The sequence below is a fragment of the Eoetvoesiella sp. genome, assembly GCF_035555955.1.
GTDB lineage: Bacteria > Pseudomonadota > Gammaproteobacteria > Burkholderiales > Burkholderiaceae_B > Eoetvoesia.
In genome coordinates this window covers 1-56,593 of record NZ_DATMGA010000007.1, presented here as the reverse complement: position 1 = coordinate 56,593, position 56,593 = coordinate 1, and the positions used below count along the sequence as shown (strand labels likewise).

Below are 56,593 nucleotides of genomic sequence, written 5' to 3'. Positions count from 1 at the left end.
CTCGTCCGAACTGGCCCATAGCCAGACCGGCATCGACATCCATCCCGGCGCACAAATCGGCGCCAGCTTCTTCATCGACCACGGCACGGGCGTGGTCATCGGCGAAACCGCCATCATCGGCGAACGGGTCCGCATCTATCAGGCCGTCACGCTGGGCGCCAAGCGCTTTCCCGCCGACGCCCGCGGCGGGCTGCAAAAAGGGCTGCCGCGCCACCCCATCGTCGAAGACGACGTCGTCATCTACGCCGGCGCCACCATACTGGGCCGCGTCACGCTGGGCAAGGGCTGCGTCATCGGCGGCAATGTCTGGCTGACCACCGACGTGCCCGCCGGCGGTTCCGTGACCCAGGCCGACTCGCAGGACTCGCCCGCGCCCCGCCCGGCGCAGCTCTAAAAGCTGGCTGTCACCGACAGCACGGCGGCGGCGCTGCCGATATACCGGTCTTTCGCATTGGTATAGACGCTGCGCTTGGCATCGGTGTCCACATACGCCAGCTTGACGGTGAACCGCTTGTCGAACGTCTTGCTCAAGCCCAGCGACCAGTCCGCATACGAGCCGTCGTCCAGGTGGCGCACCTTCTGGTAGCCGACATGGGCATCCAGGTTCAGGCCCCATATCCCGGTCGGGAAGCTGCCCGACAGGTCGTAGTATTGGCTGTTCCTGCTGTCCGGCACACCGAACAGGTTGGTGAAGGCGTGCGAATATTTGAACTTGACCGGCCCGTAGGCCAGCCCCACATAGCCTTCCGTGGTGTTGGGGCTGGTATAGCCCCCGGGATAGCTGCCCGGATAGTAATACTGCAGCACGCCCGCATCCAGGCTCAGGTCGCGCCATATCGCATGCGTATAACCGGCGTAAAAATCCATTTCGACCGGCGCGGACACATCGGGGTCCGAATCGCCCAGCCAGCTTATGCTGGAATTCCAGTTGCCGATGTAGAACCCGCTCGAGTGCGCCAGATCGAACCCGCCTTGCACGGCCGGCTTGTTATTGGTTTGCATCAGGCCACGGTAGCGGTACTGGCTGGCCAGCGACATGTTCGCGGTAAAAGTGAAGTCGGACGGCGCGGCGGCAGGCTCGCTGCCTTGCGCAGCGGCATTGGCCGCGGTGAATGCCAGACCTGCCAGCAGCGCCGCTTTGGGAAGATGGAACCGAACCATGAAATGCTCCTTGATGTAATGAAACTGGAAACAAAAGTTTCATTACTCAACAAAGCAATATCCGTGCCAGTTATTTGCAAGCTGGAAAACACCCGGAAACGCCCTTGTCCGGCGCGCTCGGGCAAACGTATCCGCCTGGCCCGCATGCAACAGCCGCCCTATTCCGAGGCGCTGCGGCATTGCCGCCCCGGAATGGGGCGGTCAGCGCGGGCATTGCGCCTGGGCGAGCGTTTGGCTCCTGGCGGGCCCTGAAGATCCAGACGGGTTTTATCCGGCCTGTGTTTTACGCCATACGCTGGCCAGCCAGGGCTGCTGCTCGCGCGGCAGTCCGGACGGACGGTAATAATGCTCCAGCTCGGCGAACCCCGCCGCGGCCATGACACGGCTCCACGACTCCAGATCGTGATACACCCCATAGCGGCCCGCATTCCATCCCTCTTGATTCCGGCCTCTTGGATTCGAGCAGAACAACACCCCTTGCGGCTTGAGCGCGCCATGCAGTTGACCGAGCACCTGCGGCAAAACGACGCTGGGGACGTGGAACAGGGACGCATTGGCGAATACGCCGTCAAAGACCTCGCAAGGCAAATCCAGAGCCAGGAAATCCTGATGCCAGACCTCGCAGCCCGAAGTCTCCCGAGCCATGGCCACAAACGATTCCGCGCCATCCAGGCCTGTGGCGATATGGCCCATCCGCGTAAATGCCTTGAGGTCGCGCCCCGGCCCGCAGCCGAAATCCAGTATGCGAAATGGCGGCGCGCCTTTTATATGGCGCAGCAAGGCCTGAATGTTCTGGCTGACATCGTGATCGGCCGTGCCGCGCTGGAATCCTTCGGCGCTTCGATTGTAGTTGTCCAGTGTGGCGGCGGATATCTGGGACAAGTCCTGCGAATGATTTTTCATGAAACGGGCATCGATAAAAAATTGAAAAACATGGCGGCGTGGCGTGATCAGTCCCCGCTCACCCGGCCACGCAAGCGCTTTACCTGCCCCCTGACGGCCTTGCCCTGCAGGCGCCGGCGCTTCGAGGCCAGAGTGGGGCGCGTGGGCTTGCGGTGCTTGGGCGGGACGGCAACACTGTCGACCAGGGCCTGCAGACGGGCGATGGCCTCTATTTTGTTCTGCGGCTGGCTGCGGCTGCCCTGCGCCTTGATGATCACCGTGCCATCGGCCGAAATGCGCTGGTCGCGCAATGCCAGAAGCCGCTGTTTGACGGCCTCGGGCAAGGACGAATCCGGAATCGAGAACCGCAGATGCACCGCGCTGGAAACCTTGTTGACGTTCTGGCCTCCGCTGCCCTGGGCGCGAATGGCGGAAAACTCCATTTCGTCCTCGAGCACCGGATAGCGCGACGCGGAATGCGCAGGCACGGCAGTCATTTCGGCTGCGGATCCGCGAATGAAAAATTGACCAAGCACTCGATATTCATATTTGTAAGTACCAATTACATAAAGAAAAAAGGCGCCAGACTCGGCTTGGGCTGATTTCCTGCGCCACATAAAAGAGATTAAAATCCCCTCTGTTTTTCCACATCGCGAACGTTCTGTAAGCAATCCGGCTCCATCCGTACCCTTGCGGTTTTTCTTAGTACACCCAGTACCCCAGGCATTCCGTTCTACAGACCCAGTCCCTTCGTCGGCAGGCCGCAAATGGCAACCGGCCACAGGTTCCGTTCTCGCAATTCTAACGACCAAAACCATGACTACTACTGTAACTTCACCCGCCAGGCCCCATTACTCCGCGGAAGAAAAGCGCAAGCGCATTTTCGCCATTGTCGCGGCATCGTCGGGCAATCTGGTGGAATGGTTCGATTTTTATGTCTATGCCTTTTGCGCCATTTATTTTGCGCCGCTGTTCTTTCCGTCGGAAAACCCCACGGTGCAACTGTTGAACACCGCCGGCGTCTTTGCCGCGGGCTTTCTCATGCGGCCCATCGGCGGCTGGCTGTTCGGGCGCATTGCCGACAAGCGCGGCCGCAAGACCTCGCTGGTGACTTCCGTGACCATGATGTGCCTGGGCTCGCTGGCCATTGCCGCCATGCCCACCTATTCCAGCATAGGAGCCTGGGCGCCGGCGCTGCTGCTGGTGGCCCGGCTGTTCCAGGGGCTTTCGGTCGGCGGCGAATACGGCACCACGGCGGCCTACATGAGTGAAATCGCGCTCAAAGGCCAGCGCGGCTTTTTCGCCTCGTTCCAGTACGTTACCCTGATCGGCGGACAATTGCTGGCCGTCCTGGTCGTGGTCATTCTGCAGCAGTTGCTGGACAGCGAGCAGCTGCACGCCTGGGGCTGGCGCATCCCGTTCGTCGTGGGCGCCATCACCGCGGTCGTGGCGCTGTACCTGCGCCGCACGCTCAAGGAAACCACAACCGCCGACACCCGAGAAAACAAGGACGCCGGAACGCTGGGCGCGATATTCCGCAACCACAAAGCCGCCTTCTTCACCGTGCTGGGCTACACCGCCGGCGGTTCGCTGATTTTCTATACCTTCACCACCTATATGCAAAAGTACCTGGTCAACTCGGCCGGCATGTCCATCAAGACCGCCAGCACCGTCATGACCCTGTGCCTGTTCGTCTACATGTGCATCCAGCCTTTGTTCGGCGCGCTGTCCGACCGCATCAGCCGCCGCAACAGCATGCTGCTGTTCGGCGCCCTGGGCGCCATCTTCACGGTGCCCATCATGGGCGGCCTGCACCACACCAGCAGCCCCGTCATGGCCTTCATACTCATCACGGCAGCGCTGTGCATCGTAAGCCTTTACACATCCATCAGCGGCATCGTCAAGTCCGAGATGTTCCCGCCCGAGGTCCGTGCATTGGGCGTCGGCCTGGCCTATGCCATTGCCAATGCCCTGTTCGGGGGCACCGCGGAATACGCGGCGCTGGGCATGAAGGCACTGGGGCACGAAACCGCGTTCTACTGGTATGTCACGGCCATGATGGTGCTGGCCTTCCTGGTAAGCCTGCGCTTGCCCAAGAAAGCCGCCTACCTGAACGAAGACGGCGAATGACTCAGGAAACCTGGGTCTTCGCCTTGCGGCTGAGGCCAAGGTTTCGACAGCGGCCGGCCACTTCCGGGGAGCAATGCAGGCAAGGGAATCTGCTTTCCAAAAGACGTAAAATAGCGCGGTTTCCCGGGCGCGGCCCGCCCGCCCTTCCCACCCCACTTCGCCGCCGCACCCGGCAACGAGCTAGCATGACCACTATCGGCACTCCCCTTTCTCCCTCCGCTACCCGAGTCATGCTGCTCGGCTCGGGCGAGCTGGGCAAAGAAGTTCTTATCGCGCTGCAGCGCCTTGGCGTGGAAACGATAGCGGTGGACCGCTATGCCGACTCGCCGGGCCAGCAAATCGCCCATCATGCCCATACCGTGGTCATGAGCGATCCGGCGCAGCTCAAGGCGCTGATCCGCGCCGAAAAACCAGACCTGGTGGTTCCCGAAATCGAGGCCATTGCCACGCAGGCGCTGCAGGAACTCGAAAACGCCGGCATCACGCGCGTCATCCCGACCGCGCGCGCCGCGCGCCTGACCATGGATCGCGAAGGCATCCGCCGCCTGGCGTCCGAGACGCTCAAGCAGCCCACCAGCCCCTACGCATTCTGCGATTCGCTGGAAGAGCTGCAGGCCGCCATCGATGGCGGCATCGGCTATCCCTGCGTAATCAAGCCGGTCATGAGCAGCTCGGGCAAAGGCCAAAGCAAGATCGACGGCCCGGACGGCGTGCAAGCCGCGTGGGACTACGCCATGGCGGGCGGACGCGTCAGCCTGAACCGCGTCATTGTCGAGGGCTTCATCGACTTCGACTACGAAATCACCCTGCTTACCGTGCGCGCCCAGGGCGCCGACGGGCAGGTCGAGACGCATTTCTGCGAACCCATCGGCCACACGCAGCGCGCAGGCGACTACATCGAAAGCTGGCAGCCCCAGGCCATGAGCGCGCCCGCATTGCAAAAAGCCCGCGAAGTCGCCAAAGCCATTACCGACGACCTCGGCGGACTGGGCGTTTTCGGCGTGGAGCTGTTCATCAAGGGCGACGAGGTCTGGTTCAGCGAGGTCAGCCCGCGTCCGCACGACACCGGCATGGTCACCATGGCCAGCCAGTGGCAAAGCGAATTCGAACTGCATGCCCGCGCCATCCTGGGCCTGCCGGTGGACACCTCGCTGCGCAGTCCCGGAGCCAGCGCCGTCATCTACGGCGGGGTGGATGCGCGCGGCATCGTCTTCGACGGCGTCGACGAGGCCTTGCGGGTCCCCCAGACCGAATTGCGGCTGTTCGGCAAGCCCGAAAGCTTCACCAATCGCCGCATGGGCGTGGCGCTGGCCCACGACAAGGATGTGAACACCGCGCTGCGCCTGGCCAACCAGGCCGCGCAATGCATCAAGCCCAGGCGGGCCGATTAGGGCCTGTCAACACTTATTAGGGGTTAACAGGCCCTAGGGACCTTCGGCGGGCGACGACACGCTGAAGCCTATCGTCGTCATCCCCTCGGCGCAAAAAGCAAAGACATCGCCTCCATGCATGGCGGCGACCGCCTTGACAATGGCCAGGCCCAGGCCGTGACCCTGGCGCGGGCCGTTGTGGCGCGCCACGTCGACGCGGTAGAAGCGGTCGAACAGCCGCGGCAGATGGCTTGCTTCTATCGGCTCTCCGGGGTTGGACACGCCGATGCTCACCGACGACGGACGCTGCTCGATGACCACCCGAATCTGCGCCCCCGGACGGGAATGCTCGATGGCGTTCTGCAAAAGATTGGCCATCGCCCTGCGAAACAGCGATTTTTCGATGAGAGCCTCGGCGACCGTATCGCCGTCTATCCGGATGCTTTCCTGGGTTTCGTCCAGGATGGGCTCGAGGAATTCGATGGTCTTGCTCACTTCTCCCGCCACCGAACTGCGCACCCGGCCCGTCGCCGCCTCGCCCTGGTCGGCCCGCGCCAGGAACAACATGTCGTTGACGATGGAACGCAGGCGTTCCAGCTCTTCCAGATTGGACTGCAGGACCTCCTGGAACTCTTCGGCCGTGCGACGGCGCGACAGCACCACCTGCGTCTCGCCGATGAGATTGGTAAGCGGCGTGCGCAGTTCGTGCGCAACATCGGCATTGAAAGCCTCGAGCTGCTTGTAGGCGGTTTCCAGCCGGCTCAACGCACCATTGAACGCCACGGCCAGATCATCCAGCTCTTCGGGCAGGGATTCGCTCTGCAGGCGCTGGGACAGCGTTCTGGCGCCAAGCATCTGCGCTTCGGCCGACATTTTCTGCAAAGGCCTCAGGCCGACCCGGGCAATGCAATAGCCCAGAACGACGACCAGCAGCACGGCGCTCAGCGACAGCACCAGAAGCGCCGTGAGAAACGCATGCAGGGTGTGCACGTACGGCATGGAGTCCATGGCCACGGTCAGCTGGATGGCCGGCCTGTCCTGATAGGCCGCGATCGTCCGGGTCAGCGTGAACAAGGGGTAGGCCCGGCCTGGCAAGACGAGGACGCCCATCGGGCTGTCCGGCACCAGGCGGGATTCTATTTCGGCCAGGTTCTCGCCATAGCGATAGCGCGGGTCGCTGCTGTTCGCCCAGAAGAACAGGCTGCCGCTGGACTGCATGAGGGTGTCCATCTTGGCCTGCGCGTGTTCCCAGCGCTCGGGCGTACCGCCGCGCTTGATCATGTATTCCATGTCCTGGTAGGCGGTCTGCAATTCTTCCCGCTGGTGGCGCGCCAGCTCGCGGCTCAGCACCCCGTACAGGGCCGCGCCGATCACGCCGAACACCATCAGGGTCGTCACGGCGAACATCGCCACCATCCGCAGGGTGATGGAACGCTTCATGGCGCCCCCTCGTCCTCGCGCAGTTCAAGCACATAGCCCATGCCGCGTATGGTGTGCAGCAGGCGCGGGCTGAACGGAGCATCCATTTTCGCCCTGAGGCGCTTGATGGCGACCTCGACCACATTGGTGTTGCTGTCGAAGTTCATGTCCCAGACCATCTCGGCGATGGCGGTCTTGGTGAGTATCTCGCCCTGGCGCCGGGCCAGCACCGCCAGCAGCGCGAACTCCTTGGCGGTGAGATCCAGCCGCGTCTGCCCCCGGTAGGCCTTGCGGCTGATCAGGTCCAGGTGCAGGTCGCCGATGCGCACGTGCAGGGATTCCTGGGCGCGCCCGCGCCGGTTCAGGGCCTGCAGCCTGGCCAGCAATTCAAGAAAGGAAAACGGCTTGACGAGGTAATCGTCAGCGCCCTCGTGCAAGCCCTTGACGCGGTCTTCGATGCGATCCCTGGCGGTGAGCATGATGACCGGCGTCTGCCGGACAGCGCGCAAGGCGCGCAGCACCGCAAAACCATCCTGGCCGGGAAGCATGGCGTCCAGCACGATGACGTCGTAGTCGTGCTGCAGGGCCATGTGCTGCCCGTCGATGCCGTCGTGCGCGACGTCCACCGCGCAGCCTTGCTCCGTCAGCCCCTTGCGCAGGTAATCGGCGGTCTTCGGTTCATCTTCGACGATCAGGATTTTCATGGGAAACACCGTAAAGACTCTCTCATAGTTTAATGGATCGCGAAGCGGCGCCGGATGCCTCCGGCAGGCGCGCGGCATTGCGCGCCCTCCTGGATTTGCGCAGGGCGCGGGCCTTCTTGCGGCGCATGTACCAGTAATGCGCCCGATCCAGATACAGATAGATGACGGGGGTCGTGAACAAGGTCAGCGCCTGCGACAGCAGCAGCCCGCCCACCATGGCGAACCCCAGGGGCCGGCGCAGCTCGGAGCCCGCGCCATGGCTGAGCATCAGCGGCAAGCCGCTCAGCAAGGCGCACATGGTGGTCATCATGATGGGACGGAACCGCAGCAGGCAGGCCTGGTAGATGGCCTCCTTGGGAGACAGGCCGTCCTTGCGCTCGGCGCTCAGGGCGAAATCGATCATCATGATGCCGTTCTTCTTGACGATGCCGATTAGCAGGATGATGCCGATCAGCGCGATGACGCTCAGGTCGTAGCCATTGACCATCAGGATGAGCAGCGCGCCCACGCCCGCCGAGGGCAGCGTCGACAAGATGGTCAGAGGATGGATATAGCTTTCATACAGCAGGCCCAGCACGATGTAGACCGCGACGAGGGCCGCCGCGATGAGGTAGGGCTGCGTTGCCAGCGATTCGCCGAAAGCCTTGGCCGTCCCCTGGAACGAGCCGCTGAGGGCCTGCGGCACGCCCATCGCCGCCTGGGCCTTCTGGATGGCGGCCACGGCCTGCCCCAGCGCCACGCCGGGAGCCAGGTTGAACGAAATCGTCACGGCCGGGAACTGGCCCTGATGGCTGATGGAAAGATAGCCCGTCTTGTCGGTGTCGATGGAAACGAAAGTCGACAGAGGCACCTGCTGGCCGGTCAGCGGCGACGTAATGTACAGTTTCTTGAACAGGTCGGGATCCTTCTGGAAGCGCGGCGCGACCTCCAGCACGACGTTGTAGCTGTTGATCTGGGTGAAGTACTGCGCAACCTGGCGCTGGCCTATCGCGTCGTAGATCGTCGAGTCGATGAGGGCCGGCGATATGCCGAAGCTGGACGCCCGCGCACGGTCGATGGTCAGATGCACCGTGGCCGCCTGGTTCTGCTGATCGGAGGCCAGGTCGGTCAGCTCGGGCAGCTTGCGAAACCGCTCCAGCAGCCTGGGCGCCCAGGTGTTCAGCTCGGACAGGTCAGCATCCGTGACCGTGTATTGGTACTGGGTGCGCGCCAGCCTGCCGCCCACGTTGATGTCCTGCCCAGCCTGCAGGAAAAGCTTGATGCCTTCGACCTTGGCCAGCTTGGGCCGCAGGCGCGTGATGATCTCGTCGGCGCTGGCCGTGCGCCCTTCCGACTTGGGCTTCAGGCTGATGAAAAACCTGCCTGTGTTGAACGTGGTGTCGCCGCTGTTCATGCCGAACTGGATCACGTCGGGATCCTTGCGCACGACGTCCGCCAGCGCCATCATGCGCCGGTTCATGGCCGAAAACGACGAGTCCTGGGCCGTCTCGGCGAATCCGAAGATAAAGCCCGTATCCTGCTGCGGGAAAAACCCCTTGGGAATATAGATGAACAAGAGCACCGTGGCGAGCAAGGTAAGCAGGAAGCTGCACAAGGTCGCGAACTGGTGGCGCAGAACCAGGTTCAGGCCGCGCCGGTAGCCATCGAGCAAGGCATCGAATCCCCGCTCGAAGAACCGGTAAACGCGCCCATGGTGCTGGCCCTGGTATTCCTTGAGAAAGCGCGAGCAAAGCATGGGAGTCAGGGTCAGCGAGACCAGCACCGACACGACAATCGTCAGCGTGACGGTAATGGCGAACTCGCGGAACAGCCGGCCTACGATTCCCCCCATGAGCAGCAATGGGATGAACACCGCGACCAACGAGATCGAGATCGAGACGATGGTGGGGCCGATTTCCCGCGCACCCACCAGCGCCGCCTCCATCGGCCTCATCCCGTCCTCGACGTGGCGGTAGATGTTCTCGAGCATGACGATGGCATCGTCCACCACAAAGCCCACGGCGATGGTCAGGGCCATCAGCGACAAGTTGTCCAGGCTGAAGTCCAGCAGATACATCACCGCGGCCGTGCCGAGCAGGGAAAGCGGAATCGTCGCGCTGGGAATCAGGGTGGCGGGCACGCTGCGCAGGAACACGAAGATCATTCCCACCACCAGCAGAATCGAAAGAATCAGCGTCATCTCAACCTCTTCCACCGATGCGCGGATGTTCTGGGTCCGGTCTATCAGGGTGCTCACATGCACGGTGGGGGGAATCGACGCCAGCAAATGCGGCAGTTGCGCCTGGATGCGATGCACGGTATCGATGACGTTGGCGCCCGGCTGCTTGGTGATGCCGACGATAAGCGAACGGCCGTCGATGGCGGCGTCGCCCGGGTTGGCGCCCTTGCCGGCAAACGCCCAGGCGGCCTGTTTCAGATCTTCGGGGCCGGGCACCGCGATACCGACATCGCGAACCCGTATGGGCGCCCCGTTTCGATAAGCCAGGACGACGTCGTTCCAAGGCCCAGCCTTCAGCAACTGGTCGTTGGTGTAAACGGCAAAGCTTTGCCTGTCGCCGTCTATGGTGCCCTTGGGCTGGTTTACGGTGGCGTTGGCGATGACGCCCCGGATATCCTCCAGGCTGAGGCCGAGCGCCGCCAGCTTGTCGGGGTCGACCTGAATCCGGATCGCCGGCTTTTGCTGGCCGAATATCTTTACCAGGCCAACTCCTTCGATCTGCGATATCTGCTGGGCCAGGAAGTTGTCGGTGTAGTCGTTGACCTCGATCAGCGGCAGCGCATCGGACTGCACCGAAAGGATGAGGATGGAGGAGTCCGCCGGATTGATTTTCCGGAAGGTCGGAGGGCTGGGCAGATTGGACGGCAATTGCCCGGTTGCGGCATTGATGGCCGCCTGCACGTCCAGCGCCGCGGCGTCGATGTTGCGGCTCAGGTCGAACTGCAGCGTGATCTGGGTATTTCCCAGCGCGCTGACCGAGGTCATCTGCGTCATGCCGGAGATCAGCTGGAACTGGCGCTCCAGGGGCTGGGCCACGCTGGAGGCCATGATTTCCGGATTCGCCCCCGGCAGTTTGGCCGTGACCTGTATGGTCGGGAAATCCACCTGAGGCAGCGGCGCCACCGGCAGCAGCGGCCATACGGCGGCCCCCACCAGGAACAAGGCCAGCGCCAGCAGCGACGTGCCGATGGGGCGCTTGATGAAAACCGCGGACACGCTCACTTGGCGTCACCTTTCTGAAGGCTGGCCAAGGTGGCGGCGGCCGCGGCCTCGGGCGGCGTGGACTCCGCGACCCGCAGGCCCGGCTTCAATTTGTACTGCCCGTCGAGCACTACCCGCTCGCCGACGCTCAAGCCCTTTTCCACCACGGCCGTGCCGTCCTGGATATCGACGAGCTGTATGGGCTGAATGCGCACGCGATTGTCGGCATCCACGACATAGGCATAGACGCCTTCCGGCCCGCGCTGCACGACCGCCGCCGGCATGGTCAGGGCCTGCTTGCGTTCGCCCAGGATCAGGCGCGCGTTCACGTACTGGCCGGGCCACAATTTATGCCTCGCGTTCCCGAAACTGGCCTTGAGCTCGATGGTGCCCGACGTCGTGTCGATCTGGTTGTTCAGCAAGACGAGGCGCCCTTGCCCCAGGGGCTGCAAGCTATTGCGCGGATAGGCCATGACGGCAAGCGGATCGGCGCTGGCGTGCAGGGCCTGGTTGATCTGCTGGAACGCATCCTCAGGCAGAGTGAACTGCAGCGAAATCGGGTCGATCTGGTTGATGACCACCAATCCGTTCGCATCCGCCGCGTGCACGATGTTGCCGGGGTCCACCAGCCGCGCGCCCACGCGCCCGCTGATCGGCGCCGTGATCCGGGTAAAGCTCAACTGGGTCCTGGCCTCGCTGATCTGCGCCTCGTCCAGTTGCAGCGCCGCCTCCAGTTGCGCCACCATGGCCCGCTGCGCATCCAGCGTCTGCCGCGTGGCGGCGTCTTGCTTGATCAATTCGGCATAACGGCGCAGGTCGAGCCTGGCATTGGCCAGTTGCGCCGCGTCCTTCGCCTTTTGCGCAATGGCCTGCTCGAGCTGGGCCTGCTGCACGCGCGAATCCAGCGTGGCGATCATCTGGCCGGCCTTGACGTCCTGCCCCTCGATGAATCCCACCTTGTCCAGCTGCCCGTCGATGCGAGGCTTGACCGTGACGCTTTGCGTGGCCACGACGGTGCCCACACCGGCAAGGTAGACGGGAACGTCCTGCTGCTTCACCAGGGTGGTGGTTACGACGATCGGCGCCTGCGGAGCCGCGCGCACCGGCTTCTTGCCGCTGGCCGCCCAGACGATGATGGCCAGCGCAATCAATGCGGCCACGCCTATCAGCAGCACCGGGCGCCGTTTGAAAGTGGAAGATTTCATAATATGTATGCGTTCGTCGTCTTATTGGGTTTTATCCGCCTGTCTTGGCTTCATCCGCTGGAGTCATGGCGTTGCCACCAGCAGCCGATGAATCGCCGCCCATCAGCCGCCCCGCGCTCCAGCCACCGCCCGTGGCCTTGATCAGGGCCACGCTGGCCACCAGTTGGCGGCCGCGCAATTGCAGCAGGCTGCGCTCGGCGCTCAGCGTAAGGGTTTGCGCCGTAATGACGCCCAGATAGGTGCTGGTACCAGCGCGGTACTGGGCCATGGCCAGGCTGTCCGCAAGCCGCGCCGACTCCACGGCCTGTTTCTGCTCGGCGATTTCCCGCGCCAGGATGCGCAACGCCGCCAGGTTGTCTTCGACCTCCTGGAAACCACCCAGCACCGTCTGCTTGTATTGCGCCACGGCGGCGTCGTAGCTGGCGATGGCCTGCTCGTCGTTCGCCTTGCGCAGGCCACCGTCGAACAGCGCCTGCGCCAGGCTTGCGCCCAGGCCCCAGACCTGCCCCGGAACACTGAACCAGTGCGCCAGGCTGGTGGAGCTGTAGCCGCCCGAAGCGCTGAGCACCAGGTCGGGGAAATACGCCGCCTCGGCCACGCCTATATCGGCATTGGCGGCCGCCACCCGGCGCTCGGCCGCCGCGATGTCGGGGCGGTGCTCAAGAAGCTCGCTGGGCACGCCGACGGGAATCTCGGGCAACCTCATCGGCAAGGCCAAGGATGGATTCCGGCTGAGCGGCTGCGCAAGAATCGCAAAATCGGCCGGCGCCTTGCCGACCAGCACGGCAATGGCATGCTCCAGCTGCATCCGCTGCCACCACAGATCCAGCGCCTGAGCCCGCGTCGCGCTCAATTGATTCTGGGCCAGCGCCACGTCCGAGCGCAGCGCCACGCCCGCCGTATACTGGCTCTTGGCCAGGGCCAGCGCCCGTTCGTAGTCGTGCAGCGTTTGCGTGTACAGAGCGGACTGCATGTCCGTCACGCGCAGCTGCATGTAATCCTGCGCCAGCGTGGCCACGATGCTCAGGCGAGCCGCGGCCAGGTCCGCCTGGCTGGCCTGGCTGGCCGCGGCGCCGGCCTCCACGCTGCGCCGCAGCCTGCCCCACAGGTCGGGTTCCCAGGCGGCGGCAAGACCCACGGAATACGTGGTGTCCAGGGAAGGCCCAGTGCGGCCGCTGTTGGTCAAGGCGCGATCGACGCCGGCATTCGCGCCCAGCGACGGCCACAAGCTGGCGCGCGCCGCCGCGGCCACGGCCTGAGCCTGGCGATACTGCGCCTCGGCCTGGCGGATGGATTGATTGGCAGCCACCGCCTGTGCAGCCAGGTCATCGAGTGTTGCATCGCCATAGGCCCGCCACCACTCCAGGTTGCCGGCAACGGCTTTGGGCTGCGCCGGCTTCCAGGGCCCCGCCTCTTTGTACGAGGCGGGGACGGCCATCGTGGGCCGCACGTAGTCGGGCCCGGCCGCGCAGCCGGCCAGAGACGCCGCCAGCGCCGCGCACGCGAGACCCGCGGCGCAACGCAGCGGCAGAATTGACAAAGGCAGGGCGACAGGCATGGCGGCGAGGATATCCGGACAGGGCTTGGCTCCAGGCCGCGCCTTGCGCGCCTGGAGGCGGAATCATGCCTACTCTAGCCCCGGGCGGCCTACCTCACGCTGTCGCGAATATGACAATTCCGACAGAATTCCCGCGCCCGCCACATGACGGGCTGCCTGCCGATCGCATCGCCCCTAGGTGTGCTGCATATCGCAGTCGATGGGCAGCATCTGGCCCGAAATCGAGCTCCCGCTTTCCGACGCCAGGAACACGGCAAGGTCCGCGATGTGCCGGGGATCGACCAGATGCTTGATGGACTGGGTGGCCATGGCTGCCTGGGCTTCTTCTTCGAGCGTCCTGCCGCTGACCTTGGCACGCCCTTCGAGCACCTGCTGGAAACGCGGGCCGTCCACCGCGCCCGGCAATATGGCATTGACACGAATGCCGTCGCCGCCGAGTTCCATGGCCAGGGTCTTGGTAAACCCTATGAGCCCCCATTTGGTGGTGGAATAGACGCTGCGATTGGGATAGCCGAAACGCCCCGCCACCGAGGACATGTTTATGATGACCCCGGCCGGCGACTTCTTGAGATGGGGAATGGCCAGGCGCGTGACGTTGAACGTGCCGTTCAAATTGACCTGCACGACTTTTTCCCAGTCGTCAGGATTGAATTGCTCGACCGGGGCGGTGGGCCCGGCAATGCCTGCGTTATTGACCAGGACGTCCAGGCCGCCCAGCGCTTTCACGGCCTGCCCGACCATTTTCTCGATATCGGAGCGGATGGCGATATTGCACAGGGTGGCCTGCACCCCGCGCACTTCCCGTTTCAGGGCCTCCAGCCCCTGAACGTCGATATCGCATACGAACACCTTGGCGCCCTTGTCGGCAAAGGCCTGGGCAATGGCCCGGCCTATCCCGCCCGCACCGGCTGTGATCAACACACGCTGTTCATTCATTTTCTTCTCCAGTAGGCATCCGCCGTGGCAACGATTTTACCGCTCGTTGCCCGGCGCGGAGCCTAGAAGCTTCCCCGTATTCCCACCATCACGGCCCGCCCGCCTTCCGGCGCCACGTCGCGCAGCACCGAGGTTGCATAGCGTATGGTCTGGTTGGTCAGGTTGATGCCGCGCAAGTAGGCCTGCCACTGCATGCCGCGCATCTTGAAGCGATAGGCGGCGCTGGCGTCCAGCCTGTAGTAGGCGTCGGTCGGCAATTCGTTGTCCGGCGCGCGATGCTGGGCGAATGCGCGCTCCACGCTGGCGCCCGCGCTCCATGGGCCATGACTGTAGTCCAGCCCGATACCCAGCCGCAACGGCGGAATGCGCGGCAACGGCTCGCCGGTGTCGCGGTTGCGCGCATTGGTGTAGTCGCCCCAAAGCTTCAGGTCGAGCGCGTGCCCGCCGCGCTCGAACACCCGGAACGTGCCGTCGGCTTCGAAGCCGAAGAACTCGGCCGGCACGCCTTGGTAGACCGCTTCGGGCAATGCGTCATCGTCGCCCTGCGCCACCACGTCGCCGTCGTCGTTGCGAAAGCGGCCCGTGCCGGTTTCGGCCAGGTAGTTGGCGAAGCGGCTGTAGAAAACACCCACGCTGCCGTGATGCGGCCCCTCCTTGAACCTCAGGGCCAGGTCGCTGGAATAGGCGCGCTCCTTGTTCAACCCCGCATCGCCCACCAGGTACTGGCCGGTCGCTTCGTGCGGCCCGTTGGCATACAGCTCGTAGAACGTCGGTGCCCGTTCGGTGTAGGCGACGTTGGCCGCCAAAGACCAGACACCGGTCAGCTTGTAGACGCCGCCCAAAGAAAAGCTTTTTGCGGTGAAGTCGCGCTTGCCCACATCGGTGAAGCGCTCGTTGCCACCGGCGGAGGGCGAAAGCGTGGTGCGCTCCAGGCGGCCGCCGGCACTCAGCTTGAAGCGCTCATCGACCGTCCATTCTTCCAGCATGAACAGCGCGGCCGACTGCGTCCTGGTGGTCGGCACCAGCGCCTCGGACCCCAGGGCCGAGAACCGGGTATTGCCAAGCTGCAGGCCCAGCACCCCCTGCACCGGGCCCAGGTCGGCGTGCCGCGCCTCTACCCTGGCTTCGTATCCGCGGTTCTTGAACACGGTTCCCGTCTCGCCATCGTCGACCTCCTTATGCTGGTAATCGGTGTAGGCGAAACTGGCCTTGACGCTTTTGAAAGGGCCTTTCAGGTCGCGGATCTCGCCCGCCAGGCCCAGGCGTTCCTGGTGCATGCGGATACGCACGCTGTCTTCAGCGACGGAGCCATAGTCGGAATCGTAGCCGCTGTAGGACAAGCCCGCGTAGCCGCTGTCGCCGGTCCAGGACATGCCCAGCGCCCCGCCGCTGGCGCTGCCGTCGCTGTTGGGCAGGCGATCGCGCGGCTGTTCCACATCCGGCCCGTCGATGGCCCGCTGCCGGTCGGAACGGGCATAGCCCGGAATGCGCAGCTCGCCGGTCTTGCGCCCGAAGGCATCGGCGTGCAGGGCGAACTTGCCGTTGCCGGCCTCCAGTTGCACCGCGCCGCTCCTGTCGTCGTTCGCGCCGCCGTAGCTGCCTTGCAAGCCGCCGTGCACGCCCTCGATGGGATCCATGGGAATGCGGTTGTCGATGGTGTTGACGACGCCGCCGATGGCATTGCCGCCGTACAAAAGCGCCGCCGGGCCGCGCAGGATCTCGATGCGTTCGGTGGACAAGGGATCTTGCGGCACGGCGTGGTCATAAGACAGCGCCGACGCGTCCAGCGTGCCCACGCCGTTTTGCAGCAACCGTATGCGGTCGCCGTCCATGCCGCGAATGATGGGACGCCCGACCATCGGGCCGTATGTCGTGGTCGACACGCCGGGCAGGCCGTTGAGCGTTTCGCCCAACGTGGCCGCCCGCCGCAGGTCCAGGTCCTTGCCCTCGATGACGGTCGAGGGCGAAGCCAGGGCATCGCTGCCCAGGGGGTTGCCGGTGACGACGACGGTCGACAGCGTAACCGCCTGATCGCCGGCCGTGGTTTGGGACCACGCGGGCTGCGCCAGCGCCAGCAGCATTGCCAGCGGGGTAAGAACGAAACGCGCGTTTGCGGCGCGCCGGGCCGGCAGCGTCGGAAATAAGGTAGTGCAGGAATAAGCCATGTGCCTGTTTATCCAATGAACAAAAGATTGCCTTCGCCATGGCGCACGGAACGGCGCGGCGAAAGGAGAAAGTCGAGGGGGATAAAGCGGAACGTCAGGCTACAAGGGCGGCGCGCGCTGCAAGAACCAGCGGCAGCGCGCAATATCGATGAGGTATTCGGCGGAAGCGAAATAGCAGGAAGCCGCGCGGACGACGGGAAGTTCCGGCAGGTGCGCGGACAGCAGGCAGCCCAGCGCATGCCAGACACTGCAGTCATGGCAATGGTCCAGGCGCCCGTCCATGCCTCCGGAAGCGGGCTGTGCCGCATCGTGGGCGGACAGCGCCGCCTCGACGTGCGTCATGGCATGCAGGGTCGCGCCGATGGGCGAACTCAGCACGGCGGCTATCGCGAGCCACAGCAGCCATGCATGAAAACGCCCATAGCGGCGGGAGCCGGCGCAGCGGCCCGGTCGAAACGCCATAAAGAGAGTCCGGAAGCAAAAATCGTTATGTTATAACATAACAAAAAATTTTTGCATAACAAGAAAGGGCTGTCATGGCATGAATGCCGGGCGCGCGGGATTTCATGCGTCGATTACAAATTTAAATCTATATAGTTTGATTTAATATATATTTTTGCCTAATATAAACGCCGCATCCCTACACTCACCATCAGGACGACAAGCCATGCGCTACGTATCAATCGAAATCGACGGCCAGCCCAAACTGGGCGTTCGCGATGCTCAAGACAACATTTCCATCATCGGCGACGAAAGCCTGGAATCCCTGCTCGCCCGGGGCGTGGACCTGGCAAGCTATGCAAAAGGACGCCCCGTCCTGCAAACCGTCAAGGCCGCCGACGCGAAGTTCCTGCCGCCGCTGGCCCGGCCCACCAAGATCATCTGCGCGGGCCTGAACTACGCCGACCACACGAAGGAAAGCAAATACGAACAGCCCGACTACCCCACGCTGTTCTTCCGCGTGCACACCAGCCTGGTCGGCCACAACGCCCCCATCGTGCGGCCCAAGCTGTCCGACTCGCTGGACTTCGAAGGCGAGGTCGCCGTCATTCTTGGCAAGGGCGGGCGCTACATCAAGCCCGAAGACGCGCTGGACTGTGTGGCCGGCTATGCCGTCTTCAACGACGGCTCGGTGCGCGAGTACCAGTTCAAGTCCCCGCAATGGACCGTGGGCAAGAACTTCGATGGCACGGGCGGCTTCGGCCCCGACATGGTTACCGCCGACGAGCTTCCCGCCGGCGCCAAAGGCCTGAAGCTGGAAACCCGCCTCAACGGCAAAGTCGTGCAATCGGCCGACACCAGCGATATGATCTTCGATGTCGCCAGCCTTATTTCGATTACCAGCGAAGCCATCACGCTCGAAGCGGGCGACGTCATTGTTTCGGGCACGCCCGCCGGAATCGGCTGGGCGCGCAACCCGAAGCTGCTCATGAAGCACGGCGACATCTGCGAGGTCAGCGTTGAAAAACTCGGCACCTTGCGCAACCCCATCGTCGACGAAACCTGAGCCGCACACCGGGAACCAAGGCGGGCGCCGCTGAGCCGGCGCACCGCCGCAAAGGAGAGATGAGACATGTCAGACAAACACTATGCCGGCGCAGCGATCCATTCCATCGATCACTTCGCCCTGAATGTGCCATCGCTGGACCAGGCCGAGCACTTCTTTACCCACTTCGGCCTGCAAGTCGAGCGCGGCGGCAACGAGATCCAGCTGCGCGCCGGCGACAACCATCGCTGGGGACGCTTGATCAAGTCCGATCACAAATCGCTGGCCTACCTGAGCTTCAATTGCGCCGCGGGCGAACTGGCAACCATTGAAAGCCAGACGCGCCAGGCGGGCGGGCGCTTCGACCTGCCCTCCCCCTTGAAAACCGCCGAAGGCTTCTGGTTTCACGACCCGGACGGCAACCTCATCCAGGTCAAAGAGGGCCAGCGCACCATGCCGACGTCCAAAGCGCCTTTCAGCGTGCCCGTCGCGGGCGCCGACGCGCGCGGCTCGCACCCCCGCTCGGAAAGCAAGCAGGTGCGCCCGCGGCGGCTGTCCCACGTCCTGCTGTTCACGCCCGACGTGCTTGGCGCCATGGACTTCTACAATCGCTCCATCGGCCTGCAGTTGTCGGACAAGTCACTGGACATCATTGCCTTCACCCACGCACCGCACGGCTGCGACCACCACCTGGTGGCCTTCGCCAAGAGCTCGGGCAAAGGCTGGCACCATTGCTCGTGGGACGTCGCCACCCTGAACGACGTCGGCGAAGGCGCGTCGCAAATGAACGCGGCGGGCTACAAGCACGGCTGGGGAACCGGGCGCCATGTGCTGGGCTCCAACTATTTCCACTACGTGCAGGATCCCTGGGGTTCGTTCTCCGAGTACTCGGCCGACATCGACTACATCTCCGAAAGCAAGCCCTGGCCCTCGGGCGACTTCCCCCCCGAAGACTCGCTCTACCTGTGGGGCCCCGATGTTCCTTCCGACTTCATCTTCAATACCGAGGTCGAGACGCAGGGCTGACCCAAGGCAAAAACGCCCCCTTGGGGGGCAGCAAGCCGCGCTAGCGGCGCAGTGTGGGGGCCATTTTTAAATCACGCGGCTACTGTGGAACCCCGCTTGGGATCCTGGCCGCCGGGGCTGGCCCCCGCGCTGATCGCCGCGAGGCCGGCGATGACGATGTTCATGGTGATTTCCATGTGCCGGGCCAGCAACTGCGTGGCAAGCGGAACGTTGCGCGCCACCGCCGCATTCATCAGATCGCAATGTTCCTGGTTGGTGTCGCGGTCGACCGTCTGGAACGGCACGGAAAGCTGCCGGTAGCGCTCGGTCTGCTGGAAAAGCTGCAGGCGGATGCGCAGCAGCCAGGGACTATCGCAGGCCGCAATGAGCTTCTGGTGGAACTGGGTGTGCACACTGGCCCAGCCATCGTTCAGGCGCACGGCGCCCTCTGTGTGAATGCGCTCCGGGGTGCGGGAAAGCGTATGATAGGCCGCCAGCAGGTCGGCCTCCCAGCCAAGATCGCCGCGCTTTATGGCGCGTTCGAGGCAGATGCTTTCGATGTGGATTCTGGTGGAAGTCAGGTCGCGAAGCTCGTCGACCGACACCGGCGCCACGCGAAAGCCGCGCTGGGGCTCGGCCACTGCCAGGCCCTCGGCGGTAAGGCGCGACAAGGCCTCGCGCACAGCGCCCAGGCTGACGCCCAGGTCTTCGCACAAATCCTTGGTTTTAAGCTGCTCGCCCGGCTTGAACCTGCAGGACAGCACATCGGCCCGCAATCGCTCGTACGCCAATTGGGTCAAACTGCCTTGCTTGTTCATTTTTGACGTTGATAGGCTCTTTAGACCCTGCAATTCTAGTACAGAATGTATTTTTTGAGAAACTATACATTTTCTTTCAAAACAGGAAGAAAGCGCCAATCCGCCGCCTTCCCGGGAAAGGGAAGACGGCGAAAACAGCCTTGCCGGATTACTGGAGCAGTCGCTCCAGCCACATGGTGGACGAGGGAACCGCGATCAGCAGGGCAAGCGTGATGATATTGGCAATCAGGAACGGCAGCGTCCCGATGAAGATGGTCCGAAGCGACAAGTCGGGCATGACGGTCTTGACCATGAACATATTCATGCCCACGGGCGGGTGGATCAGCCCGATCTCCATCATCATGACCACGAACACGCCGAACCAGATCATGTTGATGCCCAAAGGCTGCACGACCACCATGAACACGGGAACCGTCAACAGCATCATCGACAGCCCCTCCATCAGCGAGCCCAGCACGATGTAGATGAGGACGATGACCAGGACCACCCCGACCGCGGGCAGGTGCATGGCCTGGATGCTCTCGACCAACTGACCCGTGAGCCCCGAGACCGACACCATGTTGGCGAATACCTTGCCGCCGAAAATGATGGTGAAGATCATGCCGGTGGTCTTGGCGGCTTCGCACAAGGCATCGAACGCAATCCGCAGCGTCAGCTTGCGCCGCGCCAGCGCGAACAGCAGCGAACCGAATGCGCCGATGCTGCCCGCCTGGGTGGCGGTGAACAAGCCGCCGTACAGCCCTCCCACGACCAGCAGGAACAAGACCAGAACGCCCCACACCTTGGAAAGCGCGCGCAGCCGCTGAGCCCAGCTCGCGCGTTCGCCGGCCGGACCGCGCTCGGGATGGCGGTGCACCGTCCACCAGATCGCGCTCATGAACATCAGGCCCAGCAAGGCCCCGGGGATGATGCCCGCGATGAACAGCCGGCCGATGTCCTGCTGCGTGATGATGCCGTAGACCAGCAGCGGCACGCTGGGAGGCAGCAGCGCCCCAAGCGTGCCGGCCGAGCTGACGCAGCCGCTGGCCATGTTGTCCGAATAGCCTCGGGCGCGCATCGGCGGCATGGCGACCCTGGTCATGGTGGCCGCCGTGGCGATGGAACTGCCCGAAATCGCCGCGAAGCCCGCGCTGGCCAGAACCGTGGCATAGGCCAGCCCGCCCTTGAAATGGCCGAGCAGCGAGTTGGCCGCCTCGTACAGCTCTTCGGCCATATCGGCCCTGTAGATGAAAGTGCCCATCAGGATGAACATCGGCAGCACCGACAAACCGTCATTGGCGGCAAGATCGGCAATGGTCTGGCCCATCATCGACAAGGCCGGATCCCAGCCCCGCATCAGGCCGAACAAAGCGACCCCCAGGGTAAGCATGGAAAACCCCAGCGGCACGCCGTAGAACGCCAGCAGCAGTACGAGCGCAAAACCTATCAGTGCCATGCTCATGATGTCGTCCTCGCGGCCGCGGAGGAGAAATGGCGCAATAGCAGCAGCACCAGGGCCAGGGCGCTGACGCCGCTGAGCACGCCCATGAAATAATCCAGGGGGCCCAGGGGAAGCTGCAGCACCATGGTCGTCTGCTGCTCGTCGCTAAGCTGGTATCCATCGTTCAGCAACTGCCAGGCCATGGCGGAACACGCCAGCAGGCTGACGCCCAGGATGACCAGGCGCTGCAGCCACAGCCAGAAGCCATGCAGGCGGCCATGCAGGATGCCGACCGAAATATGCTGCTCGCGCAGGGTCACCAGCGGAAACGCCGAGAAAATGAGAATCGCCATCGCGAACATGACCATTTCGGCGCTGCCGGTAATCGGCGAAGCGAAGAAATGGCTCATGAACACATCGACGACGGTCACTCCCATGATGAATATCAAGGCGATTGCGCACATGGCCCGCAGCACGGCCACACAGGCTCCAAGCGGGCCCGTCTCGACAAAGGCCGTTCCCGTCGGGGGCTGAAGCTGGGCGCCGCCGCTCATTGAGCGTCTCCGGCGGGCTTGCCGTCCGCGGCGGACTGGCTGCTGTAGTAGGCCAGCGCGTCTTCGCCGTTCACATTCATGCGCTTCGCGGTGGCCAGCCATTCTTTCGTGAGCACGTCGGCGCTTTTGCGCAGCTCGGCGACGAACTGGGGCGAGGCGGCATGGTAGACGACGCCGCTCTTGACGGCTTCGGCATGGGCCGCCTTCTCGGCATCGTCAAACGCCGACATCCGCCTGGCAAACGACTCGCCAGACAGTTTGGTGATGATGTCGCGATCCTGCTGCGAAAGAGACTCCCATTTCTTGCGATTCACGATCAGCGAAAAAGAAGGTGCGGAAAGCCCGCCGGGCACGGTGGTCGCGTACTTGGCATAGCGCATGACCTTGAAGCCTTGCGCATCCATGTCGGGGATCCCCACGAAGGCGCTGACCAAGCCCCCGGCCACGACTTCGCTCATCTTGGCCGCCGGCGTCGAGATGACGCCGGCATTCGCCATGGACATCATTCTGGCCGGCACCCCCGGCGTCGCCCAGACCTTCTTGCCCTGGAGATCCTGCTCGGAATTGATAGGATCCGCCATGCCGTACATGATCCCCGTGGGGAAGACGACCAGCGCCAGCAGATGCACTTTCCGGTATTCGCCGGCCGCCTTGAAATACTTGTTGTAGGTGCGCCATAAGGCCACCGAATTGGCCTGCGCCGAGGTCCCGAGAAACGGCAGCTGCGGCATCTGCATCAGCTTCAGCTGGCTGGAGACGATGCCGTTGAACAAATACGCGCCATCCACGACATCGTTGCGCACGGCGTTCCAAAGCTGGTCGGGCGCCGCCACGCTTGCCGGCGGAATCTGTATCTTGACGCGCCCTTCCGTCGCCTCGTTCACGGCCTTGGCCCAGGGCACAAGGACTTTGGCGTTCATGATGTGGGGGGCCGGCAGGAAAGTGTTGATGAGCAGCGTGGTGGTGGCCTGGGCGGGCGCCGTGCCCAGAAGCGCGGCAATGGAAAAGCCGAGCATGCCCAGCGATATCTTGAGGGTGCGAATCATGGTTGTCTCCTGATTTATATAGTAGAAATATCGGAACGCCGCCGGTTCACCAGAGGCCGATATTGATGCCCACCTCCAGCTCGCGGGCGTTCCAGGCCTCGATGTCCTGCGGGGCCATGGTGGTCAGGCGCTTGCGATTTCGAAACCAGTCGAAAAGCAGGCCCTGCAGTTGCTCCCTCACCGCCGCATGGCCGTCCGACCTTCCCAGGTCTTCGAGCTCCTGCGGATCCTGCCGCAAATCGAACAGTTGCGGGGGGAGTCCTTCGTAATGAACGTACTTCCAGTCTTCGGTGCGCAGCATCGTCATCTGGCAACCATCGACGGGCCTGTTCAGGGGCAGGCGCACATCGTCGCGAAAGGCATAGCTGTTCTCCGACACGACATATTGCCGCCATTGCCCGGGCGGCTTGCCGTGCAGCCAAGGCATCAGCGACCTGCCTTCCAGCCATTGCGGCGCCGCGGGCAGGCCCAGGGCGTCCAGAAAAGTCGGCGCAAGGTCGATTGCCTCCACCAGGGCGTCCACGACCGTGCCGCGCGTGGCGTCGGCCTGTTCGCGCGGGTCGACCACCAGCATCGGCACGTGCACGGCCGTATCGTGGAACAGCTCTTTTTCGCCCAGCCAGTGGTCGCCCAGATAATCGCCGTGGTCGCTGGTGAAAACGATGAGCGTGTCCTGATCTCGCCCGCTTTCGCGCAAATAGGCAAACAGCTTGCCCAACTGGTCGTCCAGCTGCTTGATCAGGCCCATGTAGACGGGCACCACTTTCTCGCGCACCTCGTCGCGCGAGAAGCTCTGGCTTGGCAGGTAGCTGCGGAACCCCCGCAAAACCGGATGCTGGTCCTGGAGCTCGGCCGCCGAACGCACGGGCGGAACGATCTGCTCCTTGTTGTACATATCGTTGTAGGGGGCCGGCGCCACGTAGGGCCAATGCGGTTTTATGTAGGAAAGATGCAGCACCCACGGCTGGTCGCCGGCCTCGCGCATGAAGTCGATGGCGCGGTCGGTCGTATAGGGTGTCTCGCTGTGCTCTTCGCGGATGGCGGCCGGATGCTCGGCCCAGCGCAGGTGCCAGCCGCTGAGTATCTCGCCGTTGGCGCCGCGAGCCGAATTGGCATAGTCGTGCCATGGGTTGTCGCTCTCGTAGCCCAGGCTGCGCAGCCAATCGCAATATTGATTGCCCTGCACCTTGAAGCCAGGCGGCCAGGTGCCGTCGTCGCGGGCAAAGGGCTCGAATCCGCCTTCCATCGCCAGCAGGCCAGGGCCCTCGGAAATATCGAGGCCCACCCTCGCGGCCCCCTCGACATCGGCCTCGACATGGGTCTTGCCCACGACGGCGCAACGCACGCCATGCGGGCGCACGTGATCGCCCAGCGTCTTCACGCCTATCGACAGCGGCACGAAATTCCAGAAGGAGCCGTGGCTGCTTACATACCGGCCGGTATAGGTGGACATGCGCGATGCGCCGCAGACCGGCCCCTGCACGAACGCCTTGCTGAAGTTGACGCCCCTGGCCGCCAGGGCGTCGATATTGGGGGTTTCCAGATGCGGATGTCCATTGCACGAAAGATAGTCCCAACGCAGTTGGTCGGCCATGATGAACAATACATTGCGCACGGTGCTGGAAGTTTCGGCATCCATTTTGTCTCCTGATTTTTCCGCCGGGTCGATCCGGTCTGGGGTTTTTACCCGCTCGAAAAGAGCTGATCCTGATGTTTAGATTACGGAGTTGACCTCATCATCTCAACCGATACTTGAAGGAATTTCACCAGATGAACCATCCTGGATTTTGATTCGATAACGGCTTCCTGCCCGCAACGGCGCAACGCACGCCATGCGGACGCACATGATCACCCAGCGTCTTCACGCCTATCGACAGCGGCACGAAATTCCAGAAGGAGCCATGGCTGCTTGCATAGCGCCCGGTATCGGTGGACATGCGCGATGCACCGCAGGCCGGCCCTTGCACAAACGCCTTGGTGGAGTTGACGCCCCGGGCCGAATCAAGGCATCCGTTGGCAAAACCTTGACTTTAGGACCGGAAGGACGAAAGCGGTAGCCGTCGATCCCGGATCACATTATTCTTGGTTAATGAACAATATTCAGGGAAATACCTGATTGAGGGCGTGGCCACCCCCTATTCCTGGGGCTCCACAAAGCGCTTGTTCAACAGCCCCTTGGCAATGAGATCGGCATCCCAGGAAGGCACGTCGTTGAACGTCGAAATAAGCATTTCCACGAACAGGCGCAGCTTGAACGCATTGCGGGACGTGCTTGCGTAGACGGCGCGCAGCCACAATGAAGACAGGTCGTAATCCGGCATCACAACCTCCAGGTCGCCCCGCAACAGCTCGTTCGACGCCGCCAGCGTGGGTAAGCAGACTATCACGTCGTCCTCGAGCGCGAGCTCCCTCAAAAGATGGACGCTATTGGTCAGCATCGAAGGGGTTAGATAGAGCGTGGTTTGCTCTCCGCGCCGATAGAAAGTCCAGCGATCCCGGCTGGGATAGCCCGAGTACACCCCCACGGAATGCTTGTGAAGGTCGCGAGGCTCCTTGGGCCGGCCGAACCGCGCGAGGTACCGGGGGCTGGCGCAAAAAACCCGCCGCAACAGATACAGGCGCCGCGAAATCAGTTCCGAGGACGCTGGCGGAAATATCTGCAGAACGCAATCCACCCCCGCTTTTACAGGATCCACCATGTCATCGCTCACCGTAACGTTCAGGCGGATATCCGGGTAGCAGGATTTGAACTCGTGCAAGAACTCGGCAAAGCGCCCCAGCACCAGGCCGGCCAATGCGTGGATATGCAACGCACCCGACAACTGCCCCTGCGCGTCGCGCATATGATCCACGACGCCATTCGCCCGCGTGATCAGATCCACGCACTCGAGCAGATAAGCCTGGCCGAGCTCGGTCAGGCGAACCATTCGTGTTGTCCGATGGAACAAAGGCGCCCCGACGTACTCCTCCAGTTTCTTGACGCGGGTCGTGGCGGCGGAGCGGGCGATCCGGAGCTGCCTGGCGGCTTCCGCGAAACTCTGCGTCTGGGCAACGCGCACAAACGTTTCGATGACCTGGAGACGATCCATATTTCTTGTCCTTCGCAATGGCGGCGCACTGGTCTACAATACCACCCCAATCGCTGCATCAAAGCCTGCCCACGACAAAAAAGGACGTTGCATGAACACGCAAATAGTTGACCACCACGGCACAATGTATTTGCACGCTTATCGCCACGGCGCGGCATGACGCGGGCCGACTTCACCTTCTTTTCGTGGGATGGCGCCGGCCAGCCGCATACCCTGGCTCTGCGCGGCGACTGGACGCTGAAAAACTACGTAGCGATCGGGCGCGAAATTGCGCGCTTCCATGCTCAGGACAACGGCAATGCCGCGCTGGCGGCCAGCCGTATCGACGGCTCGGCCCTTGCCGCCCTGGACACGGCCGGCGCCTCGCGCCTGGTGGATCTGCTGGGCCAGGAGCTTGCCGGAACCATAACAGGCCCGCAATCGCCGCTTTCCGCCGAGCGCAGCGCCCTGCTGCAAACAGTGGCCGCCGCCAAGGCCCTTGCCGACGCCAGCCCTCCCCCCGCCAAGACCTCCATGATCTCCGACCTGCTGGCCCACATAGGGCAAAGCACGGAGCAGATCTGGCGGCAAACCGTGGCCCTGCTCGGATTCATGGGCCTGACGCTCGAGGCGCTGATCCGCAACACTGTGCACCCGGGACGCTGGCGCGTCACCTCGATAGTCGCGCAAATCGAGGACACGGGGCTGAACGCGGTTCCCATCGTGGCCCTGCTGACTTTCATGGTGGGGGCCGTCATCGCCTTCCTGGGGGCAACCGTGCTGGCCGATTTCGGCGCCACCATCTATACCGTCAACCTGGTCGCCTTTTCCTTTCTGCGCGAGTTCGCCGTATTGCTCACGGCCATTCTCATGGCGGGACGGACCGCCAGCGCGTTCACCGCGCAACTGGGGTCCATGAAGGCCAACGAGGAAATCGACGCCATCCGCATGCTGGGCCTGAGCCCCATCGACGTGCTGGTGCTGCCCCGCATTCTGGCCTTGCTGGTCTCGATGCCCCTGCTGACCTTCATCGGCATGGCCGCAGGCATTCTGGGCGGAGCCCTGGTCTGCGCCGTGTCGCTGGGCATCTCGCCCACCATGTTCTTCACCATATTCAAAGAAGGCATCGAAGTGCGGCACTTCGTGCTCGGCATGGTAAAAGCCCCGGTTTTCGCCTACGTCATCGCCATCATCGGCTGCATGGAAGGCTTCAAGGTTTCGGGCAGCGCGCAGTCCGTCGGAGAGCACACGACGTCGGCCGTGGTGCAGTCCATTTTCCTCGTCATCCTGCTCGACGCGCTGGCGGCGCTGTTCTTCATGGAGATGAAATGGTAGCCAGCCCCCATATGTCCGACGGCGACGCCATCATCCAAGTGCGCAACCTGCGCAACCAGTTCGGCAGCCATGTCGTGCACCAGGACCTGGATCTGGACGTTCGCCGGGGCGAGATCCTGGGCGTGGTGGGCGGCTCGGGCACCGGCAAGTCGGTGCTGCTGCGTTCCATCGTCGGGCTGCAAAAGCCGGCCCAGGGCACGGTGCGCCTCTTCGGCCAGGATGCGCTTACGCAGTCGGCGCAGCAGCGTTCTGAAATCGAAAGACGCTGCGGCGTGCTGTTCCAAAGAGGCGCGCTGTTCTCGTCGCTGACGGTGGCCGAGAACATCGCCATGGCGCTCATCGAGCACACAGGGCTGGACCGTGCCGAAGCCGAGCGGCTGGCAAGCGTAAAAATCGCCATGGCCGGGCTACGGGTGGAAGCCGGCCAGCTTTACCCGGCTTCGCTGTCGGGGGGCATGATCAAGCGCGCGGCCCTGGCCCGCGCACTGGCCCTGGACCCCGAAATCCTGTTCCTGGACGAGCCCACCGCCGGCCTGGACCCCATCGGCGCGGGCGCGTTCGACCAACTGATACTGACCTTGCGGGATGCCCTGGGACTGACGGTTTTCCTCGTGACCCACGATCTCGATACCCTTTACACTATTTGCGACCGGGTGGCCGTGCTCTCGAACAAACGGGTTCTGGTGGCCGACACGCTCAAGGTCGTCGAAGCCGTAGACGATGCCTGGGTGCACGACTACTTCCATGGGCCGCGCGGACGCGCGGCCAGCCTTGCCAGCCAACAGGCCCAGGAGTCCAGATAATGGAGCCACGCGCCCATCACGTGTTAATCGGTCTTTTCACCGTCATCGTCACATGCGCCGCCCTGCTGTTCGCGCTGTGGCTGGGCAAGTCGTCGTATCAGGACGTCGAACTGCGGCACTACACGGTCATTTTCAACGAGGCGGTACGGGGCCTGTCGCGCGGCAGCGCCGTGCAGTACAGCGGCATCAAGGTCGGCGACATCACCGATCTTTCGCTCGATCCGCAAGACCCCCGCAAGGTCCGGGCCCATATCCGGGTGGTGGGCAACATCCCCATCAAGCAGGACACTCAGGCCAAGCTGGCAATGACCGGCATTACGGGCAGCTCCGTCATCGAGCTCAGCGGCGGCACGCCGGACAGCCCCGCCCTGACCGGCCGGGATCCCGTCATCATCGCCACCCCCTCCTCCCTTACCCAATTGCTTGCCAACAGCGACAACCTGATGGCCAACATCACCGAGCTCGTCATGAATGCCAAGGCGATCCTGTCTCCGGACAACGCGCGGCGCCTGGCCAATATGCTGGAATCGCTCGAGCACGTTGCCAACTCCATGAGCGGCCAGCAGCAGAACGTGACGGCCGCCCTGCACTCGCTGACCAAGGCCGGCAAGCAGGCCACCGTCGCCCTGGACCAGGCCACCGAGCTGCTGCGCAACACCGACGGCCTGGTCAGGAACCAGGGCGCGCGCACGCTGGACAGCGCGCAGCGGGCCATGGCCTCGCTGGAAAAAGCCAGTGCCAGTGTCGACGAAATACTGAGCCGCAATACAGGAGCCATCAATGGAAGCATGCAAGGCATGAACGAACTCGGGCCCACCCTGCGAGAGCTTCGCACCACATTGTCCGCGCTCGAGAAAGTAGCCCGCCGCCTGGACGACGACCCGGCCAGCTATCTGCTGGGCGGAGAAAAACTACAGGAGTTCAAACCATGACCGCCTCGCTCCCGCGCACAAAAACCATCCGCCGCATGGCCATCCTGACAGCAGGGCTCCTGGTGTCGGCCTGCTCGATACTGCCGAAATCCGAGACGCTGGCGGTTTACCAGCTCCCCGCCGCGCAGCAGACCCGGCAAGCCGCCACACAAGACAGGCTGTCCGCATCGCTGCGCATCGCAACACCTCATAGCAGCCAGGTCACCGACAGCACCCGCATACTGGTCGTGCCGCAAGGCAGCCGGATCAGCGCATACAGCGGCGCACGCTGGACCGATCCGGCGCCCGTCCTGCTGCGCAATCGCCTGGCCGGTGCATTCCGCGACGACGGGCAGTTCAACGCCATCAGCCTCGGCGGCTCGGGAGGCCTCGATACCGATTTCAGGCTGATAGGCGATCTGACGGCTTTTCAGGTGGTTTACGAAGACGGCGCGCCCGTCGTGCATATTCGCTACGATGCATCGCTGGTGCAGTCCAAGACCAACCGCAGCATCGCCACGCGCCGCTTCGCCGTGGCGCAAGCCGTGCAAGGCAAAGAAGTCCCGCAGGTCGTGGACGCCTTCGGTGCGGCTGCCGACAGGCTGGCGGCCGAGGTGGTTCCATGGACTCTGCAGCAAGCGCGCGCCGCCGGGCGATAAGCCGCTACCGCCCCGCACAGCGCGCGAAGCCCGCGAGATCAGGCCTGCTGCGCATCCCGTTCAAGGGCCCGCGTGCGTATGGCCTCGAAGTCGGAGGGCACGCGATGGCGGGTATTCCAGGGGCCGGCATGCACCACCTGGCCGGGCACGCCATGATGCACGAGTTCGGGAATCTGCTTCGAGCAAGCCAACAGGCGGTCGAGGTCGATTCCGGTGTCGTAGCCCATTGACTGCAGCATATGCACCGCGTCTTCGGTGCATATATTGCCGGTTGCGCCGGGCGCGAACGGGCAGCCGCCCAGGCCGGCCAGAGAAGCATCGAAATGATGGATGCCCGACGCCAGGCCGGCCAGCACATTGGCAAGGCCCATGCCCCGGGTATTGTGAAAATGCAGAGCCAGCCTCGTCTTGGGCCAGCGCTGCGCCAGGCCGGCGCACAGGCCATGCACCTGGGCCGGATTGGCCATGCCCGTCGTGTCGCACAAGGTAATGCCATCCACTTGCAGGGCCGCAAATTCGTCCGCGATATCGAGCACCTCGCCGGGCTCGACCTCGCCTTCCATGGGACAGCCGAAAGCCGTGGACACCGACACATTGATGGCCATCCGCCCGCGCGCCATGGCGATGATTTCACGCAACGCCCGGCGCGACTGCCGGCGCGTCATGCGGGTATTGACCAGGTTATGGGTTTCGCTGGCCGAGACCACCAGGTTGATCTCGTCCACCTTGCACTCCAGTGCGCGCTCCGCGCCGCGGATGTTCAGCACCAGCGCCGCATAGGCAACCCCCGGAACACGGTCGATGGCCTGGAATACGGCCTCTGCGTCGCGCAGGGCCGGAACCGCCTTGGCCGAGATGAACGAAGAAACCTCGATCTTGGGAAGGCCCGTGCGGCTCAGTTCGTTGATGAGGGCCACCTTGTCTTCGGTGGGCACGAAGATGGGCTCGATCTGCAGCCCGTCGCGCATCACCACTTCCTGGATGTGGACGCGCTGACCCCGTTGGGGAAGGTTCCAGGTACTCATGCTATGACTCCCTTGGCGCGCAACTCGGCCAAAACGGTTTCCGGAATGCCCGCTGCGCGCAAAACCGTGGCGGTATGTTCGCCCAGCTCCGGCCCGCCGGCGTCGAAGCCGCCGGGGGTGGCGCTCAGCTTGGGCACCACGCCCGGCACGCGCAGCGTGGAGCCGTCCTTCAACTGGATGCTGCGCAGCATGCCGCGCGCCTGGTAATGCTCGTTTTCGGCAATATCCTTGATTGTAAAGACTTTGCCGGCAGGAATGCGAGCGCTCGCCAATTCGCGCAAGGCCTCGTCCAGGCCGCGCTCGCTCGTCCATCTGGCGATGGCCTCGTCGATCAGGGCCATTTCCTTGACGCGGCCGGGGTTGCTGGCCAGGCGGGGGTCATTGCCCAGGTCGTCCCGGCCCACCAGTTGCATCAGGCGCTTGAAAATGCTGTCGCCGTTGCCGGCGATGAGAATATGGCGCCCATCCGCGCAGGGATAGGCGTTGGTGGGGGCAACGCCTTGCAGGGCGCTGCCCGCCGGCTCGCGCATGGCATGATGGCGGTCGAACTCGGGCAGCGCGCCTTCCATCAGGTTGAAGACCGATTCGTAAAGCGCGACGTCGATCATCTGCCCTTGACCGCCGTTGGCGGCGCGATGGTACAGCGCCAGCAGCACGCCGATGACGCCATGCAGCGCCGACAACGAATCGCCGATGCTGATTCCGGGCCGAACGGGCGGCTGGCCCGGCACCCCGGTAATGTAGCGCAGCCCGCCCATGGCCTCGGCGATCACGCCGAAGCCCGGCAGGTCGCGCAAAGGGCCGGTCTGGCCGTAGCCCGAGATCCGCAGCATGATCAGCCCGGGATTGAGCCTGGACAGCGTGGCGTAATCCAGCCCCCATTGCTCCAGGGTGCCGGGGCGGAAGTTCTCGATGAGCACGTCGGCCTCGGCGGCCAGTTGCCTTACGATATCCTGGCCCTCGGGCTGGCGCAGATCGATGGCGACAGACTGCTTGTTGCGCGACTGCACATGCCACCACACCGAGGTTTCGTTGTCCGGACTGCGCCAGGTCCGCAGGGGATCCCCGGTTCCGGGCGGTTCTATCTTGATGATCTGCGCACCGAAGTCGCCCAGCGTCTTGGCGGCGAACGGCCCCGCGATCAAGGAGCCCATCTCGATTACGCGCACCCCTTTCAGAGGCCGATCCTGGGAAATATCCATCATGCGCCTACCAATTGCGTTCGCGCGTCCAGTCCGTGATTAGCGTCACGGCCTGCGCAAGCTGTTCGGGCTGCCCCTTGAAGTAATGATTGGCATTCTTGATGCAATGCATTTGCTTGTCCTGGCTGGCGCAGGCCTGGTACATCAGCCCGATGTCCGGCTGAGGCACGGCATCGTCCGCGCTGTGCTCGATGGCCAGCAAGGGAACGGTGATCTGGCCCGCGCAGGTTTCGCCGTCGGCCCGTGAGTGATCGATGGACCATTGCGACAGCCAAGAACGCAAGGTGGAAAAGCGCGCCAGCCCCACCGGGCCGGTGTTGACGGTTTCGGGCACGCCAAGATAGCAGCTGCCGATGGGCCGGTCGTTCGGCTGGATGGTTCCGTCCAGGAAGCGCGGCTCGGCCATGGTGCGATGCGTGACGAAACCACGCTCGAGTTCGTCGGTGCCGCGCCGGCGCAGAAAGTCCAGGGTTTCCTCTACCCGGTTGGTAATGCGCCGCACTCGCGCCAGCTGCGCGGCGCGATAGGCCGCCAGCCAATCGCTGGAATACGGCGGCCGTTCGGGTAAGTCCGGCGAATACAGGTCCAGCCTGCTGTCCCGCTGTTCGGGATCCAGTTCGTTCAGCACGGAAGGATCGATCCAGTCGGCCAGGCAGCGGGCGCGCGAGCGGTGCGCGGCTTCCAGTACCACGGCGTCGGCAGGGATCAGGCCCGCCGACTTCAGGTCGACCGGGTCGCCGGCGGGCGTCTCGGTAATGGTGGGCTGCTGCGCCTGAGACTGATAGAACAAGGCCAGCGACCCGCCTCCCGACCAGCCCAGCAAAATGACCTGCTTGTAACCCAATTGTTCTTTGGCATAGCGCACGCACGCGCCCAGATCCAGCGCCACCTTTTCATAGATGAGCGCCGAGTCGTTCTTGACGTAGCGGCTGCCCATGCACAATACCGGATAGCCGGCCTGCGCGACGGCATTGGGCAGCGGCAGCAATTGCAGCGTGCTGGCCGGATGCATCATCAGGAACACGGTGTCCGAAGCGCCCTGCTTTGGCTTGATCAGCACCCCCTCCAGGTTCACCGTGCCCTGGCTGCCCACAAAGCCATAGGTTTCCGTGAACTTGCTCGTTTCCAGATAGCTGACGTGCACCCATTGATGGTCAAGCGTTTGCATGATGGTGATTTCCTTTGAGGTCAGATTAGGCGGGTACCGGCAGCCAGCTCGGTAACGGGTTCGTGCAGGCAATCCTGAATGAGCGCGGACACTCGCTCGGCATTGCCGAACTCATGGGCCAGGGACAGCACCAGCTTGGCCAGGAATACGCTTTCCTGTTCAGGGCCGGCGGCATCGATGGCCGTGGCCAGTTCGTCGTAGATGTTTTCCAGTTCTTCGAATCGCAAAGTGCTCATGATTATTTCCCCTCGTGTTCGTGGACCGGGCCGCCCACGGACAAGATGTGTGTAATGATGCGAGCCGCCCGCGCCGGGCTGCCGGGCTTCCAGCGGGAGGCCACATGCTGGTCGGGCCGCAGCACATAGACGGCGCCCCCTTCCGCGCCCCAAAGCGCCTGGGCGTTGCCCTGCCGATCGTTCAGGACGGCGTCGGCGCCCTCCGGCTGAACGCCATCGCTGCGGATGGACAGCAGGCGGACCTTCAGTCCTTGCTCGCGCAGGCTCAGCACGTCTTCGCGCGCCGCGTTCCACAGGCTTTCGTCGGCGCCGAACACCAGCACCTGGAAAGCAGGCTGAAAAGAATCAAGCAGGAACGGCGTGTTCGGGTCTTGCGTGTCGAGGCGGGCGTTGCGCGCCGGCGCGCCGGGACGCGGGCCGGCCTGGAACCGGACGTCGCTCTCGTCCACCACGGTCAGCGCGCTGCTTGCGTAATCGATGGGATGCGAGGTGCGCCAGTGCAGCAGGCCGCGCGGATATTCGTGATTCAACGACAGGGACAGCGCGGCCCGCTGCATGATGTGAAACCCGCGCGAAGGCGGCGCCATCATGCGTGTGCTGCGTCCTGCCTCGAAGCAGATTTCACGCGCATCGGCCACCCGTTCACTGGTGTAGGTGTCGAGCAGGCCCGCACTGGCCTGCCCGTGCACGATGGCCGCCAGCTTCCAGGCCAGGTTGATGGAATCCTGCACGCCGGTATTCAGGCCGCGCACGCCGAACACAGGCAGCAGATGCGCCGCGTCGCCGCAATACAGCACCCGCCCGTGGTTGTAGCTGGCCAGGGTCAGGCTGTTGGGCTTGTACAGCGTGATCCATTCGATCTTCCAGGGCAGATCCACGCCTATGTAGTCGAGCTGGCTTTGAATATGCGAGGCAATCCGTTCGGGATCCAGCGCTTCCTCGTCCGAGACGTCGTCGGGCACCCGGTAGTCCAGCCGCCACACGCCCAGCGGCGCCTTGTGCACCAGCGCGGCGTGGCCTGGAAGCCAGGGAGGGTCGAAGTAGCAGCGCCGGCCGGGCGGCTCGTCCAGGTCGATCAGGAAGTCGGCGATCAGGAAGCGGCTTTCATACGACACGCCCTCGAAGCGCAGGTTCTGCAGCTTGCGCACCGTGGAGCGGCCGCCGTCGCAGGCCGCCAGCCATTCGGTTTCGATCTGGTATTCGCCCTCGGGCGTGTCCAGCGTAAGCGTGACCGCGTCGGCCCCCTCTTCCATGCCCAGCAACTGGGTCTGGAAGCGCAGATCCACGCCCAGTTCGCGCGCCTTGTCGACCAGAAGCTTTTCGACGATGCACTGCGCCAGATTCGTCATCGGCGCGAACTTGTCGTCTTCGGTATAGGGGATGTCCAGATGATGGACGATACGGTTCTTGTAGTAGCTGTGCCCTTCATGCCAGACAATGGCCTGCTCCAGGAACTCGGGCGCCACGTCGGACTGCTCCATGATTTCCATGGTTCGCCGGGCCAGCGCCAGGGCCCGGCTGCCGCCGCCGACCTGGGCCTGTGATTCGATGAGTATGGGCTTGACGCCGTGCCGCGCCAGTTGGACGGCCAGCACCAGCCCTATGGGCCCGGCGCCGACGATGACCACCGGATGACGGACGGGCGGCTGGGCGCCCATGTCGGGCGGCCGCACAAACGGGAAGATCTCGTACGTGAAATAACCGGACGAATGCGGTTGCAGAGTGGGCTGATGCATGAGTCTCTTGCTCCTTTTTCTGGGGGACGGGATGCCGGCGCCTGGGATTCGGCGACGAGCCCGGTGCAAGGATTCAACCTTGCTGTAATTCGTATTACCTCAATATTTGATACTTTTATTTTTCTTGCCTGCTGCTGCTTTCCGGGAAGGCAAAGAGCCTTACCGGCTGTCGTGCTTGCCCCACAGATCCGACTCTCCCAAAGCCCTTGAAAATTCTGGTGAAAAAAGGGATTGACCATGCCCACGATCGGGCCGGGCCCAACAACCCGGGATAAGCACACGAACAGGCCGTTCGACGGATTGTGATCCAGAATCAAAAAAGTGTCAATAACTGATACTATAAGAAAAACCCCAACCTGAATCAGGCCGGCAAGACGCTCGGCCACCCGGAATTCCAGCTATGATTCCAGCCATGAGCAAATTCTCCCGCATGACCGACGTTCTCGATCTGTACTCAGAGGCCCACACCCTGCTGACGGCCGAAGACATTGCCGAGCGTTTGAATGTCTCGCGGCCCACCGCCTTCCGCTATGCGCGCGAATTGAGCCGAACAGGCTTCCTGGCCAATTATTCAGGGCGCTACGGGCTGGGCGCCCGCATCATTACCCTGGACTACCGCATCCGCGAATCCGACCCCGTGCTCAAGACCGCGCGCGACATCATGAAGGCGCTGACGGCCGAAACCGGCTGCGACGCCATCCTGTGCCGCATGTACAACGAAGAGATCATCAACGTGCACCACGAGAAGGGCTATCACGACAGCGGGGTCACCTTCGGCCGGGGGCGGCCCCTGCCGCTGTTCCACGGCTCGGCCTCCAAGGTCATGCTGGCCTGCCTGCCGCCCGCCCGCCTCAAGAAAATCTTCGACAAGCATCGGGACGACCCCGAGCTGCGGGAACTGGCCACGGACTGGCCGAGTTTCAAGGCCTACTTTGCCCGCATCCGGCAGCAAGGCCACTATGTATCGGACCAGGAGGTCGACAAGGGAACCGTGGGCATCGCCGCGCCGATCGCCGTGCCCGGCATCGGCGCCGTGGCGGTGATTTCCCTTACCCTGTCGGTCGAACGCCGGGCCCTGATCAACACCGAAGGGCTGGCCGCCATCGTCGCGCTGCGCGCGAACGAAGTGGCGCAAAAGCTGCACCACCTGGCCGACGACGAGGCACACTGACCGGCCAGGCCGTACCCCCGCCCCGACCATACCGCCGCAGGCGCGGCGGATCGGCCGATGCACCGAGGCAGGTGATGGCGGGCGCTAGCTTCCTTCCGGCTCCGCGGCGCAAGCCACGCCGGCCGACAGCTCTTCGATCCTCTTCGAGATCTGCTTGGCGCCCTGGGCCACCAGCTCGATCAGGGTCGACTGGCTCATCGAGGGCGGATTGTCGTTGCGCAAAATAAGCACCAGGCTGCTCAGGATTTCCTGCTTCTCGCCGAACACCGGGGCGGCGATGCCCGTTACCCCCGGCTGCAGTTGATCCTCGGAAACATAATAGCCCCGGCTGCGTATCTGCCGTATCTGCTTCAAGAAGGCGCGCCAGTCTTCCCCAATAGCCAGGGCATCCGGCGCGATGGCCGGATCCTTGAGGGCCGACTCGTACAGGCGCTTGAGCTTGCGGATGTCCATGTAGGCCAGAAGAATATGCGCTTGCGCTCCCCGGAAAATAGGCATGCGCTGCCCCTTTTTGTACGCCACGTCGATCGGATGCTTGCCGGTTACGTGCATGACGTTCACCAGGGCCTGGTCATAGACATTGCACAGCAGGACGTTGCAGCCGGTGAACCCCGCCAGCCCCTCCATCAAGTCGCGCCCCGCCTGGAGTATCGGGTCGTACGACTGGAACAAATATTCCAGTTCGATGATTTTCGGCCCGAGCCGATAGCTGCCGGAGGTGCGCGACAGCAGGCCGGCCTGGGTCAGGTCGCTCATGTAGCGGTATGCCGAAGCGGTGCTGATGTCCAGCATGGCCGATATTTCTTCGATCGTGATCAACGATTTGCGCTCGCTGAATGCGCCAAGGATGGCGACTACCCGGCTGATGACCGATGGTGCTTTAGGCATGACAACAAAAACTCCGTAATCGACGTGGGAGACAGGAGAAAGCCAAAGATCGGATTAAACCTGCAAATATTTCAAATAAATTTTTTATTGACATGAAATAAATGCCAATATAAATTTATTTCGCAATAGTTAATAAAAATGCTTTTTCTAAAAAACTCTATCCAGGAGACAGACGGATGAAATACCTCAAACATTTGGCTATCGGTGTTCTGGCTTTGGGCATATACGGACAAGCCCAGGCCGATATTAACGTAGGCGTGGTGCTGTCCTTGACCGGGCCATATGCCTCCATCGGCATTCCCGAGCGCAACACCGTGCAGCTATGGCCCAAGGAAATCGCCGGCCAGAAACTGAACGTCACCATACTCGACGACGCTTCCGACCCCACGACCGCAACCCTGGTGGCGCGCAAGTTCGTCACGGAAAACAAGGTCGATTTTATCGCCGGCCCGTCGGGCACCCCGTGTTCGCTGGCGGTCCTGCAGGTCGCCAGCGAATCCCGCACGCCCATGGTCGCCATGGCGGGCGGCGGCGCCATTGTGACGCCGATGGATGCGGCGCGCAAATGGGCTTTCAAGACGCCTCCCTCCGAAGCCATCCAGCTCCAGGTCGCTTTCGACAAGATGAAGAAAAGCGGGCAGAAACGGCTTGGCATCGTCGCGGTCAACTCCGCCTACGGACAGACTTTCGTCGATGTCGCGAAAGTCACCGCGCCGAAGTCGGGACTCGAAATCACCGATATCGAGCGCTACGGCAGCACGGACACCAGTTTCGTATCGCAGGCTCTGAAGATGCTGGCCAGCAAACCGGACGCCATCCTCATCGTGGCGCCGGGTACTCCGGCCGCCATGCCCCAGCTGGCGCTGGTGCATCGCGGATTCAAGGGCTCGTTCTTCCAGACGCAGGCGGCCGCCAACAAGGACTACCTGCGGGTCGGCGGCAAGGCCCTGGAAGGCACGTTCATGCCGGCCTCCCCCCTGCTGGTGGCGGAACAATTGCCCAGCAGCAACCCCATCAAGAAAGTCGCCACCGAATACGTCGATCTTTATGAAAAGAAATTCGGCCCCGAAACCCGCTCGCTGGCCGGCGGCGTCGCCTGGAGCGCCCTTCTGCTGCTGGAAAACGCCGTGCCCAAGGCCTTGAAAACCGCCCAGCCCGGCACGCCGGAGTTCAGGACGGCGCTGCGCGACGCCATAGAACAGACCACCGACCTGGTCACGCCCGAAGGCGTCTACAACATGTCGCCTGAAAACCATAACGGCGCCGACCAGCGCAGCCAGGTTCTGGTTACCATCAAGAACGGCCAATGGCGTTATGCTAATTGACCGCCAACCCCGGAAGGAAAGAAGATGAAGCCACCATTTACCGTCAAGGGACTGCACCATTACGCATTCCGGTGCCGGGACGCCGAGGAAACGCGCCATTTCTACGAGGACCTGCTGGGGCTGCCCCTGGTGCACGTCATCAAGGCCGACCACGTCCCCAGCACGGGCGAATACTGCCCCTACGTGCATATATTCTTTGAGATGGCGGACGGATCCTGCATTGCCTTCTTCGACCTGGGCGACGACCAGAAGGCGCTGCCCTCGCCCAATACGCCGTCCTGGGTGAACCACATCGCCATGCAGGTCGATACCGTGGAAGAAATCGAGGCCGCCATCAAGCGCCTGAGCGATGCCGGCTACGAAGTCCTGGGCGTCACGGATCACGACTTCGTCAAGTCGATGTATGTCTTCGATCCGAACGGCCTGCGCTTCGAGCTGACGACACCCACCGGCTCCGCCGCTTATATGGCGGATGCGCGGGCCAATGCGCATCGCCTTTGCCAGGAATGGACCGAGCGCAAACGGCAATTGGCTTCACAAAAGCCAAATGCCCGACGGCCCGCGGGCGGCGAGGGCCAGTCCGCCTAGAAGCGTGGGCGGTAGAAACAGTCCGAGCTGCAACAAAAATGGGAGCCCGAGGTCATTCGGGCTCCCATTTTTTTGGCCTGCTGTTTTTGCGGGCTATGGAATTTGCGTCGCCTTGCTCTTGGCGGCAAGCAGCTCCACCAGCAGCTCGTCGCGCTGGGCAAGCGTCCGGGCGAAGTCGTAGCCCTTGAGCTCCTCGTCCACGCCCTTGGCGATGGGTGCAATGTAGTCGTCGGTTTCCGGATAGGCGCCCAGGTCCCTGGCCCATTCGCGCTGCGCGGGACCGATGTGCTCGAGTACATGGGTGATGCCGCCAGGGCCGCCGGACGCATGCAGGTTCAGGAAGGGCCCGAGCAGAGCCCAGCGCAGGCCGGGCCCATAGGAGATGGCGGTGTCGATGTCTTCCACCGTGGCCACGCCGCGCTCGACCAGGGAAATTGCCTCGCGCCATAATGCCACCTGCAGGCGGTTGGCGATGTGGCCCACGACTTCCTTGCCGACACGTATGGGCTTCTTGCCGACGCTTGCGTAAAACCGCATGGCCTTGTCCACGTTTTCCGGCGAAGCGTGAGCACCGCCGCCGACCTCGACCAGAGGAATCAGATGAGGCGGATTGAACGGATGGCCCAGCACGATGCGCTCCGGGTGCCTGGCGCCCGCCTGAATGTCGCTGACCTTCAGGCCCGAGGTGGACGACGCGATGATCGCATCGACGGGCGCTGCCGCTTCCATGGTGGCCAGCATGGCATGCTTGACGTCCAGGCGCTCGGGGCCGTTTTCCTGGATGAAGGCGGCCCCTTTCACCGCTTCGGCCAGGTCGGCGGTGAACGACAGATTGTCCTTGGAGGCGCCCGGCGCCAGGCCGAGCTTTTCCAGCGCGGGCCAGTAGGCATCCACCCAGCCGCGCAAGCGCCCCTCGGCGCCCTCGCCGGGATCGGTCGCCACGACCTTGAAGCCGTTGGCCAGGAAAAGCGCCGCCCAGCTTGCTCCGATGACGCCAGCGCCGACTACGGCGATCTTGCTATGGGTGTCCAGCATGATTCGACAGCTCCTGTTTGTTTTTTCAGCCTTCGGTACACGGTTCGAACCGCCCGGTATCCGGATCGAGCACGAACAGCACGCCGGTCGCCACGCCGAAATAAGCGCCGTGCAGCGTCAGCCGCCCGTCCTGCACCCGCTGGCGCACAGCGGGAAAGGTAAGCAGGTTGGACATGCTGTGTTCGACCACCGCCCACTCCAGGCGGCGGATCCAGCCCGCGCGGTCGTCGCCCACCGGCCCCAGGCGCTCGGCCACCGGGGCGATCTGCGACATCCATTTGCCGATGAAATCGGGCTTGGTCAGCGGCGGCGCCTTGTCGGCGAACGCCTTGACGCCTCCGCAGCTTGCATGGCCCATGACCACGATATGCTTGACTTCGAGCGCGTTCACGCCGAACTCGATGGCCGCGCTGGTGCCGTGATAAGAACCTTCCGTATCAGATTCGCAAGGAGGAACCAGATTGGCGATGTTGCGCACCACGAACATCTCGCCGGGGCCGGCGTCGAAAATAGTCTCGGGCGCGACGCGGGAGTCCCCACAACCGATGAGCATGATTTCCGGATGCTGGCCTTTTTCGGCCAGTTCTTCGTAGCGCTCGCGCTCTTGCGCGAGCCGCCCATTGAGAAACGATTTATAGCCGTCGGCCAGTCGTTGTGGAAACATTATGTGGTACGCCCCTCTCTGTGAAATTCCCCCGATTTTACCCTCACGGCCTCCACATCAACCACCGGGCCCTGGAAAAACACAGCAACAAACACTCTTGATCGGCAGACCCTCAAGCGCCGCCAAGATAGGCATGCCGCACCCGGTCGTCGTTGATCAGCTGTTCGGCGGGACCGCCGAGCGTGATCCGTCCGCCCTCGAGCACATGGCCTTCGGAGGACACCTTGAGCGCCGCCCTGGCGTTCTGCTCGACCAGCAGGACCGACAGGCCGCTATGGCGCAGATGCCCGATTTCGGTCAGGATCTCCTGCACGATCAGCGGCGCCAACCCCAGGCTGGGCTCGTCGAGCATCAACAAGCGGGGCCGGCTCATCATCGCGCGGCCCAGGGCCAGCATCTGGCGTTCGCCGCCCGACAGCGTATCGGCGCGCTGGGCGCGCCGTTCGGCCAGGCGTGGAAAGCGCGCATAGGCTTCCTCCAGCGCGCGCTTGAGCTCGGCCGAAGAAAGCTTGCGAACATAGCCGCCCAGGACAAGGTTGTCCAGCACCGACATGTCGCCGAACAGCTCGCGCTGCTCGGGCACCAGGCAAAGCCCCATGTCCAGACGCGTTTCCGTGTCCATGCGGGTGACGTCCACGCCATCGAACAGAACCTGGCCCTTGACGGCGGGCAGCAGGCCCATCAGCGTGCCGAGCAGCGTCGTCTTGCCGGCGCCGTTGGGTCCGATGACCGAACTGATGTGGCCCTCTTCAAGCGAAAACGACACGCCGCGCACCGCTTCGACCTGGCCATAGGCCACGTGCAGATCATTGACTTCCAGCAAGGCGCTCATTCGTCGCTCCCAAGATAGGCGGCCTGCACCTGGGGATCGGCGCGCACCTCGGCGGGCTTGCCCTCGGCAATCTTGCCCCCGAAACTCATGACGACCAGACGATCGACCAGATTCATGACGAACTCCATATCGTGTTCCACGATCAATACCGTCACGCCCTCGGAGCGCAAAGTGTCCAGCAGCTTGGCCAAAGCCTGTTTCTCGAGCAGACGCAGGCCGGCGGCCGGCTCGTCCAGCATGATCAGCAAAGGATCCGACGCCAGAGACCGGGCGATCTCGACCAGGCGCTGGGTACCCAGGGCCAGGCTCCCGGCCAGCTCGTAGGCCTGGTCGGCCAGGCCTACGCGTTCCAGCTGGCGCATGGCTTCGGCCATGATGCGCGCCTCTTCTTCGCGGTTCAGGCGCAACCCGCCGCGCCACAGGCCGCAGCGGCCGCGCGCATGGGCGCCCAGCGCGACGTTGTCGAGCACGGTCATCGCCGGGCGCAGCTTGACGTGCTGGAAGGTGCGCGCCACGCCACGCAAGGCAATCTGGCGCTGGGTCAGGCCGGCGGTCGGCTCGCCCATGAACCGCACCGCCCCTTCGGTAAGCGGCAGCGTGCCGGTCAGCAGATTGAACATCGTGGACTTCCCGGCTCCGTTCGGGCCGATGAGTCCAAGGATTTCTCCCGCGCGCAATTCGAAACTGACACCGTTGACAGCAACCAGGCCGCCAAAGCGCTTGACCGCGTTCTGGACATTGAGCACGGGTACGCCGCGCTCGGGCATTTTCCGCATCGACAGCGGCGGCGCATCGGGCAGCGTTTCACGGCGCCGGCGCAGCAGGCGCGACACCAGACGGTTCAACGGCCGGCCGATGCCGCCGGGCAGGCGCTCGAGGATGATGAGGAACAGCACCGAAAAGACCAGCGCATTGACCTGCGCCCCACGGCTGCTGATGTAGGGCAGCACATCCTGCAGGATGTTGTTGAGGCCGATGTACAGCGTCGAGCCCAGCAGGGCGCTGGCCAGTTGCGTCATGCCGCCCACCACCATCATGAAGACATAGTCGACGCTGGCATGCAGGGAAAACGGCGTGGCGCTGACAAAGCGGTTGGCGTGGGCGAACAGCCAGCCCGCCACGGAGGCGTAGGCCGACGCCATCACGAACAAAGTCAGCCGCAGGCGGAATGCGTCGGCGCCAAAGCTGGCCATCAGCACCTTGCCGCCGCGCAAGGCGCGTATGCTGCGCCCGGTGCGCGAACGCAGCAGGTTCCAGGCGAACCAGCCGCCGCCGCCCACCATCAACCATATAAGTATGAAGATGCTGCCGCTCTGGTCCAGCTCCCAGCCGCCGATGCGGATGGCCGGGATGCCGTCGATGCCGGTGTGGCTGCCGAGCGCGGGCAGGTTGGCGAAAAGAATGGGCACCGACAAGCCCCAGGCAATCGTGCTGAGGGCCAGATAATCGCCGCCCAGCCGCATGGTGATGGCGCCGACGATCCAAGCGCTGCCGCAGGTAAGCACCAGGCCAAGCACCAGGCCCATCCAGGGCGAGCCGCCCTGCGTCGTGGTGTACCAGGCCGTGCTGTAGGCGGCGATGCCCACGAACGCCGCCTGGCCGAAGGACAGCGCGCCGCCGATACCGGAAACCAGCACCAGGCCCAGCACCACCAGGGCCGCAATGCCTATGTCGTTCAGCAGCGAGACTTCGAACTTGCCCAGCACCTGGGGCACAATGAAAATCAGCAGTAATGCAATCAGCGGAATGCCCGCTCTTTTGATGAACGGACTCATACGTCACCTTCTTCTTCATTGTCATCGCGTTGCGGGACCAGGCCCGAACGTATGACCAGGATCGGAATCAGCAGGCCGAACACGATGGCGTCCTTGAGCCCGCTGTTCCAGAACGAGGCAAAACTTTCCGACACGCCGACAAGCAGCGCCCCCAGCGCCGTCAGGGGGTAGCTGCTCATCCCGCCGATGATGACGGCCACGAAAGCCTTGAGCGTGAGCATCAGGCCACTGTCGTAATAAATCGTCGCGACCGGGGAAATCAGCACGCCGACGATACCCGCCAGCAGAGCGGCGATGATATGCGCAACCGTGGCGGTAAAGGCGGGGCGGATGCCGACCAGCCTGGCGCCGACCGGATTGGACGCGGTGGCGTGCAGGACCTTGCCGGTATGGGTGCGCTGCAAAATAATATAGAACACCAGCGCCAGGCCGAACGCCACGGCAATGGTCAGCAAGGTCTGGTTGTTCACGATCAGATTCGATGTAAGTGCCGTCGTTCCCGGTATCGACGCATGCGTGCGCAGTCCTTCGGGCCCAAACCACAACAGGCCCAGGCCGGACAACACAAAGTCCAGAACCAGGGCGACAATCAGCAGCGCCAGGACGGAGGCCTTGGCCACCGGACGCAGGGCAACGCGCTCGATCAGCGGCCCAAGCGGGATCACAACCAGGATGGCGGCTGCCACCTTGATGATTTCCGACTCCTGGCTTGTGGCCCAGGCGGCCAGGCCGCAGGGCACGAACGGCAGCACCACCCAATAGAACAGCACACGCGGCAGGCGATGCCAGGCCCTGCTGCGCCAAAGGCCCGCAAGCTCCATGAGCAGCGCCACCACCACGAAAAAGCCGACGAGCTCGATGGCGGCCGGCAGTTGCCCCTGCTCCATGGCGCCCAGGCTCAGCGCCGCGAACACGGCCACGCTGCCGAACGACACGAAGATGACCCGCGTGACCGAGAAGATAAGCGCCAGACCCAATCCTATGATCAGGTAGATGGCGGATCCCGCCAGGCCGTCGGCCAGCAGAATCATTGCAATATTGGAATCCATCGAGGATGAGCTCTGGTAGAGGGTTGACTATGCAAGGAAATCAATCCCGCCCGCGCGAACCCTTGCGGGCCGGCGGGCGGGACCAGAAACGGGATGCCGTTAGTGCACCAACTTCCACTTGCCCTTTTCAAGCTTGGCAATGACGATCGAGCTCTTGTCCTCGCCAAAGGAGCTGGCCGGCGTAAAGGTGTATTTCCCTTGCGTCGTGACCAGACCCTTGGTGTTGTTGATGGCGTCGCGCAAGGCATCGCGGAAGGCTTGCGTGCCGGGCTTCACGTCGGCGGGGATGCGCGCTATCGCCTTGGCGACGACCTCCCAGGCATCGAACGCATACGAAGAAAACACATCGTAAGGCTTGGCGCCGTTGTTGGCGGCTTCATAAGCCTTTGCGTATTCGTGGATGATTTTCTTGCTGGGGTTGCTGTCGGGCAGTTGGTCGCCCAGCAACACCACGCCGGTCGGCACGATCAGGCCTTCGCCCGCGGCACCCACCAGTTTCACGAACTCGGGGCTGAGCAAGGCGTGCGTGCCGTAGATGGCGCCCTTGTAGCCGCGCTCGGCCAGGCCGAGGTAGGGCAAGGCGCCGGGGGTTCCGGCTCCGCCGCCCAACACGGCATCGGGCTTGGCGGCCATGACCTTGAGCACCTGCGCGGCCACGGAGTTATCGGCGCGGGCATAGCGTTCGTTGGCCACGATCTTTATGCCGGCTGCTTCCCCGTATTTTTTCAGGGCGCCGTAGGCGGCGTCGCCCCAGGCGTCGGAGAACCCGATATAGCCCACGGTCTTCACGCCGTTGCGCTTCATTTCGTCGACGACGGCGCCCACCATGGTATAGCCCGACTGGGCAACCGTATGGACCCACTTGGCTTCCTCGGGCTTGAGATTGATGGGCGTGAAGGACACCATAGGCGTCTTGCCTTCGGCCGCCACCGTGGCCATCGCCATGGCGCCCGGCACGCCGCCGGTACCGATCAGCACGTCGACTTTGTCCTGGTCGATCAGCTTGCGGGCATTGCGCGTGGTCAGCGACGGATTCGACGCGTCATCCAGTTGAATGACTTCCAGCTTGCGGCCATTGACCACGTCTTCATACTTGACGGCGGCATTCAAGCCCTTGACGGTGCTCATGCCTTGCGCCGCGATGGGGCCGGAAAGCGGCAGGATGATGCCCACCTTGACGACGTCGGCCGCTTGCGCGCCGGCGCTGGCGCCCAGAACACCGGCGGCGAACAGGGCGCACGCCACTTGCCGGGTCAAACCATTTTTCTTAAAACGAAACATAAGTATCTCCTCCAGTCCAAAAAAAGCAGCTTTGGTTTTAACTTCTTACAGCCATTGCCTCGTTGTCATCGAAGCGTCGATACGCTTCAGCGTCCCAGCAACTCTTTGAGCCATGCCTGGCATTGATCCGCGGCATCCACAGGCCACTCCACCGCCACGGTGCGATCCAGCTGGCGGATTTCCACGCGGATATGGCCGGATGACGACACGCTCGGCGCGGAGACCCGGCTGCCGCCGAGCAGACGAGCGAGCCATCCTTTCGCCTCCCCCTGCTGCGCGGCCTGAGGCGCCGCGCCAGCCTGAACCGTTGCGGGCCCTGCAGGCTCCACGACGGCAGCGGCGGCCGGGGCAGTCGCGGCCTCGCCAGGCTGCGGGGCTGCGGGTGACGAAGGCTGTGCAGCCTCGGCGCCCGGCTGCGCGTCCGCGGCTTCGCCGCCATCGATGCGCCGCGCCAGGTTCGCGCCGAACTCGTCCCACATGCGGTCGGCCTTGGTCTTCATGACGGAAAGCCCGAAAGTGCCCAGCCGTCCGAGGACGTCGACATTCACCTTGATGCGCAATTCAGTGCCGCCATCGGCCGTGGAAGTCAGGAAGATCTCGCTGGACTGCTTCAGCGAACTCGCCACGGAGGCGTCCTCGCCGGTTCCTTCGGCGCGCAGGTATTCGGGTTCGCGCTGCTCGACGATATGGGTGTGCAGCTTGAACTTGGCGCTGATGAAGGAAATCTTCACCTTCATCAGCGCCACGTATTCCGTCGGGCTGATGACGTCGATGGACTGCATGCCGGGTACGGCGCCCGTCATCACATGCGGGTCCATCAGCAATTCCCATACGCGCTCACGAGGAGCGGCGACCGTCAACTTCTTTTCAATTTCCATGGTTCATTTCTGCAGCGGCGTGCTGGATTGATTCAACGATTTGCGTGTACCCCGTGCAACGGCACAGATTGCCCGCAAGGCCTCTTTGAATCTCGTGCACAGTGGGGTTGGGATTATGGGCAAGCAGGTCGGCCGAGGCCATCATCATGCCGGGGGTGCAATAGCCGCACTGCAGGCCGCCGCACTCCATGAAGCTTTTCTGAAGCGGATGCAAGGCATCGCCCTGCGCCAGCCCCTCGACGGTGGTAACGGCGCGGCCGTTGACCTGAACGGCGAGCATCAGGCAGGACTTGACCACCTCGCCGTCGAGCAGCACCGAGCAGGCCCCGCAAATAGCCGTTTCGCAACCACGCTTGGTGCCCGTCAGGTGGAGATCGTCGCGCAGGAAGTCGGCCAGCAGGCGGCCGGCCGGCACGTCCAGGCTGCAGGGTTCGCCGTTGACGGTACAGTTGACTCGATGCGTACTCACGCTGGCACTCCTTCATCGATGGAAAGTTCAAATAGCTCGCAGACGGCGCGGCGAACCACCGCCCGGACCATTGCCCGCCGGTATTCCTCGCTGCCCCGCGAGTCGGACATGACTTGTATGTCCTGGACCACGATATCCGCCACCTCGGCGGCGACCGCCGGCGTCACGTCGCGGCCGGCCAGACAGGCCTCGGCACGCGGAACGCGGGTCGGCACCGGGGTGGATGCCCCCACGGCCAGCCGTGCCATCGAGCAACTCGCGCCGCTGCGCGCGGCGACCAGCGCCACGCTTACCAGCGGCCGGTGTTCGGCGGCGGTACGCAGGAAACGGCTGTACACCCCGGCCGCGCCCGCCGGCAGCGGCGGTACGCGCACTTCCAGCAAGAGCTCGTCGGACTCGAGGGCGTTTTCAAAGAAGTCCACCAGGAATTCGCTCAAGGGCATCGTGCGCTCGCCGCGCGTGCTGCCCAGCACCACACTGGCGTCCAGGGCCAGCAGGCAGCTCGGGGGATCGGTGGACGGATCGCCATAGCACAGGTTGCCGCCCAAAGTGCCCTGGTTGCGAACCTGGGGGTTCGCCACTTGGCCGGCCATGGCGGCCAGCACCGGATAATGCTGCCGGACCAGGCTCGACGACGCAATATCCGCATGGCGCTCGAGCGCCCCGATACGCAGCCCCCTGGCCGGGTCGTAGTCGATGCCGCGCAGGCGGTCGATCCTGGCCAGGGACACCAGATGCTCCGGGCGCAGCATGCGCTGGCGCAGGGTCAGGATCAGCGCCGTGCCGCCGGCGATCAGCCGCACCTCTTCGTCCTCGAGTTCGGCCAGCAAGCGGCTGGCTTCTTCGACCGAGGTGGGTTCCAGATAATTGAAATCACGCATTTGCCGCTCCTTGCTGCTCTTTTTTGGCCTGCAACGCCGCCAGCACCCGCTCGGGCGTAATCGGCAAGTCGCGGATACGCACGCCGACCGCGTCGTATACCGCATTCGCAATGGCCGGCGCGGCCATCAGGATGGCCGTTTCACTCGATGCCTTGGCTCCGTACGGACCGATCGGATCATTGGTTTCCACGAAATCGGCATGCAGCAGGGGAACCGATTCGGCCGTCGCCATCGTGTAGTCGGCGAAATTGCCGTTGGCGATGCGCCCGTCTTCCAGCTTCAGTTGTTCGTACAGCGCCCAGCCCATTGCCTGCACGCAGCCGCCGTTCGCCTGCCCGTGCACGGCGGTGGGGTTGAGCGCCTTGCCCAGGTCGTCCGAAAGATAGCTGCCCAGCACCGTGACCTGCCCCGTCTCGGTATCGACCTCGACCTCCACGGTCTGCGCCGCGAACGAATGCGTCGGCGCGCAGTTTCCATACAGATCGGAATCCGGCTCTTCGGTGGGAGGATCCCAGGTTTCCGTCACCTGGAAGCCTTCGCCGCCATGGCGCCAGATATGGGCCCGCGCCAGCTCGTCCAGGCCCAGCCTGCGATCGGTGCCGCGCACCTGCACGCCGCCGCCGTCGGCCAGTTCCAGGCTGCCCGGGTCCGCCTGCAGCAGATCTTCGGCCAGCACCAGCAGCTTGGCGCGCGCCGAGCGACAGGCCTTGATGGCGGCGTTGCCCGCCGACATGGTCACGCGGGATGCAAACGAGCCCAGGGCGTAGGGCGCGCTATCCGTATCGGGAGGCATGAGGCGCACTTGCGACAGGGGTACTTTGAATTCATTGGCGATGATCTGGGTGAGCATGGTCATCGCGCCCTGGCCCATGTCGCATTCGCCGCACTGCGCCACGATGCCGCCGTCCTCGTTCAGCTTGATGGCGACCGTCGAGCCGTCCCAGTTGCCCATCGTGCGATTGCCGCAAACATGCATGGCGGCGGCCAGGCCCAGGCCGCGCCGGCGCACGCCGGTACCCCGAGGCGCCGCGCGCTTCGCGGCCCAGTCCACGGCTGCCGTGGCATTGGCCACGCACTGCTTGAACCCGGTGCTGCGTATCTTCCAGCCATGCACAGTGGTGTCGCCCGCGCCAATGGCGTTGCGCTCGTAAATTGCGGCGGGATCCAGGCCAAGCTCGCGCGCCATGGAGTCGATGTGGCTGTTCAATGCAAACAGCATCTGCGAACCACCGAACCCGCGGAATGCGCCGTGAGGAGGCGTATTGGTATAGACCAGTTCGGCGTCGCAGCGCACGTTGGCGTTGCGGAACATATTGTCGCTGCGCATGGACGACACATGCATGACCTCGCCGGCCAGGCCGGCATAGGCGCCGCAATCGGCGACGATGCGTACATCCTTGGCGACGATGATGCCTTCGCGCGTCATGCCCAGCTTGAGCGTGATGCGCTCGGGAACGCTGGTACAGCACGACAGGAAGTCTTCCAGCCGGTTGTTCAGGAGACGCACCGGGCGCCGGGTGCGCAGGGCCAGCAGGCCAGCCACCAGTTGGTTGTCGTCCTCGACGATCTTGCCGCCGAAGCCGCCGCCGGTGGTCTGCTGCGAAACGCGCACCGACGAAATAGGTAATTCAAGGGCCTTGGCGATTCGGGCACGCGCCAGCGACACGGTCTGGGTCGACGTCCAGACATGCAGCCGGTCATCGGCCTCGAGCGAGGCGACCGACACCATGGGCTCCAGATAGCCAGGATATTGCGAAGAAGTGGTGTAAGTGGCTTCGTACACCAGATCCGCCTTGGCGAAGGCGGCATCCACGTCGCCCCGATGAAAACGGATCTCGTGGGCGACATTGTCCTTGCGGCCCGGATGCACGGTGGGCGCCTCGGGGTCCATGGCTTCATCGGTGGTCAGCAGTGCGGGCAGCTCTTCGTATTCGACACGGATCAGATCCAGCGCATCGCGGGCTATGTCTTCGGAAATGGCTGCGACGGCAACCACTTCCTCGCCCGCGAAGCGAACCACCTTCTTCGCCAGAATGTAGCGATCCTTGACCGGCCCTCCACCCCAAAGCGTATTGGGCGCGTCATCGCCGGTAAGCACCGCCCTCACGCCCGGCAAGGCCAGCGCGGCCGACGTATCGATGCTGACGATGCGGGCGTGCGCGTAGGGGCTGCGCAAAATCGCGCCGTGCAACATGCCGGGCACCTTCAGGTCTCCGGCATACTTCGCCCGGCCCATCACCTTGGCCTGGTGATTGACCTGCGGAATTCCCTTGCCAATCGTGGAATGCCGCGACGTCAGGTCGTCGACCTGGGGCAGATCTTCGATGAGATCGACCGTTGCAGAGTCTTTCATGGCTACATCGCCTTCCAAATGATTCATATATGAAACAAAGTTTTAATATTCTGTTATTTTGGACTTATCAATTTGAGGAATCAACAAATAATTCCACCTATTGACACGCGCAAAACATTTTGATAAATCATAATAAGAATATGCCGGGACTACATTTTGCAGGCTTCGGATAGCCCGATAATTTTTGATTCCTCAAAATTTTGTTCTTGATTCAGGTGCGGACGCAGCGCAAAATCCTGTTTATTATGACTTATCAAATTGATAAGTCATAATAACACCTATCAATCGCTTCGCGTTCCATTTTCCACCCCCGCCCGGAGACAATCGGGCCATAAAAAATATCAAAGCTGGCCGTGAAAACACATCAATCAACCCGCCGCCGTTGGGAGCATATCGAGCCAGACGGCTCCAACCTCACCGTCGAGGATTTTCTTTCCGTCCCCATAGTCAGGATCGCGGCGCACCTCAAGCGTTTTCCCTCCACCTATGCCGGCCAGGCGGACCTGACCCTGCCCCAGTGGCGCCTGCTTTCCGTGGTGGCCCACCATCGCTCGATCGCCCTCAAGCAACTGGCTGAAGTCTCGGCCAGCGACAAGGCGATGGTCAGCCGCACGGTCAAGGAACTGATCCAGCGCGAACTCGTCTACACCACCTCCATGAATGCCGGCGACCGTTCGCTGGTCTGCAAGATCACGCCCAAGGGCGCCAGGATGGTGGGCGAAATCATCCCCAAGGCCTGCGCCAAGCACGCGGAACTGCTGCTCACGCTCACCCCCCGGGACCGGGTGCGCTTGTACGACATCCTGCAAAAGCTGCAGGGCGTCTGCGCGGAAATGGACTGATCCGGCATGCAAAGAGCCGAAGCCCGGCCAGACAAGGCCTGAACGCGCAAAAAGGGAATTCCAGCCGCTGCCGGCCGCCCACCTCCCAGCCGTTGCAGGCCGCCGTGGACGTGGTATCCGCCCGTAGCACTAAAAATGTAACAACCCTACTGGCAGTACTTGAAGAATTCCACATCGCCCCTATAATTAGCACTCGAAGGGGCAGAGTGCTAACAGCCAGTCCCCACGGTTAATGTTGACCAATTTTTTTGATACAGGAGTTCCTTCATGGCACTGCGTCCTTTGCACGATCGCGTGATCGTCAAACGTCTGGACAACGAGCGTACCACCGCTTCGGGTATTGTTATTCCTGAAAGCGCCGCTGAAAAGCCCGATCAAGGCGAAGTCATCGCTGTCGGTCCTGGCAAAAAGACCGAAGACGGCAAAATCCTGCCTGTTGACGTGAAAGCTGGCGACAAGGTTCTGTTCGGCAAATACGCCGGCCAGGCCGTGAAAGTCGATGGCGAAGAACTGCTCGTCATCCGCGAGGAAGAAATCCTCGCCGTCATTCAGTAATTTACAACCGAATTAAGCAAGGAATACAAGAATGGCTGCTAAGCAAGTACTATTCGGCGACGACGCGCGCACCCGCATCGTCCGCGGCGTGAACACCCTGGCCAACGCCGTCAAGACCACCCTGGGCCCCAAGGGCCGCAACGTTGTGCTCGAACGCTCGTTCGGCGCCCCCACCGTCACCAAGGACGGCGTCTCGGTTGCCAAGGAAATCGAACTGAAGGACAAGTTCGAAAACATCGGCGCCCAACTGGTCAAGGAAGTTGCCTCCAAGACCTCCGACAACGCTGGCGACGGCACCACCACCGCCACCGTTCTGGCTCAAGCCATCGTCGAAGAAGGCCTCAAGTACGTGGCCGCCGGCATCAACCCCATGGATCTGAAGCGCGGCATCGACAAGGCTGTCTCCGTCGGCATCGAAGAGCTCAAGAAAATCTCCAAGCCCTGCACCACCAGCAAGGAAATCGCCCAGGTCGGCTCCATTTCGGCCAACAGCGACTCCTCCATCGGCGAAATCATCGCCAACGCCATGGACAAGGTCGGCAAGGAAGGCGTCATTACCGTTGAAGACGGCAAGTCGCTGGAAAACGAACTGGACGTCGTCGAAGGCATGCAGTTCGACCGCGGCTACCTCTCGCCCTACTTCATCAACAACCAGGACAAGCAGGTTTCCGTGCTGGACGATCCCTACGTTCTGATTTTCGACAAGAAGATCAGCAACATCCGCGATCTGCTGCCCGTACTGGAACAAGTTGCCAAGTCCAGCCGTCCTCTGCTCATCGTGGCTGAAGACGTCGAAGGCGAAGCGCTGGCCACTTTGGTCGTGAACAACATCCGCGGCATCCTCAAGACCACCGCCGTCAAGGCTCCCGGCTTCGGCGACCGTCGCAAGGCCATGCTCGAAGATATCGCCATCCTCACCGGCGGCACGGTCATCTCCGAAGAAACCGGCGGTTCGCTTGAAAAAGCCACGCTCGAAGAGCTCGGCCAGGCCAAGCGCATCGAAGTCGGCAAGGAAAACACCATCATCATCGACGGCGCCGGCGACGGCAAGTCGATCGAAGCGCGCGTCAAGCAAATCCGCGTCCAGATCGAAGAAGCCACGTCCGACTACGACCGTGAAAAACTGCAAGAGCGCGTGGCCAAGCTGGCCGGCGGCGTTGCCGTGATTCGCGTCGGTGCTGCCACCGAAGTCGAAATGAAGGAAAAGAAGGCTCGCGTCGAAGACGCTCTGCACGCTACCCGCGCCGCGGTCGAAGAAGGTATCGTTCCTGGCGGCGGCGTTGCGCTCATCCGCGCCAAGGCTGCCATTGCCAAGGTCAAGGGCGACAACATCGACCAGGAAGCCGGCATCAAGCTGGTCCTGCGCGCTGTCGAAGCTCCGCTGCGCACCATCGTGGCCAACGCCGGCGCCGAGCCCAGCGTTGTCGTGAACGAAGTCGCCAACGGCAAGGGTAACTACGGTTACAACGCAGCCAGCGGCGAGTACGGCGACCTGGTCGAGCAAGGCGTCCTGGATCCCACCAAGGTTACCCGCACCGCGCTGCAAAACGCGGCTTCGGTTGCCAGCCTGCTGCTCACGACGGAAGCCGCTGTGGCCGAAATCGTCGAGGACAAGCCGGCCGCCGGCGGCATGCCCGACATGGGCGGTATGGGTGGCATGGGCGGTATGGGCGGCTTCTAAGCCACCTTGCTTCGCCGACTGGCGCAGGCTCCGGCCGGCGCCGGTCACCCAAGGTACGGCAAGCCCCCGCGGGCTTGAACAGCACCCCAAAAGCAGGATTGCGATCCAGCCTTTTGGGGTGTTTTTCATGGCGCGCCGATTTGCATATTTTTCGTGGTCCGTATTAATTTGTCATATTATTTCCGGAATGTTCCACGATAAATCGCCTTAGGGGGTTCCATGAGCAGCGACAACCATCCAGACATCGGCAGCGCCGAACAAGCGCGCCAGCTGCTCGAAACAGCCCCCATTTCCGTCGTCATCGTGACGGATGAAGGCGAATATCTATACCGTAATCCGGCGCACAACGCCATCTACCGCTACGACGCGGCCCAGATGCCGCAACGCAGCCGGGATCTATGGGTGGATCCCGAAGACCGCCGGCGCATGCTGGATATTTTCCGCGAGACCGGCGAGCTCAAGGATGCCGAAGTGCAGCACCGCCGCCTCGACGGCACGACGTTCTGGGGCCTGCTGACCTACCAGCGCCTCACCTACGCGGGGCAGCCTGCGCTGGCGGGCTGGATCTACGACATCACCACCATCAAGATGGCCGAACAGGCCATGGACGAAGCACGGCAGGCCGCCGAACTGGCCAACAAAACCAAATCCGAATTCCTGGCCAATATGAGCCATGAATTGCGCACGCCCTTGAACGCCATCATCGGCTACGCGCAAATCCTGCAGGAAGACGCCGAAGACGACGGACAGGACCAGTATGTGTCGGACCTGAACAAGATAGAAAGCGCGGGCAAGCACCTGCTAAGCCTGATCAACGGCATTCTCGACCTGTCCAAGATCGAAGCCGGGCGCATGGAGGTGTTTCTCGAGCCGGTGGAAATCGCCCGCCTGGCCGACGAGGTGCGTACCCTGACCGAGCCTCTGGCCGCCACCAACGACAACGTGGTCGAGATCATCGTCGACGGCGAGATCGGCACCGTCGAAACCGACTTCACCAAGCTCAAGCAATCACTGCTGAACCTGGTCAGCAATGCCTGCAAATTCACCAAGAACGGCCGTGTGACGCTGAGCATTGCGATGGCGTCCGACGAGGAAACCCCGTCCCTGGTCATTCGCGTCAAGGACACCGGCATCGGCATGACGCCCGAGCAGCAGGCCAAGCTGTTCCAGCCATTCACGCAGGCCGATTCTTCGACCACCCGGCAATACGGCGGTACCGGCCTGGGCCTGGCGATTACCCGCCGGCTATGCGAACTGCTGGGCGGCACGGTGGACGTATCGTCCACGCCGGGCGAAGGCAGCTGCTTCACCCTCGTCCTGCCCCTGCGCCAACCCATACCCGCCGCCAAAGCCGCGCATTCCACGCCGCACGGCCCTTCCGGCGCCACCACCCTGCTGCTCATCGACGACGATCCGCATGTGCACGAAGTCATGGGCGCCATGCTGGCGCGCGAAGGCTATCGGGTCGAGCATGTTTCCTCGGGCCTGAATGCGCTCGAGACCGTCCGGAACCTGAACCCCGCCGCCATTCTGCTGGACGTGATGATGCCGCAGGTGGACGGTTGGGCGGTGCTGGCCGCGCTGAAGAAAGACTCGGAGCTATCGGGCATTCCCGTCATCATTGTCTCGATGCTGGACGATCGTCCGCTGGGCCTTTCCCTGGGCGCCGCTGAGTTCCTGACCAAACCGATAGACAGAAAAGTCCTGACGGAAACGGTAAAGCGCCATGCCGGCCCGGCCCACAGCCACAAAACCGGGGCCGGGGGTTCATGACACCGGATCCGGCCAGCCGCGTCGCGCGAAGCGGCACGGCTGATTCTCATGCCTGGGACGCTTACGCCTGGGAGGCCCGTTCAGCGCCGTCCCGCAACGCGGCAAGCTTCATCCAGGTGACGGCCGGATCGATCTTGCCGTAGTTGGCAAAGGTGCCGAAACCGCAGTCGGTGCTGGCCAGCACCCGGTCCTTGCCCATGAACGCCACGTAGCGCTCGAGCCGCTGGCGAATCAGCTCGGGGTGTTCAACATAGTTCGAGCAGCTGTCGATGAGGCCGGGGGCCAGAATCTTGTTGTCCGCCAGCTTGGCGTCGCGCCAGATTTCCCACTCGTGCTCGTGGCGGGGGTTGGCCGCCTCGAACAGAATGGTCGACGGCCTGGCGGCCAGGATGGGGTCGATGACCTTCTCCAGTGCTATGTCGCAATGGTGCGGGCCTTCGTAGTTTCCCCAGCAGACGTGCATGCGCAGCTTTTCCGAAGGGATGTTGCGGGTGGCCGCATTGAGCGCCTCGACGTTCTGCCAGGCGCGCGCGGTGAACTCCGCTTCGCTGAGGCTCTGGAAACCCGTGTGGGCAGCCATCGCCAGGTCGGGGCAATCGAGCTGCAGGTCGAAGCCTGCCGCCACGATGGCCTCGTACTCGGGCCGCATTGCGTCGATGAGATCGGCCAGGTAGGCCTCGTGCGAAGCGTAATGCTTGTTCGGCTGGAACGCGGTGACCAGGCCGGGCGATGCGGCGTTCATGAAGGCGCGGCGGCCCTGGCCGTGCCGCTCGACGGCCGACTTGAAGCGGCGGATGTCGGCGCGGCAGGGTTCCAGAGTGCGCAGCTTGACCGGCCCGATGCAGGCGGCGCGCACGAATTCCTGGGATCCCATGATGGCGGCCAGTTTTTTTCGCAGGTCGGGGAAATCGGCCAGGTCCTTGGCCGGCGTGCGGTCGATGTGGCCGCCGAAACCCTCGAGCCGTTCGGTTATGTAGGTGGCGTAGCCGACCTTGCCGAGCTCGCCGTCGCTCATGATGCCGACGCCGGCCTCAACCTGTTTCTGCACGGCATGGTCGATGGCCGCCTGGACGACCTGCTCGAAATGTTCGGCGTCGACCTCCTGGCCGTGATCGCGCGCAAGCAGCAACTGCGCCAGTTCGTCGCCGCGTGGAAGACTGCCGACATGGGTGGTCAGAATAGACATCGCGTTCCTTTTCATGAGAAGGCACTTTGCGTGCCATTGGGGTGCGGCTGTCCAGGCAAAGGCCGGCAAGCCGCGCATACAGGGCACTAGTTTATCCAACTTCCAGTAGCCTGTTCGCTTTGCCGGAGGGGATTTTTTGCCGCCGGGCCGCCCCAAGGCAAAAAGC

General features: G+C 63.2%; 51 protein-coding genes (1 of these 51 cut by a window edge). 16 read left to right on the top strand and 35 right to left on the bottom strand.

Features of this window, described 5'->3' with window-relative positions:
- Positions 1 to 394, top strand: the end of a protein-coding gene (gene epsC, locus VNT00_RS01285) for a serine O-acetyltransferase EpsC (protein WP_325583693.1). Its footprint begins 527 nt before the window's first position; the window shows 394 of its 921 coding nt (coding positions 528–921); the start codon falls outside the window, past its left edge; the stop codon is at positions 392 to 394.
- On the opposite strand, the gene VNT00_RS01280 is transcribed toward epsC, so the two are convergent.
- From VNT00_RS01280 to arfB, 3 genes are all read right to left on the bottom strand, one after another.
- A complete protein-coding gene (locus tag VNT00_RS01280) occupies positions 391 to 1,161 on the bottom strand; it encodes a TorF family putative porin (protein WP_325583691.1) in 771 nt (256 codons plus the stop codon). The two genes, epsC and VNT00_RS01280, sit on opposite strands and share 4 nt — an antisense overlap.
- A gap of 267 nt (positions 1,162 to 1,428) precedes the next feature.
- On the bottom strand, positions 1,429 to 2,064 hold the full coding sequence (locus VNT00_RS01275) for a class I SAM-dependent methyltransferase (RefSeq protein ID WP_325583690.1): 636 nt from the start codon (positions 2,062 to 2,064) through the stop codon (positions 1,429 to 1,431).
- 47 nt (positions 2,065 to 2,111) lie between these two features.
- Positions 2,112 to 2,540, bottom strand: coding sequence for an alternative ribosome rescue aminoacyl-tRNA hydrolase ArfB (arfB, locus tag VNT00_RS01270; RefSeq protein WP_325583689.1), 429 nt, complete (start codon positions 2,538 to 2,540; stop codon positions 2,112 to 2,114).
- Positions 2,541 to 2,859: 319 nt separating this feature from the next.
- Here arfB and VNT00_RS01265 point away from each other — a divergent pair, with 319 nt between their 5' ends.
- On the top strand, positions 2,860 to 4,173 hold the full coding sequence (locus VNT00_RS01265; RefSeq protein ID WP_325583687.1) for an MFS family transporter: 1,314 nt from the start codon (positions 2,860 to 2,862) through the stop codon (positions 4,171 to 4,173).
- A 185-nt stretch (positions 4,174 to 4,358) separates the two neighbouring features.
- Complete coding sequence (gene purT, locus VNT00_RS01260) at positions 4,359 to 5,564, top strand: formate-dependent phosphoribosylglycinamide formyltransferase (protein ID WP_325583685.1); 1,206 nt, start codon at positions 4,359 to 4,361, stop codon at positions 5,562 to 5,564.
- Positions 5,565 to 5,597: 33 nt separating this feature from the next.
- On the opposite strand, the gene VNT00_RS01255 is transcribed toward purT, so the two are convergent.
- From VNT00_RS01255 to VNT00_RS01220, 8 genes are all read right to left on the bottom strand, one after another.
- The gene (locus VNT00_RS01255) at positions 5,598 to 6,983 is read right to left on the bottom strand and encodes a heavy metal sensor histidine kinase (RefSeq protein ID WP_325583683.1); all 1,386 of its coding nucleotides are present in this window, start codon (positions 6,981 to 6,983) and stop codon (positions 5,598 to 5,600) included.
- Positions 6,980 to 7,666 (bottom strand): heavy metal response regulator transcription factor, encoded by a 687-nt coding sequence (locus tag VNT00_RS01250; protein ID WP_325583681.1) that lies wholly within the window; start codon positions 7,664 to 7,666, stop codon positions 6,980 to 6,982. Before VNT00_RS01250 ends, VNT00_RS01255 begins: the two co-directional genes overlap by 4 nt.
- Before the next feature lie 22 nt (positions 7,667 to 7,688).
- Entirely contained in the window at positions 7,689 to 10,886 is a 3,198-nt protein-coding gene (locus tag VNT00_RS01245) for an efflux RND transporter permease subunit (protein ID WP_325583679.1), read from the bottom strand.
- Entirely contained in the window at positions 10,883 to 12,070 is a 1,188-nt protein-coding gene (locus VNT00_RS01240) for an efflux RND transporter periplasmic adaptor subunit (protein WP_325583677.1), read from the bottom strand. The genes VNT00_RS01245 and VNT00_RS01240 overlap by 4 nt, the downstream gene beginning before the upstream one ends.
- Before the next feature lie 31 nt (positions 12,071 to 12,101).
- Positions 12,102 to 13,628, bottom strand: a complete 1,527-nt coding sequence (locus tag VNT00_RS01235) for an efflux transporter outer membrane subunit (RefSeq protein WP_325583675.1) — start codon at positions 13,626 to 13,628, stop codon at positions 12,102 to 12,104.
- Between the two features lie 174 nt (positions 13,629 to 13,802).
- The gene (locus VNT00_RS01230; RefSeq protein ID WP_325583673.1) at positions 13,803 to 14,564 is read right to left on the bottom strand and encodes an SDR family oxidoreductase; all 762 of its coding nucleotides are present in this window, start codon (positions 14,562 to 14,564) and stop codon (positions 13,803 to 13,805) included.
- A 62-nt stretch (positions 14,565 to 14,626) separates the two neighbouring features.
- Entirely contained in the window at positions 14,627 to 16,645 is a 2,019-nt protein-coding gene (locus tag VNT00_RS01225; protein WP_325583754.1) for a TonB-dependent receptor, read from the bottom strand.
- A 183-nt stretch (positions 16,646 to 16,828) separates the two neighbouring features.
- Positions 16,829 to 17,191, bottom strand: a complete 363-nt coding sequence (locus tag VNT00_RS01220) for a hypothetical protein (protein ID WP_325583671.1) — start codon at positions 17,189 to 17,191, stop codon at positions 16,829 to 16,831.
- A 205-nt stretch (positions 17,192 to 17,396) separates the two neighbouring features.
- Here VNT00_RS01220 and VNT00_RS01215 point away from each other — a divergent pair, with 205 nt between their 5' ends.
- Both VNT00_RS01215 and VNT00_RS01210 read left to right on the top strand, forming a co-directional pair.
- The gene (locus VNT00_RS01215) at positions 17,397 to 18,236 is read left to right on the top strand and encodes a fumarylacetoacetate hydrolase family protein (protein WP_325583669.1); all 840 of its coding nucleotides are present in this window, start codon (positions 17,397 to 17,399) and stop codon (positions 18,234 to 18,236) included.
- 66 nt (positions 18,237 to 18,302) lie between these two features.
- Positions 18,303 to 19,241, top strand: coding sequence for a VOC family protein (locus VNT00_RS01210; protein WP_325583667.1), 939 nt, complete (start codon positions 18,303 to 18,305; stop codon positions 19,239 to 19,241).
- 71 nt (positions 19,242 to 19,312) lie between these two features.
- Here VNT00_RS01210 and VNT00_RS01205 read toward each other — a convergent pair whose 3' ends face one another.
- The 7 genes from VNT00_RS01205 to VNT00_RS01175 form a co-directional block, all read right to left on the bottom strand.
- Complete coding sequence (locus VNT00_RS01205; RefSeq protein ID WP_325583665.1) at positions 19,313 to 20,020, bottom strand: GntR family transcriptional regulator; 708 nt, start codon at positions 20,018 to 20,020, stop codon at positions 19,313 to 19,315.
- Positions 20,021 to 20,186: 166 nt separating this feature from the next.
- Positions 20,187 to 21,479 carry a TRAP transporter large permease gene (locus VNT00_RS01200; RefSeq protein WP_325583663.1) on the bottom strand — a complete coding sequence of 431 codons (1,293 nt, stop codon included), beginning with the start codon at positions 21,477 to 21,479 and terminating at the stop codon, positions 20,187 to 20,189.
- Positions 21,476 to 22,012: a TRAP transporter small permease gene (locus VNT00_RS01195; RefSeq protein WP_325583661.1), complete on the bottom strand. Its 537-nt coding sequence runs from the start codon at positions 22,010 to 22,012 to the stop codon at positions 21,476 to 21,478. The genes VNT00_RS01200 and VNT00_RS01195 overlap by 4 nt, the downstream gene beginning before the upstream one ends.
- Entirely contained in the window at positions 22,009 to 23,058 is a 1,050-nt protein-coding gene (gene dctP / locus VNT00_RS01190) for a TRAP transporter substrate-binding protein DctP (protein WP_325583659.1), read from the bottom strand. Before dctP ends, VNT00_RS01195 begins: the two co-directional genes overlap by 4 nt.
- 46 nt (positions 23,059 to 23,104) lie before the next feature.
- On the bottom strand, positions 23,105 to 24,697 hold the full coding sequence (locus tag VNT00_RS01185) for an alkaline phosphatase family protein (RefSeq protein WP_325583657.1): 1,593 nt from the start codon (positions 24,695 to 24,697) through the stop codon (positions 23,105 to 23,107).
- A 124-nt stretch (positions 24,698 to 24,821) separates the two neighbouring features.
- Positions 24,822 to 24,995, bottom strand: coding sequence for a hypothetical protein (locus VNT00_RS01180; RefSeq protein ID WP_325583656.1), 174 nt, complete (start codon positions 24,993 to 24,995; stop codon positions 24,822 to 24,824).
- A gap of 198 nt (positions 24,996 to 25,193) precedes the next feature.
- Positions 25,194 to 26,147, bottom strand: coding sequence for a LysR family transcriptional regulator (locus VNT00_RS01175; protein WP_325583655.1), 954 nt, complete (start codon positions 26,145 to 26,147; stop codon positions 25,194 to 25,196).
- 156 nt (positions 26,148 to 26,303) lie between these two features.
- Here VNT00_RS01175 and VNT00_RS01170 point away from each other — a divergent pair, with 156 nt between their 5' ends.
- From VNT00_RS01170 to VNT00_RS01155, 4 genes are read left to right on the top strand one after another with little or no spacing between them, the layout of a single operon-like run.
- Positions 26,304 to 27,461, top strand: coding sequence for an MlaE family ABC transporter permease (locus tag VNT00_RS01170; RefSeq protein ID WP_325583653.1), 1,158 nt, complete (start codon positions 26,304 to 26,306; stop codon positions 27,459 to 27,461).
- Positions 27,455 to 28,264 carry an ABC transporter ATP-binding protein gene (locus tag VNT00_RS01165; protein WP_325583651.1) on the top strand — a complete coding sequence of 270 codons (810 nt, stop codon included), beginning with the start codon at positions 27,455 to 27,457 and terminating at the stop codon, positions 28,262 to 28,264. The genes VNT00_RS01170 and VNT00_RS01165 overlap by 7 nt, the downstream gene beginning before the upstream one ends.
- Positions 28,264 to 29,196 (top strand): MlaD family protein, encoded by a 933-nt coding sequence (locus VNT00_RS01160; RefSeq protein ID WP_325583649.1) that lies wholly within the window; start codon positions 28,264 to 28,266, stop codon positions 29,194 to 29,196. The genes VNT00_RS01165 and VNT00_RS01160 overlap by 1 nt, the downstream gene beginning before the upstream one ends.
- A complete protein-coding gene (locus tag VNT00_RS01155; RefSeq protein WP_325583647.1) occupies positions 29,193 to 29,834 on the top strand; it encodes an ABC-type transport auxiliary lipoprotein family protein in 642 nt (213 codons plus the stop codon). The genes VNT00_RS01160 and VNT00_RS01155 overlap by 4 nt, the downstream gene beginning before the upstream one ends.
- Before the next feature lie 38 nt (positions 29,835 to 29,872).
- Here the strand turns inward: VNT00_RS01155 and VNT00_RS01150 are convergent, their stop codons facing one another.
- From VNT00_RS01150 to VNT00_RS01130, 5 genes are read right to left on the bottom strand one after another with little or no spacing between them, the layout of a single operon-like run.
- Positions 29,873 to 30,859 (bottom strand): hydroxymethylglutaryl-CoA lyase, encoded by a 987-nt coding sequence (locus VNT00_RS01150; protein ID WP_325583646.1) that lies wholly within the window; start codon positions 30,857 to 30,859, stop codon positions 29,873 to 29,875.
- Positions 30,856 to 32,064, bottom strand: a complete 1,209-nt coding sequence (locus tag VNT00_RS01145) for a CaiB/BaiF CoA transferase family protein (RefSeq protein WP_325583645.1) — start codon at positions 32,062 to 32,064, stop codon at positions 30,856 to 30,858. Before VNT00_RS01145 ends, VNT00_RS01150 begins: the two co-directional genes overlap by 4 nt.
- A 4-nt stretch (positions 32,065 to 32,068) precedes the next feature.
- Positions 32,069 to 33,229, bottom strand: coding sequence for an alpha/beta fold hydrolase (locus tag VNT00_RS01140; protein WP_325583644.1), 1,161 nt, complete (start codon positions 33,227 to 33,229; stop codon positions 32,069 to 32,071).
- Positions 33,230 to 33,249: 20 nt separating this feature from the next.
- Positions 33,250 to 33,465, bottom strand: a complete 216-nt coding sequence (locus tag VNT00_RS01135) for a DUF2783 domain-containing protein (RefSeq protein WP_325583643.1) — start codon at positions 33,463 to 33,465, stop codon at positions 33,250 to 33,252.
- A 2-nt stretch (positions 33,466 to 33,467) separates the two neighbouring features.
- A complete protein-coding gene (locus VNT00_RS01130; protein WP_325583642.1) occupies positions 33,468 to 35,201 on the bottom strand; it encodes an FAD-dependent monooxygenase in 1,734 nt (577 codons plus the stop codon).
- Positions 35,202 to 35,613: 412 nt separating this feature from the next.
- Here VNT00_RS01130 and VNT00_RS01125 point away from each other — a divergent pair, with 412 nt between their 5' ends.
- Positions 35,614 to 36,372 carry an IclR family transcriptional regulator gene (locus VNT00_RS01125; protein ID WP_325583639.1) on the top strand — a complete coding sequence of 253 codons (759 nt, stop codon included), beginning with the start codon at positions 35,614 to 35,616 and terminating at the stop codon, positions 36,370 to 36,372.
- 84 nt (positions 36,373 to 36,456) lie between these two features.
- Here the strand turns inward: VNT00_RS01125 and VNT00_RS01120 are convergent, their stop codons facing one another.
- The gene (locus tag VNT00_RS01120; protein ID WP_325583637.1) at positions 36,457 to 37,260 is read right to left on the bottom strand and encodes an IclR family transcriptional regulator; all 804 of its coding nucleotides are present in this window, start codon (positions 37,258 to 37,260) and stop codon (positions 36,457 to 36,459) included.
- 176 nt (positions 37,261 to 37,436) lie between these two features.
- On the opposite strand from VNT00_RS01120, the gene VNT00_RS01115 reads away from it, so the two are divergent.
- Both VNT00_RS01115 and VNT00_RS01110 read left to right on the top strand, forming a co-directional pair.
- Positions 37,437 to 38,585, top strand: a complete 1,149-nt coding sequence (locus VNT00_RS01115) for an ABC transporter substrate-binding protein (RefSeq protein WP_325583635.1) — start codon at positions 37,437 to 37,439, stop codon at positions 38,583 to 38,585.
- Between the two features lie 24 nt (positions 38,586 to 38,609).
- Positions 38,610 to 39,173 (top strand): VOC family protein, encoded by a 564-nt coding sequence (locus VNT00_RS01110; RefSeq protein ID WP_325583633.1) that lies wholly within the window; start codon positions 38,610 to 38,612, stop codon positions 39,171 to 39,173.
- A gap of 93 nt (positions 39,174 to 39,266) precedes the next feature.
- On the opposite strand, the gene VNT00_RS01105 is transcribed toward VNT00_RS01110, so the two are convergent.
- The 10 genes from VNT00_RS01105 to VNT00_RS01060 form a co-directional block, all read right to left on the bottom strand.
- Positions 39,267 to 40,208: a 3-hydroxyacyl-CoA dehydrogenase NAD-binding domain-containing protein gene (locus VNT00_RS01105; protein WP_325583631.1), complete on the bottom strand. Its 942-nt coding sequence runs from the start codon at positions 40,206 to 40,208 to the stop codon at positions 39,267 to 39,269.
- Positions 40,209 to 40,233: 25 nt separating this feature from the next.
- Positions 40,234 to 40,872 (bottom strand): carbonic anhydrase, encoded by a 639-nt coding sequence (locus VNT00_RS01100; protein ID WP_325583629.1) that lies wholly within the window; start codon positions 40,870 to 40,872, stop codon positions 40,234 to 40,236.
- 112 nt (positions 40,873 to 40,984) lie between these two features.
- Positions 40,985 to 41,704: an ABC transporter ATP-binding protein gene (locus tag VNT00_RS01095; RefSeq protein ID WP_325583627.1), complete on the bottom strand. Its 720-nt coding sequence runs from the start codon at positions 41,702 to 41,704 to the stop codon at positions 40,985 to 40,987.
- Positions 41,701 to 43,479, bottom strand: a complete 1,779-nt coding sequence (locus VNT00_RS01090) for a branched-chain amino acid ABC transporter ATP-binding protein/permease (RefSeq protein WP_325583625.1) — start codon at positions 43,477 to 43,479, stop codon at positions 41,701 to 41,703. The genes VNT00_RS01095 and VNT00_RS01090 overlap by 4 nt, the downstream gene beginning before the upstream one ends.
- Positions 43,476 to 44,528 carry a branched-chain amino acid ABC transporter permease gene (locus tag VNT00_RS01085; RefSeq protein WP_325583623.1) on the bottom strand — a complete coding sequence of 351 codons (1,053 nt, stop codon included), beginning with the start codon at positions 44,526 to 44,528 and terminating at the stop codon, positions 43,476 to 43,478. Before VNT00_RS01085 ends, VNT00_RS01090 begins: the two co-directional genes overlap by 4 nt.
- Before the next feature lie 99 nt (positions 44,529 to 44,627).
- Positions 44,628 to 45,809 (bottom strand): ABC transporter substrate-binding protein, encoded by a 1,182-nt coding sequence (locus tag VNT00_RS01080; protein WP_325583620.1) that lies wholly within the window; start codon positions 45,807 to 45,809, stop codon positions 44,628 to 44,630.
- Between the two features lie 86 nt (positions 45,810 to 45,895).
- Positions 45,896 to 46,687: an SRPBCC family protein gene (locus VNT00_RS01075; protein WP_325583618.1), complete on the bottom strand. Its 792-nt coding sequence runs from the start codon at positions 46,685 to 46,687 to the stop codon at positions 45,896 to 45,898.
- Complete coding sequence (locus tag VNT00_RS01070) at positions 46,677 to 47,156, bottom strand: (2Fe-2S)-binding protein (RefSeq protein WP_325583616.1); 480 nt, start codon at positions 47,154 to 47,156, stop codon at positions 46,677 to 46,679. The genes VNT00_RS01075 and VNT00_RS01070 overlap by 11 nt, the downstream gene beginning before the upstream one ends.
- Complete coding sequence (locus VNT00_RS01065) at positions 47,153 to 48,037, bottom strand: FAD binding domain-containing protein (protein WP_325583614.1); 885 nt, start codon at positions 48,035 to 48,037, stop codon at positions 47,153 to 47,155. The genes VNT00_RS01070 and VNT00_RS01065 overlap by 4 nt, the downstream gene beginning before the upstream one ends.
- Positions 48,030 to 50,273 (bottom strand): xanthine dehydrogenase family protein molybdopterin-binding subunit, encoded by a 2,244-nt coding sequence (locus tag VNT00_RS01060; protein ID WP_414650860.1) that lies wholly within the window; start codon positions 50,271 to 50,273, stop codon positions 48,030 to 48,032. The genes VNT00_RS01065 and VNT00_RS01060 overlap by 8 nt, the downstream gene beginning before the upstream one ends.
- A gap of 470 nt (positions 50,274 to 50,743) precedes the next feature.
- On the opposite strand from VNT00_RS01060, the gene VNT00_RS01055 reads away from it, so the two are divergent.
- The 4 genes from VNT00_RS01055 to VNT00_RS01040 all read left to right on the top strand — a co-directional run bounded on the left by VNT00_RS01055 (position 50,744) and on the right by VNT00_RS01040 (position 55,241).
- Positions 50,744 to 51,232 carry a MarR family winged helix-turn-helix transcriptional regulator gene (locus VNT00_RS01055; RefSeq protein WP_325583610.1) on the top strand — a complete coding sequence of 163 codons (489 nt, stop codon included), beginning with the start codon at positions 50,744 to 50,746 and terminating at the stop codon, positions 51,230 to 51,232.
- 267 nt (positions 51,233 to 51,499) lie between these two features.
- Positions 51,500 to 51,787, top strand: a complete 288-nt coding sequence (locus tag VNT00_RS01050) for a co-chaperone GroES (RefSeq protein ID WP_325583608.1) — start codon at positions 51,500 to 51,502, stop codon at positions 51,785 to 51,787.
- A 31-nt stretch (positions 51,788 to 51,818) separates the two neighbouring features.
- The gene (groL, locus tag VNT00_RS01045; RefSeq protein ID WP_325583606.1) at positions 51,819 to 53,468 is read left to right on the top strand and encodes a chaperonin GroEL; all 1,650 of its coding nucleotides are present in this window, start codon (positions 51,819 to 51,821) and stop codon (positions 53,466 to 53,468) included.
- Between the two features lie 219 nt (positions 53,469 to 53,687).
- The gene (locus VNT00_RS01040) at positions 53,688 to 55,241 is read left to right on the top strand and encodes an ATP-binding response regulator (protein ID WP_325583604.1); all 1,554 of its coding nucleotides are present in this window, start codon (positions 53,688 to 53,690) and stop codon (positions 55,239 to 55,241) included.
- A gap of 61 nt (positions 55,242 to 55,302) precedes the next feature.
- On the opposite strand, the gene VNT00_RS01035 is transcribed toward VNT00_RS01040, so the two are convergent.
- On the bottom strand, positions 55,303 to 56,427 hold the full coding sequence (locus VNT00_RS01035; RefSeq protein WP_325583602.1) for a cobalamin-independent methionine synthase II family protein: 1,125 nt from the start codon (positions 56,425 to 56,427) through the stop codon (positions 55,303 to 55,305).
- Between the last annotated feature and the right edge of the window lie 166 nt (positions 56,428 to 56,593).

Excerpts from the sequence above, each read along its gene's own strand:
- VNT00_RS01280 (WP_325583691.1), bottom strand. The coding sequence starts at position 1,161 with ATGGTTCGGTTCCATCTTCCCAAAGCGGCGCTGCTGGCAGGTCTGGCA.
- VNT00_RS01275 (WP_325583690.1), bottom strand. The coding sequence starts at position 2,064 with ATGAAAAATCATTCGCAGGACTTGTCCCAGATATCCGCCGCCACACTG.
- arfB (WP_325583689.1), bottom strand. The coding sequence starts at position 2,540 with ATGACTGCCGTGCCTGCGCATTCCGCGTCGCGCTATCCGGTGCTCGAG.
- VNT00_RS01265 (WP_325583687.1), top strand. The coding sequence starts at position 2,860 with ATGACTACTACTGTAACTTCACCCGCCAGGCCCCATTACTCCGCGGAA.
- purT (WP_325583685.1), top strand. The coding sequence starts at position 4,359 with ATGACCACTATCGGCACTCCCCTTTCTCCCTCCGCTACCCGAGTCATG.
- VNT00_RS01255 (WP_325583683.1), bottom strand. The coding sequence starts at position 6,983 with ATGAAGCGTTCCATCACCCTGCGGATGGTGGCGATGTTCGCCGTGACG.
- VNT00_RS01250 (WP_325583681.1), bottom strand. The coding sequence starts at position 7,666 with ATGAAAATCCTGATCGTCGAAGATGAACCGAAGACCGCCGATTACCTG.
- VNT00_RS01240 (WP_325583677.1), bottom strand. The coding sequence starts at position 12,070 with ATGAAATCTTCCACTTTCAAACGGCGCCCGGTGCTGCTGATAGGCGTG.
- VNT00_RS01235 (WP_325583675.1), bottom strand. The coding sequence starts at position 13,628 with ATGCCTGTCGCCCTGCCTTTGTCAATTCTGCCGCTGCGTTGCGCCGCG.
- VNT00_RS01230 (WP_325583673.1), bottom strand. The coding sequence starts at position 14,564 with ATGAATGAACAGCGTGTGTTGATCACAGCCGGTGCGGGCGGGATAGGC.
- VNT00_RS01225 (WP_325583754.1), bottom strand. The coding sequence starts at position 16,645 with ATGCTGCTGGCGCTGGCGCAGCCCGCGTGGTCCCAAACCACGGCCGGC.
- VNT00_RS01220 (WP_325583671.1), bottom strand. The coding sequence starts at position 17,191 with ATGGCGTTTCGACCGGGCCGCTGCGCCGGCTCCCGCCGCTATGGGCGT.
- VNT00_RS01215 (WP_325583669.1), top strand. The coding sequence starts at position 17,397 with ATGCGCTACGTATCAATCGAAATCGACGGCCAGCCCAAACTGGGCGTT.
- VNT00_RS01210 (WP_325583667.1), top strand. The coding sequence starts at position 18,303 with ATGTCAGACAAACACTATGCCGGCGCAGCGATCCATTCCATCGATCAC.
- VNT00_RS01200 (WP_325583663.1), bottom strand. The coding sequence starts at position 21,479 with ATGAGCATGGCACTGATAGGTTTTGCGCTCGTACTGCTGCTGGCGTTC.
- VNT00_RS01195 (WP_325583661.1), bottom strand. The coding sequence starts at position 22,012 with ATGAGCGGCGGCGCCCAGCTTCAGCCCCCGACGGGAACGGCCTTTGTC.
- dctP (WP_325583659.1), bottom strand. The coding sequence starts at position 23,058 with ATGATTCGCACCCTCAAGATATCGCTGGGCATGCTCGGCTTTTCCATT.
- VNT00_RS01185 (WP_325583657.1), bottom strand. The coding sequence starts at position 24,697 with ATGGATGCCGAAACTTCCAGCACCGTGCGCAATGTATTGTTCATCATG.
- VNT00_RS01180 (WP_325583656.1), bottom strand. The coding sequence starts at position 24,995 with ATGTCCACCGATACCGGGCGCTATGCAAGCAGCCATGGCTCCTTCTGG.
- VNT00_RS01175 (WP_325583655.1), bottom strand. The coding sequence starts at position 26,147 with ATGGATCGTCTCCAGGTCATCGAAACGTTTGTGCGCGTTGCCCAGACG.
- VNT00_RS01170 (WP_325583653.1), top strand. The coding sequence starts at position 26,304 with ATGACGCGGGCCGACTTCACCTTCTTTTCGTGGGATGGCGCCGGCCAG.
- VNT00_RS01165 (WP_325583651.1), top strand. The coding sequence starts at position 27,455 with ATGGTAGCCAGCCCCCATATGTCCGACGGCGACGCCATCATCCAAGTG.
- VNT00_RS01160 (WP_325583649.1), top strand. The coding sequence starts at position 28,264 with ATGGAGCCACGCGCCCATCACGTGTTAATCGGTCTTTTCACCGTCATC.
- VNT00_RS01155 (WP_325583647.1), top strand. The coding sequence starts at position 29,193 with ATGACCGCCTCGCTCCCGCGCACAAAAACCATCCGCCGCATGGCCATC.
- VNT00_RS01150 (WP_325583646.1), bottom strand. The coding sequence starts at position 30,859 with ATGAGTACCTGGAACCTTCCCCAACGGGGTCAGCGCGTCCACATCCAG.
- VNT00_RS01145 (WP_325583645.1), bottom strand. The coding sequence starts at position 32,064 with ATGATGGATATTTCCCAGGATCGGCCTCTGAAAGGGGTGCGCGTAATC.
- VNT00_RS01140 (WP_325583644.1), bottom strand. The coding sequence starts at position 33,229 with ATGCAAACGCTTGACCATCAATGGGTGCACGTCAGCTATCTGGAAACG.
- VNT00_RS01135 (WP_325583643.1), bottom strand. The coding sequence starts at position 33,465 with ATGAGCACTTTGCGATTCGAAGAACTGGAAAACATCTACGACGAACTG.
- VNT00_RS01130 (WP_325583642.1), bottom strand. The coding sequence starts at position 35,201 with ATGCATCAGCCCACTCTGCAACCGCATTCGTCCGGTTATTTCACGTAC.
- VNT00_RS01125 (WP_325583639.1), top strand. The coding sequence starts at position 35,614 with ATGAGCAAATTCTCCCGCATGACCGACGTTCTCGATCTGTACTCAGAG.
- VNT00_RS01120 (WP_325583637.1), bottom strand. The coding sequence starts at position 37,260 with ATGCCTAAAGCACCATCGGTCATCAGCCGGGTAGTCGCCATCCTTGGC.
- VNT00_RS01115 (WP_325583635.1), top strand. The coding sequence starts at position 37,437 with ATGAAATACCTCAAACATTTGGCTATCGGTGTTCTGGCTTTGGGCATA.
- VNT00_RS01110 (WP_325583633.1), top strand. The coding sequence starts at position 38,610 with ATGAAGCCACCATTTACCGTCAAGGGACTGCACCATTACGCATTCCGG.
- VNT00_RS01105 (WP_325583631.1), bottom strand. The coding sequence starts at position 40,208 with ATGCTGGACACCCATAGCAAGATCGCCGTAGTCGGCGCTGGCGTCATC.
- VNT00_RS01100 (WP_325583629.1), bottom strand. The coding sequence starts at position 40,872 with ATGTTTCCACAACGACTGGCCGACGGCTATAAATCGTTTCTCAATGGG.
- VNT00_RS01095 (WP_325583627.1), bottom strand. The coding sequence starts at position 41,704 with ATGAGCGCCTTGCTGGAAGTCAATGATCTGCACGTGGCCTATGGCCAG.
- VNT00_RS01090 (WP_325583625.1), bottom strand. The coding sequence starts at position 43,479 with ATGAGTCCGTTCATCAAAAGAGCGGGCATTCCGCTGATTGCATTACTG.
- VNT00_RS01085 (WP_325583623.1), bottom strand. The coding sequence starts at position 44,528 with ATGGATTCCAATATTGCAATGATTCTGCTGGCCGACGGCCTGGCGGGA.
- VNT00_RS01080 (WP_325583620.1), bottom strand. The coding sequence starts at position 45,809 with ATGTTTCGTTTTAAGAAAAATGGTTTGACCCGGCAAGTGGCGTGCGCC.
- VNT00_RS01075 (WP_325583618.1), bottom strand. The coding sequence starts at position 46,687 with ATGGAAATTGAAAAGAAGTTGACGGTCGCCGCTCCTCGTGAGCGCGTA.
- VNT00_RS01065 (WP_325583614.1), bottom strand. The coding sequence starts at position 48,037 with ATGCGTGATTTCAATTATCTGGAACCCACCTCGGTCGAAGAAGCCAGC.
- VNT00_RS01060 (WP_414650860.1), bottom strand. The coding sequence starts at position 50,273 with ATGGGCCGGGCGAAGTATGCCGGAGACCTGAAGGTGCCCGGCATGTTG.
- VNT00_RS01050 (WP_325583608.1), top strand. The coding sequence starts at position 51,500 with ATGGCACTGCGTCCTTTGCACGATCGCGTGATCGTCAAACGTCTGGAC.
- groL (WP_325583606.1), top strand. The coding sequence starts at position 51,819 with ATGGCTGCTAAGCAAGTACTATTCGGCGACGACGCGCGCACCCGCATC.
- VNT00_RS01040 (WP_325583604.1), top strand. The coding sequence starts at position 53,688 with ATGAGCAGCGACAACCATCCAGACATCGGCAGCGCCGAACAAGCGCGC.
- VNT00_RS01035 (WP_325583602.1), bottom strand. The coding sequence starts at position 56,427 with ATGTCTATTCTGACCACCCATGTCGGCAGTCTTCCACGCGGCGACGAA.